The sequence below is a fragment of the Microbacterium sp. K27 genome (assembly GCF_004794435.1).
Classification (GTDB): Bacteria; Actinomycetota; Actinomycetes; order Actinomycetales; family Microbacteriaceae; genus Microbacterium; species Microbacterium maritypicum_A.
Genome location: NZ_SSDK01000028.1, coordinates 1 through 57,671, shown reverse-complemented (window position 1 = coordinate 57,671; position 57,671 = coordinate 1). Strand labels below are relative to the sequence as shown.

Genomic DNA, 57,671 nt, shown 5'->3' with positions numbered 1-57,671 from the left:
AGTCGAGTGCGAAGCCGCCGAGAGCACCGGTCGTGGCGGTTCGAGGCGTGCCGATGGCCGCACCGCCGGGAGCGGTCAGCTGCACCGACACCTCGGTGTCGGCCGGCCAGTTCGTCCCGGTGACAGGCAGATCGCTGCCGGCCTGCACGGTCGCCGCCGCGTCGATCGCGGCCGCCGCCGTCACCTCGGTGGAGTCGGTCGCGGTCTGGGTGCCGACGGTCGCCGTCACGGTGTAACCCGTGCCGGGAGTCGCAGAGGCCGGCACCGGGTAGTCGAGCGTGAAGCCGCCCGTGCCGTCGGTGGTCACCGTCTCCGGACCGCCGACGTTCGCACCACCGCCGGGAGCGGTCAGCTGCACCGACACCTGCGTGTTCGCCGGCCAATTCGTCCCCGTGACCGGAAGCGACGTTCCTGCCTGAACCGTCGCCGCTGCGTCGACGGCCGCCGCGGCCGTGACCTCGGTCGTGTCGGTCGCGGTCTGGGTGCCGACGGTCGCCGTCACGGTGTAGCCCGCTCCGGGAGTCGCAGAGGCCGGCACCGGATAGTCCAGCGTGAAGCCGCCGGACACATCCGTCGTCACCGTCTCCGGACCGCCGACGTTCCCGCCGCCGGGAGCCGTCAACTGCACCGACACCTGCGTGTTCGCCGGCCAGTTCGCTCCGGTGACCGGAAGCGACGTCCCTGCCTGCACGGTCGCCGCCGCGTCGACGGTCGCCGCCGCCGTCACCTCGGTGGTGTCGATCGCGGTGACCGCTCCTGCCGTCCCGGTCACGGTGTACGCCGCGCCCGGCGCCGCAGACGCGGGAACCGGGTAGTCGAGCGTGATCTCGCCGGATGCGTTGGAGGTCGCCGTGACCGGCCCGCCGACGTTCGCGCCCCCGCCGGGAGCCGTCAGCTGCACCGACACCTGCGTGTTCGCCGGCCAATTCGTCCCGGTCACCGGCAGGCTCGTGCCCGCCTGGACGGTCGCGGCTGCATCGATCGACGCGACCGGCGCAGCCGTCACCTCGGTGGTGTCGGTCGCCGTCTGGGCGCCGACCGATGCCGTGACCTCGTATCCGGTCGCCGCCGGCGTTCCCGCCGGGACGGGATAGGCCAGCGTGAACGTGCCGGAGCCGTCGGTGGTCACGAGTTCGGGACCACCGATGTTCGCACCGCCGCCGGGAGCCCGCAGCTGCACCGACACCTGGGTGTTCGCGGGCCAGTTGGTTCCCGAGACACCGAGATCCGTGCCCGCCTGCACCGCGGGTGCCGCGTCGATGGCTGCCGCAGCGGTGACCTCAGTGGTGTCCGTCGCCGTGCTGGTTCCGTCGGTCGCCGTCACGATGTAGCCGGTGCCCGGCGGCGTCGCCACCGGAATCCCGTACGCGAAGGTGAAGGCGCCGTTGGCATCGGTCGTGACCGGCAACGGGTCGTTGACGATGCCGCCGCCGGCGGTGGTCACCTGGATGGTGACCTGCGTGTTCGCAGGCCATCCCGAGCCCGTCACAGGGAGGTCGGTTCCCGCCTGGACCGTGGCGGCCGCGTCGATCGCGGGGACGGCCGCCGCCGCGGCCTTCACCGTCGACGATCCGAGGTCGAGCGAGACTCCGCCACCGACGGCGGGGAGCAGATTCACGCCGAGCGCGCGCACGGTGAAGCTCCCTCCGGGGATGTCTCCTGTCGCCGGCTGCTCGTTGATGGTGATGGTCGCGACCTGCGACAGCACGCCCTGCAGAACGGGATCGAGCGTCGAGAGCACCGGTCCGGTGATCGCGGCGAGCGCGGGCTGCACGAGAGGGATCACGCTGTTCAGCGCGGTGTTCACGAGCGGACCCGTCGTGGTGGCGACCGCATTCGTGACGGCAGCGACCACCGGGTTCAGCAGGACGCCGATGTTGAGACCGGCGAGGCTGATGTCGGTCGCGACCACGGGAACCGGCGTCGCGGTGCCGGCGAACTGCGCCAGCGAGCCCTTGACCGTCACATCCCCTGACACCAGTGGCGTTCCGGTGAGCGGCACCGTGAGATCGACCCCGACGGTCAGCGTCACCTGGAGCGCGTCCAACGTCGACTTCAGGATGGTGGAGACCTTGCCGTTCAGGCTGTTCGGGTGGGTGCCGGTGAGGGCGGAGGTGATGCCCTGCTGGATCGCGGAGATCGTCGTGGCCGACAGCACCGGGGTGTTCGCCGGCAGGGAGTTGAGGTCGGCCCCCGCCCCGGTCTCGACGAGGATCTTGGCGAGATCGACGGACACCGTCCCGGTGTTCAGATCGACCAGCACCGAGCCCGTCGTGTTCTCCACCGGTGTCTGCAGCACCTGCGTGGTCACGGTCTGTCCGACGGTGTCGAGTCCGGCGATCGCGACCGTTCCTCCGGTCGCGGTGAACGCCGCGACGAGCGGCACGTCTGGAATCGCATTGATCGTGTTGACGATGGTCGTGGTGAGTGCGGTCAGCGCTCCGCCGGGGCCGGCGAGATCGCTCACGGGGGTGACGGTGCCCTGGATCGCGGAGGCGAGTGTGCCCGAGAGACCGGCGACCAGGTTGCTGTGCAGATCGAGGTTCAGGTCGGCGATGCGGTACTGGGAGGTGACCGTTCCGGCGTTGGATTCGGCACGCGATGCGAGTGCGCCGATGCCGACCGACGCCTGGTCGAGCACCGCGTCGGTGAGTCCGGCGACGGCGAGTTGGTCGAACAGATCGGTGAGTTCGAGGGTGCCGGGGTTCACGCTGCCGTCGATGGCACCGGTGTCGATGGCGCCACCCGAGGTGATGGTCCCGGATGAGGCGATCGACTGCGTCTGGGTCGGCGACGAGCTGAAGCTCTGCGCTGCGCCCAGATCGCCGAGTCGCAGCAGACCGGGCGTCCCGGGGGTGCCGTCGGTCAGGAGCGGCACGTTCAGCGTGCCCACGTCGATGTTCAGCGCCTCCAGCAGCCCGACGTCCAGCCCGCCGAGCTCAGAGCCGGGGGCCGCCGGGTTGCTCGTCAGCGTGTGTCCGAGCGCCGCGATGTCGAGGCCGCCGAGCAGGGCGGCGGGCAGCTGGATGATCTGCCCCTGCGCGACAGACGGATCATTCGGATTCGCCGCGTCCAGCGCATTCGCCGCCGTCGGCACCAGTGCACTCGCGAGGATCACCGCGCCGACGGTGACGCCGGCGATGCCTCCTCCTACCGCTCTGCGTCGCCGCAGAGTCCTCTCCTGCAATTCCATTCGCTACTCCCGTGTGATGCGATCTTCCGCGTCACATGGCCCCCCCACGGGTCGACTTCTGTCGGCCGAGCGATGTTGCGCTCATTCTTACGGGATCCCGAATGAGAAGTCCAGCATTCGTCCAGAAATCGTCCGGTGAACGTCTTCGCGCGAGACATTTCGAAACGCGGGGACCGTGCAGCGACGGGATGCTCCCGGCGAGAGGATGCCGGGACGCCGAACCGCCCCGCATGCCGAAGCTTGCGGGGCGGTCTTCCGGACGGTGCGACCGGACTAGAGCGAGAGCCCGTGACCGAACCGGAACAGCGGATCGGCGGTGTCGAACGGCACATCGGGACGGGAGGCTTCGACAGCGTCCATCGACCGCGGCAGGTCGAACGGCAGCCTGCCCTGGGCGGGGAACGCGGCGCTGAGCACGTCGAGGAGCGCGGCGCTCGACGCCCCCCAGTTCACGGTCACCGCGGCCGCGGCCTCGACGATCGGGGTGAGGATCGGCGGACGATCCGCGAGCACGTCGACGACGGTCGGCACGACGGCGGCGACGGCGCGGACGTGCGCGACCACATCGTCCGAGAACGCGAGAGAGCCCGCGTGGAAGAAGTTCTCGAACATCGTCTCGCGCTCTTCGAATGGAGCCTGCAGGCGGATGACGGCCAGGTCGGCTTCCTCCGGCGTCGTGACGATCTCCCCGAACGATGCAGCGACCGTCGAGTCGACGCCCTCGACGTAGAGCTTGCGGCCGGGGGCCAACGGCAGGGCACCGTCGTTCATGAGCACCGTGATCGAGGCGCGCTGGGCGGCCTCCCCCGCGGCTCGGAAATCGGCTCGCCCGACGATCTCGTCGGCCGCGTCCTCGTCGACGTACGGGTTCTCGAACAGCCCGAGCTCGAACTTCTCGCGCAGGATGCGGCGAGCCGAGACGTCGAGTCGCTCCTCGGTCACCTCACCGTCGGCGATGAGCTCGAGCAGCAGCTCCGGGTTCGCTTCGCCGCCGAACTGGTCGGCTCCGGCCTCCAGCACCTTCTTCATGCGCTCGCGCGGCGTGAGATCCTCCACGCCCCAGGCACGTGCGGGGAAGGGCTGACCGAAGATCTCGGAGTCGCTGATCAGGCCCCAGTCGGTGCACACGAGACCGTCGAAGCCGTAGCGCTCACGCAGCAGGCCGGTGATCACGGACTTGTTGAACCCGAATCCCACCTCCTCGTACTCCGTGCCGACGGGCATCCCGTAGTACGGCATCATCTGCCGGGTCCCCGCAGCGAGCGCGTCTTCGAACGGCTTCAGGTGAAGCTCGAACTCGCCGCCAGGATAGATCTGCTCGCGGCCGTAGGGGAAGTGCGGGTCCTCGCCGTCCTTCTGCGGACCGCCTCCGGGGAAGTGCTTCGTCATGGTCGATACGGAGCCGGGCCCGAAGGACTCCCCCTGGAACCCGCGGATGTAGGCGGCGCCGAGCTTTCCCGACAGTTCCGCGTCTTCGCCGAAGGTCGCCGTCTGCCGCGCCCACCGCGGCTCGGTCGCGAGGTCGACCTGCGGGTGCAGCGCGACCCGCAGCCCGACCGCCGTGTACTCCTGTCGGGCGATGTCGGCGAAGCGCTCGACGAGCGCCTCGTCACGGGTGGCGGCGAGGCCGAGGGTCTCGGGCCATTGCGAGAAGGGGCCGGCGAGGATCGACGCACCGGGGTTCTCGCTGAACGAGTGCCGCGGGTCGGTCGACAGCGTCACCGGGATGCCGAGACGCGTGGATGCCGCCAGTCGCTGCAGCGCGTTCTGCCATGCCGCGATCTCGCGGCCGGTCGGCGCCGCACCGAGCAGGTTGAAGTGCGTCATCCGCTTGGTCTCGAGGAATTCGCGCGCCGATGGAGTCGCGAAGACCGGGTTCGGCTCTTCGAGGTCGCCGATCGCGATCATGGTGTGGAAGAAGAGCCCGGCCTTCTCCTCGATCGTCATGGCGTCGAGCAGCAGCTGCACCCGTTCGTCGACGGGGAGATCGGTGTCGAGCCACGGGCGTGCGGTGATGGTCTCGGTCATGGTCACTTGACTCCCTTGATGCGGTAGACGAGAACGGCGCCGGCCAGCGCGACGACCGCGCCGAACAGGTACCAGGTGGTGTAGCCGCCGAGCGGTGTGGCTGCGCCGATGGCGATGATGCCGGGGGCGATGGCCGGGGCGATCGACTGCGGCAGGGCGTTGGCGATGTTCAGCACACCGAGGTCCTTGGCCACGTCGTCGGGGTTGGGCAGCACCTCGGTCGCGAGGGCCAGGTCGACCGAGAGGAAGGACCCGGCGCCCAGACCGATGATCGCCTGCGCGATGATGACGGTCGTGACGTCGGGAGCGACGGCGAGGATGACGAGGCCCACCACCATGATCACGCCGGCGATCGCGACGAACGGTCGGCGCTTGCCGATCTTGTCGGAGAGGAATCCGCCCAGCGGCGACGAGATCGCCATCGCCGCCATCGAGGCGAGGTTGGCGGCCAGGATGATGCCGACCGCGCCCTGCTCGTCGAGACCGAACTTGGTGACGAGGTAGAGCGGCAGGAAGGTGGCGATACCGGCGTAGCCGAACATCACGAAGAACTTGGTGAGCCAGGTCCAGCCGAAGTCGGGGTGCTTGCGGGGGTTGAACACGAACGAGCCGAAGAACATGCCGACGGTGAACTTCTCGGCCGGCTTCTCGGTGAGGCGACGGTCCTTGAGGGTCACGACGAACACGATCACGAGGATCAGGGCGATCACGCCGGGGACGACGAAGCGCTCGAAGTCGCCGGGGAGGAAGTTCACGAGGAAGCTGCCGGCGAGGATGCCGATCGGGGTCGTGATGCCGATGATGCCGGAGACCTTGCCTCGGCTGGTGACCGGCACCTGATCGGGCAGCGTGGCGTTGGCCGCGGCCAGCACGGCGTTCATCGCGGTCTGCACGAGGCACCAGGCGAGCAGGACCATCCACACGGAGGTCGCCGAGCCGATGAGGAGGAAGCCGCCGAGCCCGACGATCGCGCCGCCGAGGATCCACGGACGACGCATGCCCCAGCGCGAGGTGGTGCGGTCGGAGAGTCGACCGACGAGGGGGTTCGCGATCAGGGCGAAGATCGCGCCCACGCCCATCACGAGTCCGAGGCTGCCCTCGGTGTTCACGGGGTCGATGTGCTGGATCTTGAATGCCATCGACACCATGACCGGGGTGAGCAGGGCGAGGTAGACGCCGAAGTTCACGGCGGCGAGGCCCGGCGTGTAGCCGCGCGGGGTCTTCGGCGGCGTGGTTCCGGGGGCCTTGAACCCGGTGGTGCCGACCGCGGCCGCCGTGGCGGCGGATGACAGCTCTGTCATGACAGTCCTTTCGATTCACCGCACGTCTTCGGGCGATGCGGTCTGGGATGACGATACACCAATCTCGACCGTCTGGTAACTGAAACCAGACCGATTGGTAATGAGCGAGGATAGGATGTGGAAGGAGGATGCGATGACGACGACGGCGACCGGCTCCCGGCACGCGCGCGCTGCCGCCACGCGCCAGCGGATCCTCACCGCCGCACATGACCTGTTCGTCACCCGCGGTTACCGGTCGACGTCTCTGCGCGATATCGCCACCGCGGCCTCCGTCAGCCATCCAGGGCTCCTCGGCCATTTCGCCTCGAAGGACGACCTGCTCGGCGAAGTGGTCGCCGAGCTCGAAGCCGAGAACGAGACCGTGTTCAGCGCCATCTCGGCCGCCTCCGAGCCGGGCGAGCTGGTGTTCTCCGGCATCGCCGAACGGAATGCGCGCACCGCAGGCTACCTCGAGCTGTTCGCCGCGCTCACGGGCGAAGCCTCTGCTCCCGGACACCCTGCGCACGAGCGGATGCGCGCCCGGTACTGCCGACTCCGCTCGCTGAGCATCGACGTCCTGGAAGACGCGAAGCACCACGGCGTCATCGCAGCCGATCGCGATGTCGACGGGGAGACGGTGCGACACACCGCCGGATGGGACGGGCTGCAGCTGCTGTCGCAGTATCTGCCTGATCGCGTCGACGTGGTGGAGATGCTCGAGGAGCGGGAGAACCTCTGGGCACTGCCGCTCGGGTGGCGGGACCCCGACGACGAGCCCTCTTCAGACAGCTCTGACCCGGCGGGGCCCCTGCCCGCACTGCGCACGACCGCTGCAGCCGACGTCGATCCGGGCTATGCGGTCGGCCGTCGTCGTCGCGCGCAGATCCTCGCCGATGCGACCCGCCTGTTCGCCCGCGACGGCTACGGCGACACCAGCTTGCAGGACATCGCGACCGCGGTCGGGGTGTCGAAGTCGACGCTGCTGCACCACTACCCGTCGAAGGAACTGCTGCTCAGCGCCGTCCTGACCGAACGCGACAGCGCCATCAACCAGAACCAGGGGTTCGCCGGCGCCGCGTCAGCGGGCGAGCTGCTGCGCGGCATTCCCGACGGTGCCGCGCTCAGCGCGCAGGAGGAACCCGGTCTGATCGAGGTGTATGCGGTGTTGTCGTGCGAGGCCGTGCCCGCCGCCCACCCCGCGCATGACTACTTCGCGATGCGGTTCGCGAACGCCCTCGACTACTTCACCGAGCTCTTCCGCCTCGCCCGGATCGACGGCGATCTGCCGGCGCATCGAGACCCCGAGCACGAGGCCACGTGGCTCATCGCGATGTGGGACGGACTGCAGTACCAGTGGCTGTACGACAGGGAGCGGCTCGACATCGCCACCCACCTGCGCGCACATCTCGACGACGTGCTGCCTCCGCGCTGAGCGCGCGCGGAGTCGGGCGGCGATGGTCAGGGCTCAGATCAGGCCGCGGCGATGACCGCGAGAACGCCCTTGCCGTACGCCTCGCGTTTCTTCGCACCGATACCGGTGATCCCGTCGAGGTCGGCGAGGGAGGCAGGACGATGCTCCGCGAGCGCGCGCAGGGTCGCGTCCCCGAACACGATGTAGGCGGGGACGCCCTGCTCGCGGGCGGTCTCGGCCCGCCAGATGCGCAGCGCCTCGAACAGACCCCGGTCTCCGGCGTCCAGGGCATCGGCGGCACTGGCCTTGCGAGCCCGACCGGACGAGGTCGGACGCCCGATCGTGTCCTTGCGCAGCGGTACAGCCGTCTCGCCGCGCAGCACTCCGGCGGCCTGCTCCCCGGGAGCGAGGGTGCCGTAGTCGCCCTGCGCGACCAGGATGCCACGAGCGAGGAGCTGCCGGACGACGCTGCGCCAGTCCTGATCGGAGAGGTCGTTGCCGATGCCGTAGGTCGCGAGCTTCTCGTGTCCCTGCTGCCGGATGCGCTCGGTCGAGGCGCCGCGGAGGATGTCGATCAGGTGGCCGGCACCGAACGCCTGATTGCGCTCCCGCTTCAGCCGCACGATCGTCGAGAGCAGTTTCTGCGCGGGCACGAGCCCGTCGAACGTCTCGGTGTTCTCGAGGCACGTGTCGCAGTTGCCACAGGGCTGCGATTCCTGGCCGAAGTACCCCAGCAGGTTCTGCCGGCGGCACTCCACGGTCTCGCACAGCGCGAGCATCGCGTCGAGGTGCTGTCCCATCCGCATCTTGAACGTGCGGTCGCCGGGGCTCTGGTCGATGAGCCGGCGCTGCTGCACGACGTCGCCCAGACCGTACGCCATCCACGCCACAGAGGGCTCGCCGTCGCGGCCGGCGCGACCGGTCTCCTGGTAGTAGCCCTCGACCGACTTCGGCAGATCGATGTGCGCGACGAAGCGCACGTCGGGCTTGTCGATGCCCATGCCGAACGCGATGGTCGCGACCATGACCACGCCGTCTTCACGGAGGAAGCGCGCCTGGTTGGCCGCCCGCACCTCGGCGGGCAGACCCGCGTGGTACGGCAGCGCATCGAACCCCTGGGCGGCGAGAGAGGTCGCCGTCTGCTCGACCGATTTGCGGCTGAGCGCGTAGACGATCCCTGCCGCGCCTTCCGGCTGCGAGCGGATGAACTGGACGAGCTGCTTGCGCGGATCGACCTTCGGCACGATGCGGTACTGGATGTTCGGGCGGTCGAAGCTCGCGACGAAGTGGGCGGCGCCCTCGAGGTGCAGCCGCTCGGTGATCTCCTTGTGCGTCGCCGCGGTCGCCGTCGCCGTGAGCGCCATGCGCGGCACCCCGGGGAACCGCTCCCCCAGGTCGCCGAGCGTCAGGTAGTCGGGGCGGAAGTCATGCCCCCACTGCGACACGCAGTGCGCCTCGTCGATCGCGATGACGCTGAGCGTTCCGCGCTGGAGCAGCGCCGTGGTCTGCGCGTTCGACAGACGCTCGGGGGCGACGTAGATGAGGTCGAGCTCGCCGGCGACGTAGGCCCGCTCGACCTCGCGACGCTCGTCGATCGCCTGGGTGGAGTTGAGGTAGGCGGCCTTCACACCGTTGGCCCGCAGGGCATCGACCTGGTCGTGCATGAGCGCGATGAGCGGGCTGATCACGAGGCCCGTGCCCTCACGGACGAGGGCGGGCACCTGGTAGGTGATGCTCTTTCCGCCACCGGTCGGCATCAACACGACGGCGTCTCCGCCGGCGATGACCTGCTCGACGATCGCCACCTGGTCGCCGCGGAACTCGTCGTAGCCGAAGACGGTGTGCAGAGCCTCGCGCGCGGTCGCGTACCGGCTCGGCGTCGCGCGACGAGCGGCCGGAGCCGCGGATGCGGGGGCCACCGGCGTGACCGGACCCTGACCCCAGTCGAGCGGCGGCTCGTAGCCCGCCCCCTGCGGCTCCCAGTCCATCGGCTCGGGCGGGGCGGACGACTCCCAACCGTCGTCGTAGGGCTCGTCGGCGTACGGCAGGTCCGCGTACGGGTCACGGGGAGTCTGCGGCATCCCTCCAGCGTAACGACCCCCGCCGACGCGGGAGGCGCTTCCTCCACACCCTCGACCGCCCGGGCTGCCGAAACCCAGGCCACCCGCCTCCCCCACGGAGTGTCGCACTCCGACGCGCCGGTGCGGCGGCAGACGGTCTGGGTTTTCGCCGGGCCCGACCGTGCACGCGGGGCGTAGGTTGGAGGCATCCGTTCGAAGGAGCAGCCGATGACCGCCATCACCGTGACCCGCAACGACGAGGAATCGCGGTACGAGATCCGTTCCGACGACGTGCTCGCCGGCTTCGCCGCGTACGACCTGCGCCCCGGATCCATCCGCTTCATCCACACCGAGGTCGACCCGGCGTTCCAAGGCCAGGGGCTGGCCGGGAAGCTCGCTGCCGAGGCGCTGGCGGATGCGGCAGGACGCGGTGACGCGATCGTGCCGCTGTGCCCGTACATCGCCAAGTACCTCGAGACGCACGAGGTGGCCGGTGCCGAGATCCGCTGGCCGAAGACCCCCTCTGCACCTGTGGGAACCGCGGGTGAGGACCCGACGGGCCGCGCCGAATGATCGGACAGCACCGCCTCCTCCTCGAGCCCCGCGAGGTTCCGCTCGGCGGCGTGCGCGGCATGAACGTGCTGCGCGCCCTGCCGCACCGCAACCTGCCCACGATCGGCGCCTGGTGCTTCCTCGACCGTTTCGGACCGGCCGACACGAAGATGCGGGTCGAGCCGCACCCCCACATCGGTCTGCAGACCGTGACCTGGCCGCTCGTCGGAGAGATCCGTCACCGCGACTCGCTCGGCAGCGACGCCGACCTGCGTCGCGGGCAGTTGAACCTGATGACCGCGGGCAACGGGATCTCGCACTCGGAGTACTCGATCGGCGAGGATCCCGTCCCCCTCGATGCGCTGCAGTTCTGGGTGGTGCTCCCGGATTCGGCCCGCCACGGCGCTGCCGGGTTCGAACGGCACACCGCACTGCCCGCACTCACCGTCTCGGCCGACGAGGGAGCGGATGCCGAAGCCACCGTCGTGCTCGGCGAGTTCGCCGGCGTGCGCTCGCCCGCCACGGTGCACACCCCGATCGTCGGGGCCGAGATCGTGCTCGCTCCCGGCTCGCGTGTGCATCTGCCGCTGCGCTCCGACTGGGAGCACGCCCTCATGCTCGTCGAGGGAGACGCCGTGGTGGCCTCGCATCCGCTCGATCGCAACGCACTGCTCTACCTCGGCGACTCCCGCGACACCGTCGAGGTGTCGAGCACCGAGGGGGCCCTGCTGTTCCTGCTCGGCGGCGCGCCCTTCGAGGACGACATCGTGATGTGGTGGAACTTCGCCGGCCGCTCGCATGACGAGATCGTCGAGGCGCGCGAAGAGTGGGAAGCGGAGTCCGTGACGGGAGCGGCATCCCCCCGCTTCGGCGCGGTCGACGGTCACGACGTGCGCATCCCCGCTCCGCCGCTCCCTGACGTGCGGCTCATGCCGCGCAGCCGGAAACTCTGACTCAGCCGCGCTCGGGCGTGTGCACACGAGCGAGGAAGCGCTCCGTGCGCGGCGACGGTCCCCGCGGATCGAAGAGCGACACCACGACCGTCACGGCCGTGGCGAGCGGGATCGTCCAGGCGGCGGGCTGCGCGAGGTAGGGCGCGGCCACTCCGACTCCCCCGACCGCCGCGTGCACCAGCAGCGCGAGTCCGGCGGCGATCCCGCCCGACAGCATCCCGGCGACCGCGCCACGGGCGGTGAGTCCTCGCCACCAGACTCCCAACAGCACGACCGGCGACAGCGTGGACGCCGCCACCACGAACACCACGCCGACGCTGGACCCGAGGCCCGCCGGCGCTGTGAGCAACGCCACCGCCAGAGGCACCAGTGCACAGAGCACCGCAGACAGCCGGAACGACCGCACCGAGCCGGAGAACACGTCCTGGCTGATCACGCCCGCGAGCGACACGACGAGACCGGCCGATGTCGCCAGGAACGCCGCGAACGCCCCCGCGACGATCAGCGCGGTCAGCAATTCGCCGAACGCTCCGGGGAACACGCGCGACGGCAACAGCAGCACCACCGTGTCGGCGACACCGGGAACCGCGAGGTCGGGAGCGGCGATGCGCGCCAGCAGCCCCATCGTGCTCGACACCGCATAGAACGCGCTCACCATGCCGATCACGATGACGGTGGTCCGCCGCGCCGACACCCCGGTCGGACTCGTGTAGAACCGCACCAGCACGTGCGGGAGCCCCATCGTCCCCAACAGCAGTGCGAGCAACAGGGATGCCGTCTCATACGCGTCGAAGCCCGAGGGCCCGGCCTCGACGGGGAACACCAGCGCGGGATCGACGTCGTGCGGACCGCCGCTGAGGGCGAACGCGATGAACACCACCGGCACCAGGAGCGCCGTGAGCTTGAGCCAGTACTGGAACGCCTGCACATAGGTGATGGCCCGCATGCCGCCCGCGGCGACCGCCGCCGCCACGAGCACCGCGACGGTCACGGCCCCCACCCATTCCGGAAGGCCGGCCACGACGAGGAGCGTCAGCCCCGCTCCGTGCAGCTGCGGCACGATGTAGAGCCAGCCGATCACCAGCACCGCGATGCTGGTCACGCGCCGGGCCGACGTCGACTCCAGCCGCGCCTCGATGAAGTCCGGGATCGTGTAGGCGCCGCTGCGCCGGAGCGGCGCCGCCACGAACGCGAGCACCAGCAGGTAGCCGGCCGCATAGCCGATCGGGAACCAGAAGCCGCGGGCGCCGTCGAGCAGCACGAGACCCGACAGTCCGAGGAAAGTGCCGGCCGAGAGGTACTCGCCGCTGATCGCCGACGCGTTCCACACCGGCCGCACGGTGCGCGAGGCGACGAAGAAGTCTCCCGTCGTGCGCGAGATGCGCAGTCCGTAGACCCCGATCAGCAGGGTCGCGACGATGACGAGCGCGACGCCGATGAGGTCGAGCACCGCGTTCATTCGCGATCACGGAGCGCCCGGTATCGGCGCTCGTTGCGGGCGGCCGTGCGCACGTAGAGCACCGCGAACACGAGGATGATCGGATAGAACGCGTAGGCCTGCAGCAGCCACGACAGCGGCAGGCCCCAGACCACGACCTGTCCGACCTCGGGGACGAGAGCGATCGTCAGGGTCAGCGCGATGACCACGACGACGAACCCCGCGACGGTCCCGAGCGCGAGCCGGAGCTGACTGCGCATCAGGGCGCGCGCATACACGGCATCCGCCTCGTCGACGGGCGAGCCGGGGAGCGCGATGCCGCGGGTGAAGGTGGTCGGCCTCCGATCGGGCAGGTCGGCCGTCACACGAACCCGCTTCGGCTTCTCGGTCATCCTGCCCCCTCTCCGCGCAGCAGCGCGTCGCGCACCGCGGGTACCAGTCGCCGGCTGACCGGGAGAGAGGTCGCACCGATCGACACGGTGGGCTCCGGCCCCGACAGCCGCGCCTCGGTCACGGCGGCGATGCGCACGAGCGAAGAGCGGTGGATGCGGAGGAACCCGGCATCCGCCCATCGCGCCTCCAGCTCCGAGATCGGGATGCGCACCAGATGACCCGTCCCATCTCCGGTGTGCAGTCGGGAGTAGTCCCCCTGCGCCCGCACCCAGCGCACGTCGCTGCGTTTCACGAACCGCACGACCGAGCCGACCGTGACCGGCAGCATCTCGTCGTCGCCCGATGCCGCGGCGTCTCCGAGCTCGACCACCCGGTCGACCGCCCGCCGCAGACGCTCGAGGCGCACGGGCTTGAGCAGATAGTCGGCGGCACGCAGCTCGAAAGCCTCCACCGCCTTCGCCTCGTCGGCGGTGACGAACACGACCGCCGGAGGTTCGGCGAGGGTCAGCAGCGCCCGCGCGAGCTCCATCCCGGTCAACCCCGGCATGTGGATGTCGAGGAACGCGATCCGCACCGCGCGCTCCGACATCAGCCGCAGCGCATCCGCGCCCGACGACGCGGTGAGGATCTCGCCGATGCGGGCGTCAGTGCCGAGCAGGTGGACGAGCTCGTCGAGGGCTGGACGCTCGTCATCCGCGACGAGGACGTCGATCGAGGGGGCGCTGTTGGTCATGATCGTCAGTCGTTGTCCGGGTCGTGCTGCGGCTGAGATTTCGGGACCCGCATGCGCACCAGGGTACCGGCGCCGGTGTTCGTCTCGACCACCAGCCCTCCGTCCGCACCGTAGAGCTGGCGGAGCCGGGTGTCGACGTTGCGGAGCCCGACGTGGACACCGTCGTCCCCCGCGGTGAGAGTTGCGCGCAGCGCCTCGGGGTCCATGCCCACACCGTCGTCCTCGACCGTGATCTCGGTGTGGGTGCCGTCGTCGCGCGAGGCGATGCGGATCTCCCCTCCTCCTTCGCCCGGTTCGAGCCCGTGGCGGACCGCGTTCTCGACCAGGGGCTGCACCGAGAGGAACGGGATGACGGTCGCCAGCGTCTCCGGGGCGATCTGCAGGGTCACGCGGAGCCGATCACCGAATCGGGCGCGCTCCAGTTCCAGATAGGAGTGGATGCTGCCGAGCTCCTCGGCGATCGTGGTGAACTCGCCCTGACGGCGGAACGAGTAGCGCGTGAAGTCGGCGAACTCGAGCACCAGCTCCCTGGCCCGCGCGGGGTCGGTGAGGATGAACGAGGCGATCGCCGTGAGGGCGTTGTAGATGAAGTGCGGGGAGATCTGCGCCCGCAGCGACCGCAGCTCCGCCTCGGCCAGCTGCGTCCGCTGCGCATCGAGCCCGCCGAGTTCGACCTGGGCCGCGCACCAGTCGGCGACTTCTTCCGCCGCCCGCACGAGCGCGGCTCTGACCGGTGCCGCGAACGCCACGACGACTCCCGCCACCCGGCCGTCGACGAGGATCGGAGCGCCGACCGCCTCCAGGTCGTCCTCCCTTCCCTGCGCCGGGAACACCTGCCTCCGCCCCGAGGCCCCGACCTGGGCGGCGATGCGGCGGGCCGCGGATTCGAGCCCGTCGGACGGACCGTCGAACGACACCGTGCCTTCCGCGCTCACGATCGCGACCGCCGCACTGCCGAGCAGCACTCGCAGGTGACGCGCGGCTTTGACCACATCGGGATCCGAGAGTCCGGCGCGCAGATGCGGCGCCGCCAGGCTCGCCTGATGCAGTGCGGTGAGGGCGGCCTGTTCGGCGTCGCTTCCGAGGTCGGCGGCCCCGCGCGCGAGTCGGCGTGCGAGCAGGAGGAGCACCGAGAGGACGATGCCGCCGAGCACGCCGAGGATCGCTGCGAGAACGACGTCGGTCATGGTCCCAGCCTAGGCACCGGCGTGGCTGCGCTCAGCAGCAGCGGGCACCGGGGTTGCGATCCTGGTCGTCCATCCGCTGCCGCCAGAACTGCCGTTCGGTCAGCGGCTCCTCCTCCGGATGCTGCCGACGCTGATGGGCGACGTAGGTCGCATAGGCGGTGTCGCCCATCAGGGTCGTCATGTACCACCGGATGCCGCGACCAGCCCGCGCCACGGCACTGAGCAGTGTCCGCAGGAGGGAGGTCGCGGTATCCGTCCGACTCATGGTGTCGGCCATCTCAGGGGGATCGACATCAGTGGGTCGACGCCTTGCGCTCGTCGGCGAGGATCGGCTCCCACTGCTTCTCGAGCTCACGTTCTTCGGCGCTCGGCAGGAATCCGGCCGGGGCGAAGCGGCGCGAGGCCACGGGCGGCTCCTCGGTGTTCTCGCCGCCGCCGTTGCGGATGGCCCTGATCGTGACGATCACAGCGGTCACCATCACGATGATCGCCAGGGTCACGAAGATGATCGACAGCGTGCCCTGCACGGCGGTGTTGCGGATGACCGCGTCGAGCACCTGCGGCTCGCCGAGTGAGGTGTCTCCGCTGTCGCGGGCCGCGACGTAGCGGAAGTGGTTCGCCCAGTAGCCGATGGCCGGCACCGGAGAGGCGATCTTGTAGAGCGACGCCGTGATGGTCACGACCGCGGTGAACGCCAGCGGCAGGGCGATGATCCACAACCACTTGAAGTAGCTGCGGCCGCGCTTGGCGACGATGGCCAGCACCACGGCGAGCGCGATCGCGGCGAGCAGCTGGTTGGCGATGCCGAACAGCGGGAAGAAGGTGTTGATGCCGCCGAGCGGGTCGGTCACGCCGAGGATGAGGATCGCTCCCCATCCGGCCACCATGATCGCCGTGCAGATCCAGACGCCCGGACGCCACGAGACGTCACGGAACTTGGGGAACCAGGCGCCGATGGAGTCCTGCAGCATGAAGCGGGCGACGCGTGTACCGGCATCCACCGCGGTGAGGATGAACAGCGCCTCGAACATGATCGCGAAGTGGTACCAGAACGCCATGAGCGCCTGACCGCCGAGGGCCTGCTGCATGATGTGCGCGAGTCCGAGGGCGAGCGTCGGGGCGCCACCGGTGCGGGACACGATCGACTCCTCGCCGACCGCGGCCGCCGTGCCGGTGAGCATCTCGGGCGTGAGGTTCACCCCCGTCAGCCCCAGCGAGTTCACGAAGGCGACGGCCCCTTCGACCGTGCCTCCCGTCGCCGCCGTCGGCGCGTTCATCGCGAAGTAGATGCCCTGGTCGATCGAGATCGCGGCGACGAGGGCCATGATCGCGACGAACGACTCCATGAGCATGCCGCCGTAGCCGATGAAGCGCGTCTGGCGCTCCTTCTCGATGAGCTTCGGGGTCGTTCCGGAGGCGATCAGCGCATGGAACCCGGAGAGCGCCCCGCACGCGATCGTCACGAACAGGAAGGGGAAGAGCGGACCGGCGAACACCGGACCCATGCCGTTCTCGCCGAAGATGCTGACCGCGGGGACCGTGATCTCGGGGCGCACCAGCACGATGGCTCCGGCGAGCATGACGATCACGCCGATCTTCATGAAGGTCGACAGGTAGTCGCGCGGGGCGAGCAGCAGCCAGACCGGGAGCACGGCGGCGATGAAGCCGTAGACGATGATGCCCCAGGCGATGGTGGTGCGGTCGAGGTGGAAGATCGCCTGACCCCACTCGGTGCCGGCGACCCAGCCGCCGCCGATGATCGCCGCCATCAGCAGGGCGAAGCCGATGATCGAGACCTCGGTGACCTTGCCGGGGCGGAGATAACGCAGGTACACGCCCATGAAGAGGGCGATCGGGATGGTCATGGCGACCGAGAAGACGCCCCATGGGCTCTCGCCGAGCGCGTTGACGACGACGAGGGCGAGGATGGCGACGATGATCAGCATGATCAGCAGCGAGGCGATGATCGCCGCGGTGCCGCCGATCTTGCCGAGCTCCTGGCGGGCCATCTGACCGATCGTGCGGCCGCCGCGGCGCATCGAGAAGAAGAGCACCGTGTAGTCCTGCACGGCGCCGGCGAGCACGACGCCGACGATGATCCAGATCGTGCCGGGCAGGTACCCCATCTGCGCGGCGAGCACGGGTCCGACGAGCGGGCCGGCGCCGGCGATCGCGGCGAAGTGGTGACCGTAGAGCACACGGCGGTCGGTGGGGACGTAGTCCTTGCCGTCCTGCTTGACCTCGGCGGGAGTCGCCCTGCGGTCATCGGGCCGGGTGATGTACTTCTCGATCACCTTGGAGTAGAACCGGTAGCCGATCAGGTACGTGCAGACCGCGGCGAACACGAACCAGATCGCGTTGACGGTCTCGCCGCGGACGATCGCGAGCATGGTCCAGGCGACGGCACCCAGCAGGGCGATCGCGGCCCACAGGATGATCTTCGGCAGGGTCCAGCGGTTCGCCTTCTCGTGGTGCTCTTCGGTGAGGGCCACGGGAGGGAGGTTCGGGTCGGTGACGATGATGGGCTCGTCGTCGACGAGTTCGGCGCCGTCGCGGCGGCGCGACGAAGGTGCGGTCATGGGGGTCTCCTCGGGATACGCGACGTTGCGTTCCCCCACGTTAGGAAGACGACGCCGTCGGAGAGGACCGAGGGAGCAGGTGCTGCGACGAGCGGCGCCGTTCACGCGGTGAACGGATGCGCCCGCGCAGCACGGCACCCCGTGGTCGTTCGACCGCGGGGTGCCGTGCTGTCGTGCTTCTGTATTACTCCCGCTTCTCCCCTCGCGGTGCGGGAGTCGCCGGCGCCGACGTCTGCGGTGCGGGAGTCGCCGGCGCGGTCGTCTCCGGAGCCGGGGTCTCCGGCGCGGGAGTCTCGGGCGCCGGAGTCTCGGGTACCGGAGTCTCGGGCGCCGGGGTCTCCGGAGCCTTCGCCTGCGGCACGTCGACCGTCAGCACGGTGCGGACATCGGATTCGCCGTACTGCACGACCCCGAGGTAGCGGGTGCCGGCGGCCAGGCCGGTCCAGCTGAGGTCGTACGACGTCTGCGTGCCGCGGACCGCGGCGAGCGGGTTCGGCGTGGCGGTCAGGTCTCCCTCGCCGTCGGGCAGCACGTTGGCGTAGGTCATGTCCCACGTCATCGGGCCCGTCGTCGAGTAGATGTTGGCCACCACGAGGTACGTACCCGCCGTCGGCGACGGGATCGTGACCTGCTCATCCGCCGAGCCGGTCGCCGAACGCCAGCGCTGGTAGTACTGCAGGTCGTCCGGGCTCACCACGCGGTACACGGTGAGGTCGAGATCGCTGCCCTTGTCATCGGACGAGTCGAGGTCGAACCGCGAGAGCGTCGTACCCTCCGGCACGTTCACGATCCACGACACGTCCTTGTTCGCATCACCCGACTTCTCGTCACCCGAGTGACCCTCGACCGGGTTGTCCGCATCGGCGAGCAGCTCGAACGGAGTCAGACCCGAGAGTCCGAGCGCCAGATCTCCGGTGAGACCGGGGGTGATGTCCACCGACGTACTGCCGTCGACACCACTGCCCGTGACCTCGGCCGGAGCATCGGCCGTGACCGGGAACAGCGCGATCGGAGAGCGCACCGAGTTCTTCGCACTCGTCCAGGTCAGCGAACCCGTGGCCCACTGCTCCACCGGAGCGCTCGCGTTGTCGAACGTGACCGTGAAGGTCTTCGTCTGACCGGGGCGATCGAACTTCAGCTGCTGCGGCGTGACCTTGATGTTCACTCCCGGCACGGAGGCCTTGGCGGTGAACGTGCCCTTCTCGGTCGAGGTGACCGTGCGGGTGACGGTCTGCGCGCTGGTCAGCGAGCCGATCGAGATCGACGCCTGGTTCAGATCGCTGCCGTCGATGGGATCGATGCCGGGGAAGTCCGACAACCCCTTCCCGTCGAGGAACGCCGCCCAGTCCTTCACACCGTTGAGGTAGAGCAGACCCGGGTTCAGGTACCGCTTCGGGTCGACCTGACCCGCACCCTGCTCGAACGGGTTCGTGTTCTTCGATCCGTCGGGCAGCACCGTGTCGTAGGCGGTGGTCATCATCGCCGACTTGATCTCGGCGGGCGTCGCCTTCGGGCGCTCACCGAGGTACAGGGCCGCGAGACCCGCGACGTGCGGCGAGGCCATGGACGTGCCGGAGAGGATGCCGAAGGTCGGCTTCTCGCCCGGAGCGTTCTCGGTCGCCGCGAGGATCGCGACGCCGGGAGCCGCGATGTCCGGCTTCATCACGTCGCTGCCGTCTGCCAGCATCGGTCCGCGGCTCGAGAAGCCTGCGATCTGCGGCGTCGGGGTGGTGACGCCCGTGGTGTTCTCCCCGACGAGCGTGATCGGACGATCCACGCCGCCCTGCACGTACGCGAGCACCGCGGCGCGGTGCACCGCGTTCAGGTGCACGGTCGGCACCGAGTGGAAGTCGTTGTCGAGCGAGTCGGCGCCACCGGGGACGTTCACGAGGACCATGCCCATGCCTCCGGCATCCTTCACGACCTGCGACTTCTCGGCGCGGGCGTTGCCGCCACGGTCGCAGACCACGATGTGTCCGGCGACCTTGGCCGGATCGAGGGTGCCCGGCAGGCAGAGCTGCGGATCCTTCGCTCCCGCTGCGGAGGCATCGACGGCGGCGATGGACGGGCCGGTGACCCTCTGACCGAACGGCACGCTCACCGAGGCTCCGGCCTGCGCGAACCCGTCGAACTGCACGGTGCCCTCCCAGGTCGGGATGGTCGAGGCGGCGACGGTCGTGTACCAGGGCGATGCGTGGTCGGCCGTGACCGGGGCGGGGCCGTCGTTGCCGGCGCTGGTCGCGACGAAGACGCCGGCAGCCGCGGCGTTGAAGAACGCGAGGTCCTCCGGGGCCATCACAGTGCTGGCGGCGCCGCCACCGATGGAGTAGTTGATCACGTCGACGCCGTCGGCGACAGCCTGATCGATCGCGGCGATGAGGTCGCTCTGCGCGCAGATGTCATCGTCCTTGGTCGACGTGTCGGGGCCGACGTAGCAGGCCTTGTAGGCCGAGATCTTCGCGGCCGGTGCGACTCCCGAGACCGTCCCGAAATCGACGTTCTCGATGCTGGCCTTGACCTTGAAGTTGCCCGCGGCAGTGCTCGCGGTGTGCGAGCCGTGGCCGTCGCCGTCACGCGGCGAGAGGTAGTCGTACTGAAAGTCGAACCCGGCGGCCTCGGCTCCGGCGTAGAAGTACTGTCCGCCGATGAGCTTCGAGGAGTAGTCGCTCTTGTCCCAGTCCTGGCCCTCGACCATCGCGGCCTGGAACTGGCCACCGTCGGACTTGTCGAAGTAGACGTAGGTGCCGTCGGTGTAGGGCTGACCACCCTTGTTGCGAGTGTTCTGCTGCTTCTGCTTCTTGATCTTCTTGCCCTCGAAGGAGGGGTGCTCGGGGGCGATGCCGGTGTCGATCACACCGACGACGACGCCTTCTCCGGCCTTCTCGACTCCTCCGGTCTGCTGCCACACGCCGCCGCGGCCCTTGCGGTCGTCGCCGAGACCGAGGTAGTCGGTCGAGGTCTGCGCATCGGGGTGGCGGATCTCGTCGGGGTAGACACCGAGCACGTCCTTCGAGGCACGGAGCGCATCGACCTGTTCGCCGCTGAGGTCGGCGCTGAACCCGTTCAGCACCACCTGATACGTCGTGTCGGGGGTCACGCCGATGTCGCTGACGAGGTCGGTCTGCTCGGTCTGGAGGTGCTCGACGTAGCGCTGCGAATCCTGCGACTGCGTCTCGAGCTGCTCGCCTTCCGCGGGCTTGGTGGCCTTCAGACCCTTCACGTCGCCCTCATAGGTGGCGAGCGGATCCGACTTCATCACGACGATGTAATGTCCGGGGGTTCCTGCGACGGGGACGGGGTGCGTCACCTCCTCCGTCGCGGCGTAGCCGGTGGTTGCTGTCGATGCGATGAACAGCGTGGCCAGGGTGGCGGCCGCTGCCATCCGGAGGGGTGTTCGACCCATGTGGTGCTCCCGATGATCACGGTGCAACCGCGTTGCTGCACCGCGGCCAACATAGTCCCGCCCTCAGCGATCGACGCGAGATCTGGTCGATCGACCAGTCGGCATTCGCCGATCGACCAGGGTTATCCACGGCCGCCCTCCCGATAGGTCGACAGTAAGCTGGAGAGGTGGCCCGTACCTCCGTCCTGTCGACCCGAGTACTGCTCGTCTGCGCGGCGATCGGAGTCGCGACGGGCATCCTCGCGGGCATCGCCGGATGGGTGACGCCGGTGCTGCTGGCGAGCCCCCTGCTGTTCCTCTACGGCCTGGTGCTCGGCTCGCACGTGCTGCCGGGCATCATCGCGCAGGAGGTGCTGCGCCTTCCGCTCGTCGCGCTGATCACTCATGTGTTCGCCGCGCTGATCGCGAGCGCCTTCAACCCGGCGTGGGCGCTGCGCTTCATCGGCACGGCACTGCTGTTCGGTCTGATCCAGGAGGGGGTGGCCGCCCTCACCCGCTATCGCTCCTGGGGGCCGTGGCGGTTCTTCATCTCGGCGGCGATCATCGGGATGTTCGTGGCCGTCGTGGTGTTCTTCGCCGCCCACCTCGCGGTCATGCCGCTGTGGGCGCAGATCCTCTACCTCGCGATCTCGGTGCTCGGACCGATCGCGTGGACCGCGGTCGGCCTCGCGATCGGTTCCGCGCTCAGTCGCGCGGGCGTCGCCCGCCGATAGGCGCTCGTCCCGCATGGAGAATCAGGTAAGGCTCAGCTAAGTTAGAAGCGTACGATCCGCCGACCCGGGACTTCGCCGTGCGCCCATCCGCGCCCCTGCTCCGCGTGCGTGACCTCTCCCTCACCCACGCCGATGCGGCGCACCCCTCGCCGCGCGACGTGACGTTCGACATCGATGCCGGAGAGGTCGTGCTCCTGCTCGGTCCGTCCGGTTCCGGCAAGTCGACGCTCACCCTCGCGCTCAACGGACTGATCCCCCACGCCCTCCCCGCGACGCTGGTCGGCACCGTCGAAGCCGGGGGCATCGACACCGCCAGCGCGCAGACGGCCACGCTGAGCACACACGTCGCGATGGTCTTCCAGGATCCCGATGCGCAGATCGTCACCGGCAGCGTCTACGACGAGGTCGCGTTCGGCCCCGAGAACCTGCGGCTTCCGCTCGACGTGGTCGAAAGTCGCGTCGAGGAGGCACTGCGTCGGGTCGGACTCTGGGAACGGCGCGACGAGAACCCCGACCACCTCTCCGGCGGCGGAAGGCAGCGACTCGCGATCGCCGGAGCCCTGGCGATGGGCTCTCCGCTCATCGTGCTCGACGAGCCGACGGCGAACCTCGATCCCCAGGGCATCGACGACGTGTACGCCGCCCTCTCGGAGGTCGTCGCGACCGGCGACCGCGCGATCCTGCTCGTGGAGCACAACCTCGACGCGGCGATGGCTTTCGTCACGCGCGCGATCGTGCTCGACGGCGACGGCCGGGTCGCCTTCGACGGGCCGGCGGCCGAAATCATCCGCGACCACGCGGATGAGCTGGTCCGGATGGGAGTGTGGCTTCCCGCTGCCACCCTGGCGGCACTCCGCCTTCGGGAACGGGGATTCTCGCTCGCCCTCCTGCCGCTGTCGCCGCAGGAGCTCGCCGCAGCGCTCGATCGTGAGGACGTCTCGCCCTCCACCCCTCGGCGCGCAGCCGACGAGATCTCTCCACCCTCCGGCGAGGCGACGGCACGTGTCGAGCCGATCATCCGCGCTCGCGGGCTGACCGTGCGCCGACGCCGCACCGAGATCCTGCACGGGATCGATCTCGATCTCGAACCGGGCAGCCTCACGGCGATCGTCGGTGCGAACGGCGCGGGCAAGACGACGCTGATCCAGGCGCTCGCAGGGGTCGTGCCACCGCCTCGTGGCCAGGTGCGGGTCGACGGGATCGATCCGGGCACCGCATCGCCGCGCGACCTCGCCGCGCGCATCGGGTTCGTCTTCCAGAATCCCGAGCACCAGTTCATCGCCCCCACGGTGTTCGACGAGCTGGCCCACGGACTGCGGCTGCGGCACGTACCGGATGACGAGATCTCGACCAGGGTCGGCGAGATGCTGGCCCGCTTCGGCCTCGAGCACAAGGCGGGCGTGCATCCGTTCCTGCTCTCCGGCGGCGAGAAGCGAAGACTGTCGGTGGGGACGGCCCTGATCACCCGCCCGCGGGTGCTGGCGCTCGACGAGCCCACGTTCGGACAGGATCGCGCCAGAGCCGCCGAGCTGCTCGACCTGCTGCAGAGCCTGCGCGCTGAAGGCACGACCATCGTGATCGTCACGCACGACCTCCAGCTCGTGGCCGAGCACACCAGCCACGTCGTGGTCCTGGCGGCCGGCCGGGTGCAGGCGGTCGGCCCCACCGCCACCCTGCTGCAGGACGAGCGGCTGTTCGCCGACGCGGGGCTGCGCCTGCCCCCGCTGCAGCGCGTGCTGGCCTCGGCCGGGCTCGGGGCGACCGCGTGACCACGACGACCTTCGATCCGTACGCACGTATCACGGCGACGCGGCGGCAGTTCCTGTATGCGTTGAATCCGCTCGCGAAGGTCGCCGGGTTCGCGCCGGCGATGGTCCTGCTCGTGTTCGTGCGCGACCTCGCGACGCCCGCCGCTTTCCTGATTCTCGCCTACGCGCTGATCCTGGCCGGGGCGCGTCTCACGGTTCGGCTCCTCGCTCTCCTGCTGCTCGGTCTCCCGGCCGGCATGCTCCTGGTGGGCATCGGGTTCTCCGTGTGGGTCGACACCGGACTCGTCGCGGGCAGTGCCCCCGTCTTGCGGATCGGCGACTGGACCCTCTACAGCGGAGCGCTCCTGATCGGCTTCGCGACGGCGTTGCGGCTCGGATCGATCGTCGCGCTCGCGCTCGTCGGCGGGCTCACGACCAGCGGGCCCGACCTCGTGCGCGCCAGTGTGCAGCAGCTGCGGGTGCCGTACCGGATCGGCTACACGGCACTGGCAGCGTTCCGGTTCGTGCCGCGGTTCGGGCATGAGCTCGCCGTGATCCGGGCGGCCCACCGGGTGCGCGGTTACCACGGCGGACGCGGACTGTTCGCCCGCATCGCCCGCGGGTGGGGCTACATCGTGCCGCTTCTCGCCGGCGCGATCCGTCACGCCGAGCGGGTGGCGCTGGCGATGGACTCGCGCGCGTTCGGTGCGCATCCCACCCGCACCGAGCGGCACCTCGTCCCGTTCCGCACACGCGACACCGTCTTCACCATCGCGACCCTGCTGGCATCCGCGGCCATCTTCGTCGCCTTCTTCCCCTGGCAGCTTCCCTGAAAGGCACCCGATGGCATTCAGCAAGATGGTCAAGCCCGAGTCGACCGAGCTCATCCACCTGGTGGTGCTGCGTACGGAACGCCTGTCGTCGCACTGGATCAGGGTGACGCTCGGCGGCGGCGAGATCGAGAAGTTCCGCCCGATGGGGTTCGACCAGTGGTTCCGGCTGTTCCTGCCCATCGGCGGCGACGCGGGCCTCGACCGGGTGCCGGCGAAGGCCAACAAGATGTTCGGCTACCTGAAGTTCCTGCGCATCCCCGACGGCGAACGTCCGGTGATGCGCAACTACAGCGTGCGCGCATATCGAGCGGCCACGGCTGACGCCGGCGCCGAGATCGACGTGGACTTCGTGCTGCACGGCTCGGCGTCCGACGGAACGGCCGGCCCGGCGTCTCGGTGGGCCGAGGCCTGCCGGCCGGGCGAGCACGTGCTGATCATCGACGAGGGCCTCACCTTCAATCCGCAGCGCGGAACGGATCGTGTCGTGCTGGTCGGCGATGAGACCGCCCTGCCCGCGATCTCCTCGATCTGCGCCTCGCTGCCGGTCGACGCCGTCGGCACCGCGATCGTCGAGACGCCGAGCGAAGAGGATGCTCTGGAGTTCGCCCGTCCCGCCGGCATCGAGGTGGTCTGGATCGTGCGCCCGCACGATGTCGCCCCCGGCTCCCTCGCGCTGGAGACGCTCGGCCGCACCGCCCTGCCGGAGGCCCCGTTCCATGCGTACGCGGCGGGTGAGCAGGCGCTCGCATCGGGTGCCCGCAAACACCTCGTCGGCGAGCGCGGGGTGGACAAGAACGCCGTGAGCTTCTGCGGATACTGGAAGATCGGTGCGGCCTCCCCCGCGTCGAAGGCCGCCCGCGAAGCTGCCGCGGAGCCCCTGGCGTGAGCGCGGATGCCGCGGGCCGGACGCCCCGCACCGGCGGACGGTTCCGCTTCCCTACCGCCATCCTGCTGACCTGCGCGGCACTCGGCGTGGCCGGCGGACTGCTGCTCGCCCCCGCCAACTGGGTGTCGACGATCCTCTTCCCCGGGCTGCCGTTCGTGAGCGTCGCACTGGCCGGGCTCTGGCTGCTGCCCTCGGTGCTCGCCCTCCGACTGCTGCGTCGGCCGTTGGTGGGTCTGCTCGTCGGCCTGCTCGCCGGTCTCGTGATCGTGCCGTTCTCCGGCTACGGGTTCGGCAGCGTAGCGACCAATCTCTGGTGGGCCGCGTTCACCGAGCTCCCATTCCTCTTCGTGCTCTGGCGGTACTGGGGAACCTGGATGCACTACGTCGGCGCGGTGGTCGTCGGCCTCGTGTATCCGGCCCTGGCCTGGTACTCGTTCAACCTCGGTGACTTCACGCTCCCGGTGCAGGTGCTGTTCTTCGTCATCACGATGGCCAGCTGCGTCGGTGCGACCGCTCTGGGCATCCTGATCGCCGACCGCCTGCGCAGGGCGGGAGTGGGTGCGACCGGTCTCGGCAGGGCCGGAGTCCGCAAGCACCGCTGAACCTCGCGAGCGCAGCCGCCCACGTCACGCATCGACGTCATCACTCGCAGCGGAGTCGTCAGGCGGGCGTTGAATCGTCAGGCGGCGATGTCGAAGCGTGTGCGCCCGCCGAGCCTCGGGGTTCGCGCGGTCCCGGTCGCGGTCCCGGTCGCGGCCGGCATCCCGAGAACACCGAGCGACGCCCGGCGGTGCCGGAGAGCGTCACTGCACGTCGGCGAACAGCCCCATGATCTCCGGACCCATCTCGACCTGACTCAGCACGATCCCGAAGGAGCCGTCGGGATCGACCCAGAAGTCCGTCCCCTGCCCGCCCGACCAGCCGTAGCGACCCGCGTTCTCTCCCTCGGTCTGCACCGCGACGCCGAACCCCCAGCCCGTGCCCTCCCAGAATCCCGGGAAGAAGCTGTCGTCGGTCTTCGCGCTCGACGGCACCTGGTCAGTGCGCATCAGCGCGAACAGTTCGGGGTCGATGATGACGTTGCCGTCATGCCGTCCCCCTGCGGCGAGCATCCCCGCGAAAGCCGCATAGTCGGCCGCGGTCGACACGAGCTCCGAATGACTGAGGTCGAACGGAGCGGGCGCGACGGAGAAGCCCCCGGCGGCGGGCTCGATCTCGACCAGGGCGCCGTGCTCGTGACGATACGCGGCAGGCAGCCGGTGCGCCTGGTCGAGGGGCACCGTGTATCCGGTATCGACCATGCCGAGCGGGGCGAAGAGGTCGCGTCGCAGATGATCTTCCAACGAACCGTCGACCACCCGCGAGAGCAGGATCCCGAGGATCCCGAAGGAGTGGTGGTAACGCCATCCGGTGCCGGGTTCGAAGGCCAGCGGGAGCACGGCCAGCGCGTCCAGCCACTCCTGAGCGCCCATCGCGACAGGTTCCTGCCCTGCGGCCGTCCGGTTCCCGATCATCGCCTCCGCCAGCGGGGACGGCACGACCTGCACCCCGTATCCGGAGGTGTTCGTGAGCAGGTGCCGCAGCGTGATCGGTGTCGTCGCGGGTACGACGTCGTCGAGCGGGGCGTCCGGAGCGCGCAGCACCCAGCGGTCGGCGAGTTCAGGCAGCCATCGCTCCACAGGGTCATCGAGCCGGAGGCGTCCCTCCTGCACGAGCCTCAGCGCCGCGACCGCGAGGATCGGCTTCGTCATCGACTGGATGCGGACGATCGCATCCGCCGGGAGATCGCCGGCCGTGACGATCTCGATGGCCCCGCCAGGAGCGCCGAGCACGCCGATGATCCCCGGAGCGGTGCCCCGCGCGACGTGGTCTTCCAGGATCTGCCGGAACAAGGTCGTCATGCCCTCGATTCAACCCGGCGGCAGCACCCCGTGTCCACGCCTCGACGACGATCCGGCCGAGACGGGAAGAGGCCCCGGACGTCGCATCCGGGGCCTCTGCAGGTGCACGATCTCAGCGCTTGCCGACGATCTGACGGCCGACGAGATCGCGCATGATCTCGTTCGTGCCGCCGTAGATGCGGTGGACCCGGGCGTCGGTGAAGGCGCGCGCGATCGGGTACTCCATGATGTAGCCGTATCCGCCGTGCAGCTGCACGCCTGTGTCGAGCACCTCCCACTCGCGCTCGGTCGCCCAGAACTTGACCTTCGCCGCATCCTCCGCGGTGAGCTTGTTGTCCTTGTAGGCGAGCAGTGCGCGGTCGATGTACGCCCACATCGCATCGGTGGTCGCAGACATGTCGGCGAGCCGGAAGCGGGTGTTCTGGAAGTCGGCGATGCGCTCACCGAACGCCTCGCGATCCTTCGTGTAGGCGATGGTCCAGTCGAGGGCGGCCTGTGCGGCTGCGGCCGCGGCGACGCCGATCGAGAGACGCTCGAGCGGCAGGTTCAGCATCAGCTGGATGAAGCCCTGGCCCTCCTTGCCGCTGATGAGGTTCTCGTCGGGGACGAACACGTCGGTGAAGCTGAGCTCGGCCGTGTCCCAGCCGTGGAAACCCATCTTGCTGAGCTTCTTGCCCTGGTCGAAGCCCTCCATGCCCTTCTCCACGAGCAGCAGGCTGAACGCGTCGGGACGGTTGCCCTCACCGGTCTTGACGAACGTGACGACCACGTCGGCCGTCGTGCCCGAGGAGATGAACGTCTTCGCGCCGTTGAGGATGTAGCCGCCGTCGACCTTCTTGGCGTTGGTCTTGATGCCACGCAGATCCGAACCCGCTCCCGGATCGGTCATGGCGAGTGCGCCGAGCACCTCACCCGTGGCCATGCGGGGCAGCCACTTCTCCTTCTGCTCCTGCGTTCCCATGTGCACGAGGTAGGGCACGGCCAGGTCGTCCTGGATGCCGAAGGCCCCCGCCAGCGAACCGGCACCTGCGGCGATGACCTCTTCCATGACGATCGTGCGGAAGCGGTAGTCCTGCAGCATCCCGGCGCCACCGAACTCCTCGGGGACCGACAGGCCGATCAGACCCGCTTCGCCGGCGGCGCGCATGGTCCCCCGGTCGATCTCACCGGCGGCATCCCACCGCTCGATCGCCTCGTTGGTCACGTGGCGCTTTACGAAGTCCTTGACCAGGTCCCGGAAAGCCTCGTGATCCTCGTCGTAGATGTCGCGTTCCATGCCGTCCTCCTGAACGTCTCATGCATCGTTGCTCCGGTGATTCTATGTCGCCGAGGGGACGCGGGACAGGACGTTGTGAGAATGCATCCCATAAATCGTGACACTGGGTACCGCACTTGTCGGATGTCGCAACCGGGGCTTCCGCCCCCGATTCAGTGCGCGTAATCCGGCGCGGCAGGAAGGCCGAAGAACTCTTCGAGCGTGTGGAATCCACCCTCGTGATAGGCCGCGGCGAGGTCGACTCCGACGTAGCGGAGATGCCACGGCTCCGGCGCATACCCCGTCACGGGGGTGCCGACCTGCTCGTAACGCACGATGAAGCCGTACTCCCAGGCATGAGCGGCGACCCAGTCGCTCTGCGCGGTCGCTCCGAAGCCGTCGAGGCCCCCGCACCCCGTGCCGCAGGCGACCACGTCGAGTGCGAGACCCGTCTGGTGCTCGCTGTGGCCGGGGCGCGCCGAGCCCGCATCCGCCTCGGCCTGTCCCTGTGATCGCACGTGGGATCCGTACGTCGTCACCTGCAGTCCGTAGGAACGGTAGCCGTTGTTCGCGCCGATGCGTCCCACGCCCGCGGCTGCGGCGGCATCCGCCATCCGACCGACCGCCGCGGCCACGTCGGAGCGCACGCGCCCCGAGGGTGTCGTCATCTGCAGCGGCACGGAGTCGAGATTCGCCGGCTCGTACTCGGGCGGGTTCAGCGGCAGCGACTTGTTCACCACGACCCAGAGGCGCGCAGGATCGATGAGCGAGACGCACGGAGCGTTCCCCGCGACGACCGCCTCGCGGAAGGCAGCACCGCCGCCGAAGCCCGCGATCGCCGCCGCATCGTCGCCGCTCGCGATCGCCTGCTGCACCGAAGGCTCGGCACAGGGGTCGGCCGCGGTCGTCGCGGCCACCCTGACCGGCGGAACCTGCATGACCGCGACCGGCACCGGCATCGGGTCGGCACCCGAGGGCGACACCGGTCCGGAACCGATCGAGAGCAGGATGCCGATGGCAGTGAGGGCGACGCCGATCGGCAATGCGGGCCCGCGGATCGGGGACCGCGGAGCCGCATGCTGAGCGTGCGGCAGGAAGGGCATTGATCCATCTTCTCATTCGAAGATATGTAGCAGACTGTCTTGCGATATCTTCGTCTTTCTGTTCGAATGGTCGAATGAGGTGGCAGGGACAGAAGCTCGGAGAGACGGACGCGGCGGCGCTGCCCGGCCTCGAAGACCGCTCGAGTGTGCTGCGCTCGGTGACCACCCCCGAGTTCGCCGGCATGACGTTCCACGAGGTGCTGTCGAAGTCCGCTCTCAACCACGTCCCCGGCGCCTCGCGCATGCCGTTCGCGTGGACGATCAACCCCTACCGCGGATGCTCGCATGCCTGCGTCTACTGCTTCGCCCGCGGCACGCACGAGTACCTCGACCTCGACGGCGGGTCCGACTTCGACTCGCAGATCGTGGTGAAGGTGAACATCGTCGAGGTGCTCGCACGAGAGCTGCGCAAAGGCAGCTGGGAGCATGAGACCGTGGCCCTGGGCACGAACACCGATCCGTATCAGCGCGCCGAGGGGCGATACAAGCTCATGCCCGGCATCATCGAGACGCTCGCGGCATCCGGCACCCCGATATCGATCCTGACCAAGGGCACGCTGATCCGCCGTGACATCCCCCTGCTCGCGAAAGCCGCCGAGCGCGTGCCGATCGACGTGCAGATGTCGATCGCGATGTACGACGACGACCTGCAGAAGGCGATCGAGCCCGGAGCCCCGACCACGCAGGCCCGGCTCGACACCGTGCGGGCTCTGGCCGACGCCGGGTTCCCCGTGACCGTGTTCCTCATGCCGATCATGCCGCACATGACCGATTCGCTCGCCGCGATCGACAGTGCCCTCGTGCGCATCAAGGAGGCGGGGGCGCGCAGCGTCATCTACGGCGCCCTGCATCTGCGACCGGGCGTCAAGCCGTGGTTCTTCCAATGGCTCGACACTCATCGTCCCGACCTCGTCTCGTCGTACCGGGGGCTGTATCCCGGGGCTTCCGCCGAGGCGCCCAAGGGATACCGGCAGTGGCTCGCCAAGCGCACCCGTCCGCTCATCCGCATGCACGGACTGGACGGCCGCCACGAAGACGACTACCCCCGGCGCGGGCTCCGACCGGGGCAGGGCCATGTGCAGACGAGTGCTGCCGCCGCGACCGCGGTGCGGTTCACCCCCAGCGCCCGAGCCGAGGCAGCGCCCGCGCAGCCGATGCTCTTCTGACCCCGCGGTCGGGCGCGCATCCCGCAGCCGCGTAGGCTCGAGGATCATGGCGATCGGTTCGACAGTCCACACATTCGAGGTGCAGCTCGCTGACACCGATCGCGGAGTCTACGAGGACTACTCGTTGCGCGTGGCCCGGCATCCGTCCGAGACCGATGCGTACATGCTCACACGCGTGCTGGCCTACGGGCTCGAGTTCGCCGAAGGCATCGCATTCGGCGGCAGCATCTCCTCGACGGAAGAGCCCGCAGTGCTCGTGCGCGACCTCACCGGCCTCGTCACCGTCTGGGTCGAGATCGGGGCGCCCGACGCCGAGCGGCTGCACTACGGCAGCAGGCTCGCCGAGCGCACCGTGGTGTACACCCACCGCGACCCCGCCAAGGTGATGGCGCCGTGGACCGACAAGCGCATCCACCGCCGCGAGGACATCCGCCTCCACAGCTTCGACCCCGGATTCATCGAGACCGCGTCAGCCCTGATCGAGCGCCGCAACACCATGACCCTCACCGTGACCGAGAACGTGATCTATCTCGACCTCAACGGCACGAACCTGACCTCCGCCGTGCACGTGCACGAGCTGTCCTGACCGACGTTCCCGCCCCGCCCCCGCCCTGCGACGGTGCCGAGCGCACGGGTTGATGCCGAACGCACGGCTTCCACGCGCACGCATCCCGTGCACTCGGCGAGATCCCGTGCACTCGGCGAGATCCTGTGCACTTGGCGAGATCCGACGCGAAAGGCCCCACCCGCAGAAGCGGACGGGGCCTTCGTCACGAGAGTGGTCAGGAGGTGAGGTCTGCCGCGGTCGGAACGCGACCGGCGATCTCCTCGATCACGTCGTCGTCGAGACGGGCGTTCTCGAACGGCGCATCGATCTCGGCGCGCTCGAGCAGCTCACTCATGCGGCGCTGACGCTGACGCGTGATCAGCGTGACGACTCGACCTGCGCGGCCGGCACGACCCGTACGGCCCGAGCGGTGCAGGTACGTCTTGTACTCGTCGGGCGCATCGGCCTGGACGACCAGATCGATATCGTCGACATGGATGCCGCGGGCGGCGACATCCGTGGCGACGAGCACGCTCACGCGCCCCGACGTCAGACGCTCGAGGTTGCGCGTGCGCTTGGCCTGGTTCAGGTCACCGTGCAGTGAGACGGCCGGGATGCCGGCGTCGTCGAACTGCTCCGCGAGCATGTCGGCGTAGGCGCGGGTACGGGCGAACACCAACGTCTTGCCATCGCGGTCGACGAGCGACGTGAGGATGTCGGCCTTGTCGCGGTGCTCGATCACGAGCACGCGGTGCTCGATCGTGCTGGAGTCCTGGTCTTCACCTGCGACCTCGTACACGGCCGGGTCGACGAGGAACTCGTCGACGAGTGCGGCGACCTCACGGTCGAGCGTGGCCGAGAACAGCAGCTTCTGGCTGCCGTCGGCGGTGTGACGCAGGATGCGCTGCACCGGTTCGACGAAGCCGAGCTCGCACATGTGGTCGGCCTCGTCGAGCACCGCGATGCGGCAGTCCGAGAGGTCGAGCTTGCCCTGGTTGATGAGGTCCTCGACACGACCGGGGGTGCCGATCACGATGTCGACGCCCTTCTTGAGCGCGCCCACCTGACGCCCCTGCGGCACGCCACCGTAGATCTGCGTGGTGAACAGCCCGACGCTGCGGGCGATCGGCTGGATGGTGCGGTCGATCTGGAGCGCGAGCTCACGCGTCGGAGCGAGGATGATCGCGCGCGGCGACCGCCCGAACTCACGGCGCTTGCCGGCCTGCGACTGCAGCACGCGCTCGACGAGCGGCGCGCCGAAGGCGATGGTCTTGCCGGAGCCGGTACGGCCGCGGGCGAGCACGTCGCGCCCGGCGAGGACGGCGGGGATGCTGGCAGCCTGGATCGGGAACGGCGTGGCCGCACCCATACCGACGAGGGTCTCGACGATGTTCGATCCGAGACCGAGGTCGCCGAAGGTCACACCGTCGACCTCGACCGCCGCGACGGACTTCGCCTCGAGGCGCTCGTGCACGACGTCATCGCCCGGCGTGAACTTCGCTCCGGTCGATGCAGGACGGCTGGTGGCGTTCCAGTCGTTGCGGCTCGGTCGCTCGTTGCGGGCCGGGCGCCCACGGGTGTCCGAGGTCAGCGGGCGCGGGCGCTCGGTGCGGTACGCGCCACCGGTCGACGGACGCGAACGCTCGTCGCGGCCGCCCTCGTACGAACGCTGTGTGCGGTCACGGTCGAAAGCGCGACGCGCCCGGTCGGCGTCGTATGAACGCTCGGGGCGCTCGGTGCCGCGATCGTTCGACCGGGTGCGGTCACCGGCGCGGTCATCGCGACGCGGGCGGTCGTCACGGTCGAACCGAGGACGCTCGGTGCCGCGGTCACGGTCGAACCGCGGACGCTCGGCACCACGCCGGTCGTCGCGACCCGGACGCCCGCCATCGCGGTGGTCGTTGTCACGGAAGCCCTGACGCTGGGTGCCGGCGCCGCGGTCATCGCGACGCGCACGGTCGTCGCGGTCGAACCGGGGGCGGTCGCCGCCGCGGTCGTCGCGGTACGTGCCGGGCCCGGTCGGGCGCTGTCCGGTCGGGCGCTGTCCGCCGCGGTCGTCGCGACGCGGACGGTCGTCGAAACGGCTTCCGGTGCTCGGACGGTCGTTGTAGCGCGGGCGCTCGGAGCGCTCGTCGTTGCGGTGGTGCGGGGCCTCGCGACGCCCGGACTCGGCGCGGTTGCGGATCCCGCGCGCCTCGTCGCGGCCGGCGCGCTCCGACGCACCCCAGCGCTGCTTGGGCGCACCCGACTCGGCTTCAGCCGGACGGTAGCCGCGGTGGCCGGCGCTGCGGCTGCCGGGGCGACGGTCGTACCCTCCCGCGGATGCAGCGGTGCGACGGTCGCCGGCATCCGCTCGTCCGCCGCGCTCATCGCGTGCGCCGTCACGGGCGGGGCCGCCGTTGTGACGGTCGTGGAAAGAGGTCTTCTTCGCGCCGTAGCGCGGTTCGAAGTTCGCGGACGGACGTCCGCCGCGGGGCTTCTTGTTCTTCGGCATTGCGGTGTCTTTCTGTGTTCTCGCACGAGAACAGCGCCGCGCGCACGCGCGAGCACCCTGCGCCTGGTCGAACTCGACCAGCGGGGTTCCGGACTGTCAGCGGCCGGGGCCATTCATGTGATGGTTGATTAGCGTCGAGCGACGCTCACCATCGGCCCCTGGACTCACACTTCACACACATAAAACGTCCGCGCCAACGCGCGGGTGTCCGAAGCCGACCGCTCAAGTGTAGCCGACGCTCCTGAGAGACCGCCGACCCGATCGTGGCCGTACGATGACGAGGTGAGTACCGCTTCCCCCACCGGCGCCCAGATCAGCCTTCGACGCGGCGGGGTGACCGCACAGATCGCACAGGTCGGCGCCTCCCTGCGTTCGCTGCGCATCGACGATGTCGACCTCGTACCGCCGTATCCTCTCGAGCTGCCCACGCCGGCCTGTTCCGGCGTGGTCCTCGTCCCCTGGCCGAACCGGGTGCGCGACGGAGAGTGGGACGACGACGGCACCGCACGGAGGCTCGCGATCACCGAGCCGAAGCTGAACAACGCGAGCCACGGCCTGTTGCGCTTCACCGCCTACGAGGTCTCGCACACCGAGGGCGAAGCCGTGCTGCGTGCGACCGTCGTCCCGCAGACGGGATACCCGTACCTGATCGAGACGACAGTGGAGTACGCGCTCACGCCCGACGGCATCGACGTGTCGCACACGCTCACCAACCGGTCGACCACGTCCGCGCCCGTGGCCCTCGGCACCCACCCGTTCGTGACGATCGGCGACGTGGACCCGCATGACCTCGTGCTGCGGATCCCCGCGCAGACGGCGTTCGACACCGACGACAGGATGCTCCCCACCGGCACCCGACCGGCCGATGCCGCTCTGCGCGAGGGCGTCCGACTGGGAGACGTCACCCTCGACACCGGCTTCACGGATCTCGCCCGTGATCCCGACGGACGTGTGCACCATTCGCTCACCGCACCGGACGGTCGCCGCGTGACGCTCTGGCAGGGCGAGGGTTTCGACTACGTGCAGGTGTACACGACACCCGCTTATCCCGGTCAGAGCCTCGCGGTCGCGATCGAGCCGATGACCGCACCGGCCGACGCCCTGAACAGCGGCCTCGGCATCCGCCGGCTCGCCCCCGATGAGACCTGGACCCTGCACTGGGGCATCACGCTGAGCTGACTCGACGCGCCGCGCCGCGAACTCCCCGACGAGAACAGAGAGCGAATGACGCCGCGCCGGCGAGTCGGATGGTGACTCGCCGGCCGCGGCGCACATGATCTCCGTTTCGGCCGGGCGGCGCCGAGAAGGCGCTACTCCCCGCGCTCGCGCAGCTCGCGGCGGGTGAGCTGCGGCGCGTGCGGCAGGCCGGAGGCATCGATCAGCACCGGCTGAGCCGACGCCACGGCGGCACCGGATGCATCCGGGCCCACGGGAGCATCCGGAGCCGAGGTTCCTCCGGCATCCGTTCCTCCCGCCTTGCGCGCTGCGCGTCGCTCCTTGGCCCCCTCGACGAGGTTGTAGAGCGTGGGCAGCACGATCAGCGTCAGCACCGTCGACGAGATCAGACCGCCGATCACGACGATCGCGAGCGGCTGCGAGATGAAGCCGCCGTGACCCGTGATGCCGAGGGCCATCGGAGTGAGGGCGAGGATGGTGGCGAGCGCGGTCATCAGGATCGGTCGCAGACGCTTCTCACCACCGGCCTTCACCGCCTCGATGGTCGACAGACCCTTCTCCCGGTACTGGTTCACGAGGTCGACGAGCACGATCGCATTCGTCACCACGATGCCGATGAGCATCAGCACGCCGATCAACGATGCGACGCCGAGCGGCACACCCGTGATGATCTGCAGCAGGATCGCCCCGGTCGCCGCGAACGGCACCGAGATGAGCAGCAGCAGCGGCTGGCGCAGCGACTTGAAGGTCGCGACCATGACCACGTACACGATCAGGATCGCCGCGAGCATCGCCAGCCCCAGCTGCGAGAACGAGTCGGCCTGCTGCGACGCGACACCGCCCACCTCGGCGGATGCACCGTCGGGCAGGTCGACCGCCGCGAGCGCGGTGTTCACGGACTGCGTGGCTGTGGCGAGGTTGTCGGACGCCGGCGGCACGGTGATCGTCGCGGTACGACGGCCCTGCTCCGTGGTGATCGAGGTGGGTCCGTTCTGCTGCTCGACGGTCGCGATGTCCTGCAGCTGCACGATGCCGGTCGGCGTCGGGATGGTGAGCTGCTTGAGCGCGTCGACCGTGGTCGGCGGGGTCGGGGTCACGATGTAGACCGTCAGCGCGGTGTCGTCGATCTCGACGGATCCCGCCTGCTGCGGGCGCATGGTGCCCGACACGATGGCTCCGACGGCGACCTCGGAGAGTCCACGCTGGGCGGCGGCTTCCCTGTCGACCACGACGGCGATGTACGGCAGCGACGCGGCGAGGTTGTCGCTCACCTGGCCGACGCCGTCCTTCCCGTCGAGTTCCTTGACCAGCGCGGTGGTCGCCGTCTGGAGGTCGTCCGAGCTCGAGGCGCTGACCGTGATCTCGATGTCGCTCGATCCGAAGCCGGCCGAGGCCGAGACCGCGACATCCCCGACATCGTCACCGAGGCCGTCGATCGCATCCTGCACATCCGCGCGGAGCTTCTCCTGATCGGCGTTCGAGTCGGTGAGCACCGAGTACGTGACGCCCGCACCGCCCGAGAAGGCGTCGCTGAGCGCCGAACCACTGGTGCCGATCGAGGCCTGTACGTGCTCGATGCCGTCGATGTCGAGCAGGGCGTCTTCGACCGCCACCGCCGCATCCGACTTGGCCTCGAGGCTCGCCGTCGGGCCGAGGTCCTGCGTGACCGTCATGGTGTTCTGGCCGGAGTCGCCGAGGAAGTTGACCTTCATCAGCGGCGCTGCGGCGAGCGTAGCGCCGAGCACGACGACCGCGAGGATCACCGTGACACCGGAGTGCTTGAGCGTCCAGCCCAGGATCGGCCGGTACTGGCGCTGCAGCCACGTCGGCGGCGCGTCCGGGTGCTCGGGGTCGATCGCATCGCCGTGCTCGTCGAGCAACGGCTTGCCCGGCTTGAGGAACCAGTAGGCGAGCACCGGCACGATCGTCAGGGCGACCAGGAGCGAGGCGACCATCGCGATCGTCACCGTCATCGCGAACGGCCGGAACAGCTCGCCGACCATGTCGCCGACGAAGACGATCGGCAGGAAGACCGCCACTGTCGTGATGGTGGACGCCGTGATCGCCATCGCGACCTCGCGCACCGCGAGGCGGATCGCATCGCCCTTGTCGGCATCGCCCACGTAGTGACGTTTGATGTTCTCGATCACGACGATGGAGTCGTCGACCACGCGACCGATCGCGATAGTGAGCGCACCGAGGGTGAGCACGTTCAGCGAGTAGCCGAACGCCTGCAGCCCGATGAAGGTGATGAGCACGCTGGTGGGGATCGAGATCGCGGTGACGAGGGTGGAGCGCACCGACATCAGGAAGACGAGGATCACGAGCACCGCGAACACCAGGCCGAGCATTCCCTCGGTGGCGAGCGTCTCGATCGACTGCACGATGAACGGCGCCTGGTCGAAGATCACGGTGAAGGTCGCGTCCGGGAAGGCGTCGCCGATCGTGTCGAGCGCGGCGATCACGCCGTTGGACACCTCCACGGTGTTCGCCGCGGGGAGCTTGGTGATGGAGATCGACAGCGCATCCTTGCCGTCGACACGGGAGATGGAGGTGACGGGGTCGGACTCCTGCACGACCGTCGCGACATCGCCGATCGTGACGTCGGTGCCGACCAGCGGAAGGGCGGCGATCTCCTCGACCGAGGTGATCTTCGCGCCCGTCTGCACCGTCAGCGTCTGACCGTTCTCGGTGATGTCGCCACCGGGGAACAGCGTGCCGTTCTGGTCGAGTGCGTCGTTGATCGCCGAGGTGCTCTGGCCGGCAGCGGCGAGCTTCGCGACGTCGGGCGTGATGCTGATGCGCTGCCCGACGCCACCCACGATCTCGGCCGCGTTGACGCCGTCGACGTCTTCGAGTTCGGGGATCGCGACCGATTCGAGCTGGGCCTGGGCGTTGTCGGCATCCTCGAATCCGGTGACGGCGACCTGGATCACCGGGAAGTCGTCGATGGAGACCGACAGCACCTGAGGGGTCACATCCTCCGGCAGCTGCGATGAAATGCGGTTGATCGCCTGCTGGATCTTCTGCTCGGCTGTGGCGAGATTCGTTCCGTAGGCGAACATCGCCTGCACGATCGAGGCGTTCGTGGTGCTGGTCGCGGTGGTCGACTCCAGGCCGGGCACGCCCTGGATCGCCGCTTCGACCGGCGTGGATACGTCGTTCTCGACCACCTCGGGCGAGGCGCCGGGGTAGGTCGTCATGACGACGAGTGCCGGCAGCTCGAGCGAGGGGATGAGTTCCTGCTTGAGATTCGTGAGCGCGAGCCCGCCGAACACCGCCGCGACGATGGTGATGAGGGCGATGAGCGCGCGGTTCTTCAGGCTCAGGATGGCGAGTTTCGACAAGGCGGTTTCCTCGGTGTCAGGGTATGGCTGTCGCTGCGGAAGGGGTGGAGACGTCGTCTCCGAGGATCCGCGCCAGTGCGGACTCGATGAAGGACTGGGCAAGACGGTCGTCGCGGATCTGCATGCTCCACATGACGCCGTCGATGAAGATCATCGCCGCTCTGGCACGGTCTTCGCCATAGGTCGGCGTGAGCAGGTCGACGAGGCGGTCCGACAGATGGCGGGCGAGATCCCGCAGGCGGGGGTCGTGCACGGCGGCGGTGACCACGGCGCGGTCGGCCTTCACGGCATGGTGGTCGTCCATGCTCTCGAATACGAGGGCGGCGATCACGTCGGGGCTGTCACCGCGTTCGGCGAGGGTCTGCCGCACGCCGTCGAGACGTGCGTCGACCTCTTCGGCGAGCGCACGGAAGGCCGCGGCCCTGAGGTCGTCGAGGGTGTCGAAGTACTGCGTCGTCGCCCCGAGAGGCACCCCGGCACGCGCGGCCACCATGCGGTGTGTGACGGCGTCGGCGCCCACCTCGACGATGAGCTCGGCCGTCGCGGTCACGATCTCCCGACGGCGCGCCTCAGGGTCACGTCGCCGACGCTCCCCTTGCCTCATCCCGCCCCCTTGGACATCCGTACATGTACGTTTGTACATTTCAGGATTGTGAAGATGCTGGGAACGGACCTCGCCCTCGCTCCGCACGGAGTCGTGGACCTCCAAGGTGTCGGCGGCGAACGCAGGGCCGGCGGTCAGGATGATGCGGTGCTGCACCAGGGAGGCGGGCACGTATATCCCCAACCCCAGCACCGCGGGGGCCGCGGTGCACTCATACCAGCGCGGCCTCGACCTGCCCGCGCTCGAAGTAGGCGACGAGCTCGGGATCCAGCGGGGGGATCTCGATCGCGGAGCCGTCACCCCGCAGCGACGCGGTGGCGAGGATGCCGGCGGCGACGGCCTCGCGGGCCGCGACGGGCGACGTCTCGGTGAGTCCGCCGTGGCGCACGAAGCGCAGGAACTCCGCGACGAGCAGGGCGTCCGCACCGTCGTGCCCCGCGTCGGGCACCTCCGGGACGATGAAGGTCTCGTCGGCCGCCGCCGCTCCGGCATGACGCCGATTCCACAGCTTGACCTCACTACCGGCGACATCGCCGAAGTTCTCGATGCGACCCTCGGTGCCGATCACGGTGTAGTTGCGCCAGTAGTCGGGCGTGAAGTGGCACTGCTGGTACGACGCGAAGATGCCGCCCTCCAGCTGCATGTTCACCATCGAGATGTCCTCGACGTCCACCACCGGGTGCAGACCGGTCAGCGCCGTCGGCGGCCAGTTGTCCATGCTGAACCAGTCCGGCATCCGCTCCCCCGCCCTGTCACGACGGTCGGTGATGTCGCCGTACACGCTCAGCGCCCCCATCGCGGAGACGCGCTCGCTGTAGGCGCCGGCGAGCCAGTGGATGATGTCGATGTCGTGGGCGCCCTTCTGCAGCAGCAGTCCGGTGGTGCGGCGACGGTCGGCGTGCCAGTCCTTGAAGTAGAAGTCGCCGCCGTGACCGACGAAGTGCCGCACCCAGACGGCCTTGACCTGACCGATGCGTCCGCTCTGGATCAGACCGCGCATCAGCGTGATCACGGGCATGTGCCGCATGTTGTGGCCGATGTAGAGCCCGGTGCCGGTGCGGCGTGCGGTCTCGAGCATCGCGTCGGCGTCGGCGAGGTCGATCGCCAGGGGCTTCTCGCAGAACACCGGCACTCCTGCTTCGAGGGCACGGATGCTGAGGGCTGCGTGCGTGTCGTCGGGGGTGAGCACCATGACGGCGTCGACGCCGGAGGCCAGCAGCTCGTCGAGAGAGTCGGTGACGAGCGCATCCGGCACGAGAGCGCGGGCGTCGTCGCGAGCGCGCGGTGCGAGGTCGCACACGGCGCTGATGCGCGAGCCGTGTCCCGGGCGATGCACCTCTTCCTGGAGGGTCGAGCGCGCGCCGAAGCCGATGATGCCGATCTGGAGATCCACGATGGTCCTTCTGTGTGATGGGTCTGTGCAGGATGCCGAGGTCAACGGGCCCGCGGTGCGGGGGCGTCGAGGTCGGTCGATCCGCCGGGGAAGAGCGTCCATGCGAAGTCGTGCAGGCGCCCGGGTGTGGGGTCGGTCTCGAGGGCGCGGTCGACGATGATGCGCGCCTGCCGCTCGTAGAAGTCAGTGGGACCGACGGTCGTGAGCGTGGGCGCGATCAGGCGGGCGTCCGGGGTGTTGCCGACGCCCACCACCGCGACGTCGTGCGGCACCCGGAGGCCGAGCATGTGCGCGGCGTTGATCGCGGCGATCGCAGCGAAGTCGGTGGTGGCGTACACCGCTCGCGGTCGGTTCTCCCCCGACAGCAGCTCCACCGCGGCGGTGAAGGCGCTCGCCTGGGTGTCGGCATACGTCACCGTCCAGCTCGGGTCCGGTTCGATGCCGGCGGCCGCCATCTTCTCGACGTAGGGCGTGTAGCGCGTGATCTGCGTGCCGGCGAGGCGCACGGCTCCCTCCGCGGCGATGCATCCGATCCTGGTGTGCCGCTCCAGCAGATGGTCCATCGCGATCTCGCAGCCGGGGATCGCATCCGAGCGGATCACATCGAAGCCCTCGGGTTCGAGATGTTCGGAGAACACCACGAGACGCTGACCGCGACGCACGAGGTCGTCGAGGTTCTGCCGCGCCTCGTCGTCGAGGCCCACGCCGTCGAGGTACGCCACGTCGCTCTCGACCCGGTCCAGGGCCGCGTGCCAATCACCGTCGGCGAGGATCAGCGTGGTGAGCCCGTGCTTGTTCGCCTCGGCGTTCACCGCGTCGGCGACCGCCAACGACCACGGGTCGCTCAGCATGTGCAGCGACAGCTGCACCATGCCGCTGCGTCCGGTGCGGATCGCCCGCGCTGCACTGTTCGGGCGGTAGTTCAGCTCATCGGCTGCGGCCAGCACGCGTGCGGCCGTGGCTTCGGCGACGCCGGCACCCGACGCCGCCCCTGCGCGTCCGGAGAACACATACGACACGGTCGCCGTCGACACACCGGCCCGTTCGGCCACCATGCGCAGTGTCGGGCGCCGGGGCGCCTGGTGCTCACTCTTCGCCATGTCTCAGCCCTTCGATCCGCTGAACGCGATGCCCTGGATGAACTGCCGCTGCAGGATCATGAAGGTCACCAGCATCGGCAGCGTCGCCAGCAGCGCGCCGGCCATCAGCACCGGGTAGTCGGTGCCGTGGATGCCGACCAGCTGCGAGAGCCCGACCGACAGCGGCATCTTCGCGGGGTCGGTCGTCACGATCAACGGCCAGAGCAGATCGTTCCAGGACCACAGCACGGTGAACACCACAAGTGCGATGATGCCAGGCTTCGCGAGCGGAACCATGATCCGCCAGAAGGTCTGCCACGGATTCGCGCCGTCGATGCGGGCGGCCTCTTCCAGCTCGGCGGGCATGGACATGAAGAACTGCCGCATCAGGAAGGTGCCGAAGGCGCTGAAGATGCCCGGCACGATGAGCGCCTGCAGCGTGTTGAGCCAGCCCAACGACTGGATGATCTCGTACTGCGGCAGCAGGTACAGCTGCGACGGCACCATGAGCACCGAGAGGAACACGACGAACAGGGCGTTGCGGCCGGGGAACGGGATGCGTGCGAACGCGTAGCCCGCCATGGTGCACAGCACCACCTGGCCGACCGTGCGCCCGACCGTGAGCCACACGGAGTTCAGGAACATCTGTCCGAACGGCATCGAGTCGAACACCTCGGCGAAGTTCGTGAACACCCATTCGCGCGGCAGGAACGACGGCGGCACCTGCACCGAGTCGGACAGCGTCTTGAACGAGGTCAGCAGCTGCCAGACGAACGGGAAGACCATCAGCACCGCGCCGAGGATCAGCACGAGGTGCACGATCCAGAGGCCGCGGTTCCTCGGCTTCCCCGCCCGGGTTCCGGAGCGGCCCACGGGGGCGCCGACCACGGCGCGTGTGTCGAGCGAGACGTCACTCATAGTGCACCCACTTCTTCTGCAGACGGAACTGCACGATCGTGAGGATCAGGATGATCACGAGCAGGAGGAAGGCGATGGCGGCCGCATAGCCGCGGTCGTTGTCGAGGAAGCCCGCCTCATAGAAGAGATAGACGACGGTGCGGGTGTTCGGCATCGCGGGGTTGCTGCGGCCGAGCATCATGTAGATGAGGTCGAACACCTGCAGCGCTCCGATCACGCTGATCACGCTGACGAAGAAGATCGACGGCGACAGCAGCGGGATCGTGATCGAGAAGAACTTGCGCACCGGGCCCGCGCCGTCGAGGTCGGCCGCCTCCATGATCGTGTCGGGGATGCCCTGGAGTCCGGCGAGGAAGATGACGATGTTGGTGCCGAGTCCCGCCCAGATGCCGACGACGGCGATCGCGATCAGGGCCGTGTTCGGATCGGTGAGCCAGCTGCGGCTCTCGATGCCGACCGCGCCGAGCGCGGCGTTCAGCACGCCGTAGTCGCCGTTGTAGATCATTCGCCAGACCAGCGCGATCGCCGCGGGCATGGTCACGACGGGGATGAAGTACAGCGTGCGGTAGGCGCTGCGCCCCTTGAGGCCGGCGGTGTTCAGCAGCGCGGCGATGCCGACCGCGAGGGGAATGCCGATGAGGGCGATGATCGTGTAGATCGCGGTGTTGCGGAGGGCTCCGATCAGCTCGGGGTCCTGGAACAGGCGCGTGTAGTTCTCGATTCCCACCCACTCGGCCCCGCCGAACGGGCCTGACTTGGTGAACGAGATGATGAGGGTGCGGACGGTCGGCCAGAGATAGAACGCGGCGATCCCGAGGGCGGTCGGGCCGAGGAAGACCAGCGCCCACCAGGGGGACGCTCCCGGACTCCGTCGGCGGCGGCGGGTGCCGGGGCTCTGCGGCTCCGGCACCCGCTCCGCCGTCTCGACCGCGCGCGGCGCGATGACGGTCATGCGGTCACTCCTGCTCGGCGTCCAGTGCCGCCTGCATCTGGTCGGCGAGATCCTGGAGGCCGTCCTTCGGGGACACCGCGCCCGACCACACCTGCGAGAGCACCTCGCTCTCGATGCTCGTCCAGGCGGAGGTGTTCTTCGAGGCCGGGTACGGCACGGCGTTCTCGAGCGCGTCGATGTAGACCTGAAGGTCGTACTGGGGCAGAGCGTCGACCCACGCCTGCTGCGTGCCCTCGAACGCGGGGATCACGGTGCCGGTCTCGGCCTGGATCTTCGCCGCCTGCTCTCCGGAGGCGAACTCGGCGAACGCCTTGGCCTCGGCGAGGTGTGCGCTCTTCGCGTTGGCGACGTTGCCGACACCGTGGATCACGCTCTGGTTGCCCTCTGCTCCGGCGGGGAGCGGGGCCACATCGACGCTGCCGCCGATGTCGGCGTTGTCCGCGTAAGCGATGGCCGCCCAGGATCCGTTCTGGAACATGGCGACCTTGCCGGAGAGGAAGAAGTCCTCGGGGTTGGTGTCGGTCATCTGCTGCGCCGTGGGCGAGGAGCCCGCCGCGATCAGGTCGGTCCACAGCTCGATGCCGGCGAGCGCTTCGGGCGAGCCGTATCCGCTCTTCGTCCCGTCGGCGGAGATCACCTCGCCACCGGCCTGGGCGATCGAGTTGTAGAAGTTCTCCTGGCCGTACTGGCTGGCGGCGACCCCGAACTGGCCCTTCGCGGGATCGGTGAGCTTCGCGGCGGCCGCGGTGAAGTCGTCCCAGGTCCAGTCCGCAGAGGGGTACTCCACACCCGCCGCGTCGAAGAGCGCCTTGTTGTACCAGAGGGCGACGGTGTCGAAGTCCTTCGGGGCGCCGTAGAGCTTGCCGTCGTAGGTGTAGAGGTCGATGAGGCCCTGCGGATAGTCCGCGGCGTCGATGCCACCGTCATCGAGAGGAGCGAGCTGCCCGTTCGACGCGTAGAGCTGGAAGTTCGGGCCGTTCATCCAGAAGACGTCGGCCGCCGAACCGCCGGATGCCGCCGTCTGCAGCTTCGTGAAGTACTCCTTGTACGGCGTGACCTGGATGTCGATCGTGACGTTCGGGTTCTCCTTCGTGAAGGCAGCGGCGATGTCTTCCATCGCCGGTTTCTGGTTCTCGTCCCAGATGGCATAGCTGAGGGTGACCTCGCCGTCGGCGCTGCCGCCGCCCGTCGAGGAGGAGGAGCAGGCGCTGAGGGCGAGGACAGCGACCGCTGACGCGGCGAGGGCGCCGAGAGCGCGGCGGGTCGTACGGGGCATCGGTGTCTCCTTCGACAGGTGCACGAGTGCAGAAACGGATGTTAATCGTTTAGCGTTAATCGATTAGCAAGGAGAGTAGCCCGAGGGGGCCGCACCCCGCAACCCTCGATTACAGGGCTGAACCGAGGGCGAGACCGAGGCCCGCGGCGAGCAGACCGAGCAGCAGCATCCCGATCGCATTGAACGTCGACGCGGGGCGCTCGCCGTCGCGCCACAGGGCCACCGTGTCGAGCATCGCCGTGCTGAAGGTCGTGTAGCCGCCCAACAGCCCGGCGCCGAGAAGGAAGGCGGCATCCGGCAGGGCGGTGGTGACCAGTCCGAGCGCGAACGAGCCCGTGAGGTTCACCAGCAGGATGCCCCAGGGGAACCGACGACCCGCGAGACGGGCGACGCCGAGATCGGCGAGGTAGCGCAGCACCGCGCCGACCCCTCCGGCGAGCGCGGCACCGAGGAACAGCAGCGGGCTCATGATGCCCGTCCCGCCCGGGGCCGGCCGAGACGCAGCCCGAGAGCTGCCGCACCGAGCCCGAGAACGAGGCTGCCCACCGCGTAGACGGCGGCGAGAGCAGGCACGTCAGCCCACAGGGCGACGGTGCCGGTCATGAACGCGCTGTAGGTCGTGAATCCGCCGAGCACTCCGGTGCCGAGCATCAGCCGCAGGTCGGCCGATGCGGGCAGGCGGGCCGCCAGCACGCCGATCAGCAGGGCCCCGACGACGTTGGCGATGAGCACCGCGACGGGGATTCCGCCCCCATCCGGGAGCGCGAGGCCGAGGCCGAGCCGCGCGGCCGTACCCACCGTGCCGCCGGCGGCGACGAGCAGGATGCGGCGGAGGTTCACCTCCGCCACTGTAGTCGCCGAGCAGCGCGGCGTTCGCCGGATGGCAGCGGCCCCTGCGGATGTCAAGGCGGTGGATACCAGGACGCGAAGGGCGTTGACTGACGACATGAATCCCCTGTGGAAGCTCGACCGCACCCTGCCCGTCGGATCCCCCTTCGAACCCGGCGCGCACCACGACGTCGTCATCGTCGGCGCCGGGATCACCGGTCTCTCCACGGCGGTGATGCTCACCAGAGCCGGGCTCGACGTGGCCGTGATCGAGGCGGGCGAGGTCGCCGAGCTCGCGACGGGGGCCAACACGGGCAAGCTCTCCCTGCTGCAGGGTGGCCAGCTCGCGACGATCCGGCGCCATCATCCGGCTGCGCTCGTGCGCGCCTACGTCGACGCCAACCGCTCGGGCATGGAATGGCTGCTCGCATTCGCCGAGCTCGCAGGAGTCCCCTTCACACGACACACCGACCACTCGTACGCGCAGGGCCCTTCCGGCATCGACACGGTCGACGAGCAGCACTCCGCGGCTCGGGAAGCCGGATTGCCGACGCGATTGGCGTCGCCCACCTCACTCCCCGCGACCCCGTTCCCGGTGGCCGCCGCCGTGGCGCTCGACGAGCAGGTCGCGATCGACCCCGTGGCCGTTTGCCTCGCCCTCACCGAGGAGCTTCTCACCGGCGGCGGCACGCTCCACACCGGCGTTCGCGCGACGGGAACCCACGCGTTGGCCGGTCGCGTCGACACCGCGCACGGGCCGCTCTTCGCCGACCACATCGTGCTCGCGACGGGCACGCCGATCACCGACCGAGGTCTGTACTTCGCCAAGACGCGGGGGCTCCGGTCGTACTGCGTGTCCTTCCGCGTGCCGGACGGCGTTCCGGAGGGGACATTCCTCTCGGTCGACGGACCGACGCGCTCCATCCGCCCGGTGACCGTCGCGGACGGCCCGGGTGGCGGCGCCCGACTGATCGTGGGCGGCAACGGGCACCCGGTCGGCCGATCCGGCGGCGAGAGGGCCGCGGTGGAGGACCTCGTCGCCTGGACGCAGCTGCACTTCCCCGGCGCGGAGGAGACGCACCGCTGGTCGGCGCAGGACTACGAGTCGCACGACCTGATCCCGTTCGTGGGGGCGATGCCGCGCGGCCTCGGCCGCATCCGCTTCGCGACGGGCTACGGGAAGTGGGGGCTGTCGAACGCCCCCGCCGCCGCGCAGCGCCTCACCTCCGAGATCCTGGGCACGCCCCGACGCGATCGCCCGACCTGGATCACCATGATCGGCACGCGTCTGACCGTGCCCGCCGACCTCGCTCGCGGTGCGGTCGAGGGCGGCAAGGTCGCGACGGCGCTCGCTTCCGGTTGGGTGGAGGCGGAGACCCGCCGCACGCCGGTGCCGCAACCGGCCGAGGGCCAGGGCGTGGTGGCGAATCGCGCAGGGCGCCCGGTCGCGGTCTCCACCGTCGACGGTGTGACGCGCGCCGTGAGCGCGGTGTGCACGCACCTGGGCGGCGTGCTCGCCTGGAACGACGCCGAGTGTTCGTGGGACTGCCCGCTGCACGCCTCGCGCTTCGCGCCGGACGGCACCCGCCTCGAGGGTCCGGCGCTGCGAGACCTCACTCCCCTGACGCCGGCGGACCCGGAGTGATGTCGCCGGCGGGAGGCGCGCCGTCCCACCCCTGCTGCGGCGTCTCCCCGTTCTCGCGGAACACGTACTGCGACACGAGCTTGCGCTGGCTGCTCGACCAGTCGATCGCGGGGCGACGCTGTTCCGGCGGCAGGTAGCCCAGCCGGTAGACGGCCATGAGTTCGAGATCGTCCGGCACCCGCAACAGCTGCACGATCTCGTCCCAGCGGCCCGGCACCTCCATCGGGAACGAGATGAACTGGATGCCCATGCCGAGTTCGACCGTGGTGAGCCAGACGTTCTCCATCGCCGCCCCCATGCTGAACACCGAATAGAACGACGAGAGCTGCCCCGGCCGGTACTCGCTGCGGTCGAGCATCACGCCCAGCAGCAGCGGCGACCCCGCCACGAGCTTCCGGTTCTCGGCACCGAGGGTCTTCGGCACTCCGAAGGTGTTCATGAGCGTCTGCCCGCGCTTGGTGAACACCTGGCTCGTGAACGGGCGGAGCGCGGCGGGCAGCTTGTCGAACAGCATCCCGCTGCGCTTCTCCTCCATCTCGGCCTGACTGAAGCGGAAGTACGGTTTGTACCGCTCGAAGAACGTGCCGTTCGACATCGCCTCGGTCATGCTCTCGCCCGAGATGCGGGCGATCTGCTCGATCGTTTCGCGGCTCTCGATCACCACGAATCGCCAGGGCTGGCTGTTCAGCTGCGACGGAGCGCGGCCCGCGGCTTCGAGGAGGATGCGCTGATGGTCCTCGGAGACAGGGTCGGGCAGGAATGCGCCGTTGGTGGTCTTGCGGCGGCGGATGGCATCGAGCAGTTCCATGCGTTTCACTTCCGGTCGGCGGCGGATCGCGAGAGCACCAGCCCTGCGACGATGAAGGGGGCGGCGGCGAGCGCGACCAGCGGATGCCGCCGGCTGTGCGTGCCGAGGTACGGGATGGCCGCGAGCGGCACGGCGGCGGGGAGCAGCCCGACCGCAGCGCGACGGCCACCCGTGCGCGGCCCCCGCGACCAGCCCGCCACGACGGCGACAGCCGAGGTCGCACATGTCGCGATGTAGAGCGCGTGGTGCAGCCAGCGGAAGCGGCTGGTGTCGACCAGGCGCGCGGCGACGGATGCGCCGAGTGCGCAGTTCACGGCGTAGGCCGTGGCCGCAGCGGCGAACAGCGGCGCGTTGTTCGCGCGCTCACGGCGGTGGACCATGGCATGACCCTACGCCCGCGCCTGGGCCTCAGGCTCCCCCTTGCACGCGAGTGCGCCGGTCGGCTAGGCCGTGTGCCGGACGCGAACGACCCCCTCCTGCGCGGACATCGCTCAGGAGGGGGTCGGCTCGGTACGTGGCCTAGAGGTTGCCCTCCGCGTAGACGCGGAGCGCGTCGCGGACGAACTCCGCACCGTGCGTGCCGCCGGACGATGTCGCGTAGTTCGCGCCGAAGCGCGGATCCGCGACGTACATCTCGCCGAGCCCGATCACGTATGCCTTGACGTCTCCGCCGGGGACGGCGGCGGGTGTGCCCGGGATGCCCGTGAGCCACTCGACGTGGCGACGCGCGACCTCCTGGGCCGCGGGTGAAGCCGGATCGATGCCGCTCTCCGCGGCGGCGATCCAGTCGCGCCCGAGGTCGGACACGCGCTGCTGCCAGTCGGCGCGCGCGGCGTCCGTCATCCCGCGCCACCAGCTGTCGCTGTCGGCGTAGGCCTTCTTCCCCCAGCGTTCCTCGACTTCATCCTTGTGCTGCGTGTGGTCGAAGCCGTCGAACATGTTCTCTGCCATGAGGTTCTCACCTCCTCTCAATGCCGTGATGGTGGATTCGACCGACGCGATCTGACGCGCCAGCCGGGTCTGCTCGTCGCGCAGCAGCGCGAGATGGGTTTCCAGGGCCGATGCCTCGCTCGCTGCGGCATCGCTGTCCGATGCGGATCCCAGCACGTCCGCGATCTGCGGGAGACCGAGCCCCAATTCCCGCAGCAGCAGGATGCGCTGCAGACGCACCAGCGCCGGGCCGTCGTAGTGCCGGTAGCCGTTGTGCGCGATGCGCGAGGGCGGCAGCAGGCCGATGTCGTCGTAGTGCCGCAGTGTGCGGCTCGTGGTTCCGGCGAGGCGGGCGATCTCCTGGATCGACCAGTCATCCGTCTCCATTCCGCCTCCTCTCGTTCGTGGTCGTGCGGTGATGTCTTGAACTCTAGAAGTTGACGTTGCGTCAAGGTCAACATCTTTCAGCGAATATTCGCGCTCCCTTCTTGACAGGATCGAGATATATCGTGTTATCGTGGCAACACACGATATATCGTGACCCTCAACCCAGGAGAAGCAGACATGACCGAGAAGTGGCTCATCGCCCCCGGCGAGGAACGCGTCATCGACATCGAATCCGTCACCCGCCTCAAGGTGGGCCTCGTCGGTGGACAGGTCGACATCATCGCCCATGACGAACCGGGCATCCGCATCGAGGTGCACGGTGTCACCACCAAGGACCTGCGCATCGAATCCCACGACGGCGAGGTCGAGATCGACCACCCGCAGCTGGGCTGGGACAACTTCCTCGAGGTGTTCCGCAACTTCGGCTCCGGCGGCCCCCGCGCCGAGGTGAGCGTCGCGGTCCCCCGCGCGATCGCCCTGAACCTCGGTGTCGTCAGCGCCGGGGCTCTGGTCTCCGGACTCCGCAACGACGCCCGCCTCAACACCGTGTCAGGCGACATCATCGTCGACACCCTGATCGGCGACCTCACGGTCAACTCCGTGTCGGGCGACGTGCAGGTGCGCGGCCTCACCGGCTCGATCAGCGCGAACAGCGTCTCGGGCGATGTGGCCGTCACCGGTGCCGTGCGCCGGGCGACCGTCGACATCGTCTCCGGCTCCACGCTGGTCGACGCCGCGGGCGACGTGAACACGATCAACGTCAACTCGGTCTCTGGCGGCACCACCGTGCGCCTCGACGAGTCGCTCGCCGCGAACTACGTCATCCGGTCACTGAGCGGACGCCTGCTGATCGACGGGGTCGAGCGCAGCACCTCGGGCCCCAGCAACTACACGGGCACGACCGGGGAGCTCGCCGGACGCTTCGTCGACCTGCGCGCGAACTCCGTCTCGGGGGGCGTGACGGTCCTCCGCCGCACCCCGGCATCGATCGCCGACGACCCGGAGTGGGAAGCATGAGCCCCGCGGTCTTCTCCCACGGCGACCTGCGCCTGTACCTGCTGTCGCTGCTCGCCGAGGCGCCGCAGCACGGCTACGGCATCATCCAGTCGCTCACCGATCGCACCGGCGGCACCTACACGCCGAGCGCCGGGACCATCTATCCCCGGCTCGCGAAGCTCGAGGAAGAGGGGCTGGTCACCAAGACCGTCGACGGCCGCACCACCATCTACTCCATCACCGAGGCCGGGCGGGCGGAGCTCGCGTCGCGCGAGGGCGACCTCGCCGGCATCGAAGCCGGCCTCACCGACTCGGTGCGGCTGATCGCGAGCGAGGTGCGGCAGAGCGTCCAGGACGCGATGAAGAGCCTTCGCGCCGATCTGGCAGCGGCCGAGAAGGGCGAGCGCACGGCAGCGAAGAACCGTCCCCGCACGGCGACCGACGACTCCCGGCTCGTCAGCCGCGAGGAGATGCACCGCGCCGATGCCGTGATCAACGCCTTCCGCGCACGGGTGCGCACCGATCTGCGCACCCACATCGCGAAGGGCGGCACCCTCTCCCCCTCGGTCGTCACCGAGCTCGAAGCGGCGCTCGACACCGCCGCACGCGGTGTCACGGTCGCCCTGAGCACGCCGCGCCCGTGATCGGTTCGGAGCCGGGTGCGGCACGTCCGCGGCAGGACGACGCCCGCGCGCGGGTGGAACCTCGTCTGCCGGGGCACGCGCGACAACCGCAGCTCCCCACCCCACCCGTGCAGACGTCACCCTCCGCGCGACGTCACGGCATCGTCATCCACATGGGGTGACGCCGTACGAGAAGAGGCCCCACCGGCAATCGCCGACGGGGCCTCTTCTGCGTCCGGGGAACGGCCGCTACTTCTCGGGCCAGATCTCCTTCTGCTCGTCCGGCACCGACTCTCCGAGCGGCACGACGAGGATCGAACGATGCTGCCGGTGCGCGAGGCGCGCGGCCACCGATCCGGTGAAGAACTCCCTGATCGACTCGCCGATGCCACGCTTGCGTGTACCGACGACGATCAGCTGCGCGTCGAGCTTGTTGGCGAGCTGCTTGATCGCCAGAGCCGGATCGCCGACCAGTTGCCGCGCCGTCCAGGTGACGTCGGTGCCCGCCAGCAGCGTGGCCGCAGCGGCCTCGACCGCCTCGAACTCCGCGGCTCCGGCGTCGAAGTTGATGTCGATCGGAGCCGAGTGGACGTAGCCGTCCGGGTCCTCGTACGTCACGAAGCGCGTGACGTCGACGTGGGCGACCACGAGCGGTGCGCTAAGAAGTCGCGCGTAGCGGACGGCCTCATCGATCACGTGTCGGTCCTGGTCCAGCTGCATGCCGACGATGACGGCTTTCTGCAGAGCCGCATTCTGTGCGGCCTCGTCGGAAGGAGTGGAGGTGTTGTCGGTCATGATGATCGTTCCCTTCACCGGCCTGGCATCAGCCAGAGGGTCGTACCCGCGTGCTATTCTGAATGCTACTCTTACCGGCCTTCAGCCGGTGTCGTGAAATGCATCGGGCCTGAACAGCCCGCAGCTTAACTCGTGAGGGGGTCTCGCGCATGGGCCGTGGCCGTCAGAAGGCGAAACACACCAAGATCGCCCGCGAACTCAAGGCGTACAGTCCGTCGGTGAACTACTCCGCTCTCGAGCGCGAGTTGGGTCATCCGACCGACGAAGACGCGTATGTCGACAAGTGGGCCGATGACTATGCCGACGAAGACGAGGATGAACTAGAGAAGGCCTGACCGCCCCTCTGTTCGTCGCACCCGCACCACGTGCGGGTGTTTCGTCGTGCTCTGGCGCTGAGCCGATGTGCTCAGCGACAGAGCACCGTCTGTCATGCCCCGACGTCGCCAGCTGAGAGGATCTCCTCATGGCACACGTCGTCGCCCTCTACCGTCACCCGATCAAGGGACTCACCCCCGAGCGTCGGGACTCCCTGACCGTGCAGCCCGACGGCCGGATCACCGGCGATCGCGTGCTCGCCTTCCGGTTCGCGGATGCCGCCGAGCCGGAGGACCGCGACGGCTTCGACTACTGGCCCAAGGCCAAGGGGCTCGCCCTCCAGGACTTTCCCGCGCTCGCCGCCCTGCGCACGAGCTATGACGACGAGACCCGACGCATCCGCATCGAACACGCCGGCTCGGTGCTCGTCGAGGCGACCCTCGACGACGGCGGACGGCGCGAGCTGACCGATGCCGTCACCGACTTCGTCCTCGCGACCCCCGAGGGCCGTCGGCTGCGACGCCCCGGCCGACTCCCGCTCGCGCTCGTCGGTGACGGGGAGACGTCGCGCTTCCAGGACCGCCCGCGCGGCTACGTCTCGATTCACGGACGGGCCAGCGTTCGCGCGCTGGGGGAGGCGCTCGGGACGAACGTCGACGACCGACGCTTCCGCTCCAACGTGGTGATCGACGACGCCTCCCCGTGGAGCGAGCTCGAGTGGACCGGCCAGGTGCGCGTCGGCGACGTCGCCTTCCAGGCCGCCGGCCCCATCGTGCGCTGCCTCGCGACCCACGCGAACCCGGAGACGGGCGTGCGGGATGCCAAGGTACTCACCACCCTCACGAGCGCCTTCGCCCAGCAGGAGCCGACCCTCGGACGCCTGCTCCTGCCCGGCTGGGCGCCGTCGGACGACGGTCGACCCCAGGGTGGTGGCCTGATCCGCGTCGGTGATGAGATCCACACCCACCGTGCATGATCGTCTCCCCGCGCGCACCGGATCGCCCGTGGATGTCCTCACATGGGGCTTGTGAGCGCAAACATGCGCCGCTTCAGAGACCGGTCCCGACGGGCCCAGGGTTCGCGATCACTCGCCGGAGGCGTAGCGGGCACGAATCTGCCCGGTGATCCAGCGATTGAGCGCGGCAGGATCACCGAGCGGCAGCCCCGTCCGCGGGTCCGGCGTCGCGTAGTCCGACGGTCCGAATTCCGCCAGGAAAGTCGGGCGACGGCCCTCGGAGCGCAGACGGTCGACGACGAGGTCCCACCATCCCCACTGCGCCTCGACAGCGGACGCCCACCGCGGAGATCGCGGGTCATCGATCTGGGGGGATTGCGCGTGTCCGAATCGCGCGTGGATATGGTCGGCGCGGTCGACAGCCAGCGCCATGGCCTCGGGCTGATCCTGCAACAGCGACTCGGCGGAGACCATCCAGTGGGAGACGTCGAGCGTCAGCCGGAGGCCCGGATGCCTCTCGAGCAATCGCGCCGAGGAGTGCGCGGAGGGGAGCATCCGCGCACGATGCGTCTCGACCAGGATGTCCATGCCGGTCCGCTCGCGCTCGGCGACGATCCAGCCGGCGAGCGCGTCCAGGTCCCGCTCCCTCCAGTGGTCCCGACCGGCGTGCAGGGTGATGTGCAGCGGGGCGATGCCCTCGGCACCGATGGCATCCAGTTGGAGCGCGAGCGCGCGGCGGTGCGCCTCAGGATCGGATTCGACGCTTCCGACGAGCAACGAGACCGGCGCACCGGTCTCGTCTATCACCGCGACGAGCTCGCGCCGGGCGCTCGACTCCGAGGGAAGCCAGAGCTCCACCCCGTCGTAGCCTTCGCGGAGCGCGGTCTCGACCAACGCTCGCGGAGGCATCGCGGAGACCCAATCGTTCATCAGGACGAGCGGGCTTCGTGTCATCGGCAGATGTCCTCTCCGGTGGATCGGGGCATCGCCGCGAAACCGACGGTCGGCGTGTGCGTGTCAGAGCATGTCAGCGCTCCCTCGATGAGGCCGAGTATAAGCGTCACCGACTTCTTTTGTCGGTTGTGAGCGCAAACATTCTGTGGTTGGATGTGCTTGTGATCGACGGCGCCTCGGCGTCACCCCCGCCCAGGGCGATCCGCAGGAACATGACCTCAAAGAGGAGAACAGCATGGCAATCACCCCTCGCTTCACCCGCACCGCCGCGATCGTCGCGGTCGGCGCGGTGTCGGCCTTCGGCCTCGCAGCCTGCTCATCCGGCGACTCCGGTGACAGTGGCGCCAGCGGCGAGCCCATCACGATCGAGTACCTGCACCGCCTGCCTGACGGCGAGGGCATGACCCCCGCCTCCGAGATCGTCGACCGCTGGAACGCCGAACACCCCGACATCCAGGTGAAGGCGACGAAGTTCGACGGCAAGTCGAGCGACATGATCCTCAAGCTCGAGACCGACGTGAAGGCCGGCAACGGACCCTGCCTCGCGCAGACGGGCTACTCGGAGGTCCCGCAGCTGTTCGTCAAGGGACTGCTGCAGGACGTCGCGGACGAGGCGAAGAAGTACGAGGACGACTTCTCGGCCGGTGCGTTCAGCGGCATGAAGGTCGGCGACGCCATCGTGGGCCTCCCGCAGGACACCGGCCCCCTCGTCTACTTCTACAACGAGGCCGAGTTCACGGCGCTGGGCCTCGACGCCCCGAAGACGCTCGACGACCTCACGGCCGACTCCGCCGCCGCGGCCGCCGCCGGCAAGTACGTCACCGCGTTCACACCGGATGAGGCTCAGAACTGGCTCTCCGCCCAGTCGGCCGCGGCCGGCGACACCTGGTTCAGCACCGCCGGCGACGAGTGGAAGGTCGACGCCGAGGGCGCAGGCTCCGAGCGCGTCGCCGCGTTCTGGCAGGGCCTGCTCGACGGCAAGCAGACGTTGGCGACCGAGCGCTGGGGTGAGGGCTTCACCGCCGCGCTCAACGACGGCAGCCTCATCGGCCACGTCGGAGCCGCGTGGGAGGCCGGGTTCCTCCTCGATTCGCTCGACGGCACACCGGCCGAGGGGCAGTGGCGCGTCGCCCAGCTTCCCGACTTCGGCGCGGGTGCCATGAGCGGCCCTGACGGCGGTTCCGGCGTCTCGGTGATGAAGGGCTGCGAGTACCCCGCCGAAGCGATGGAGTTCAACGACTGGTTCAACACGCAGGTCGACGACCTCGCATCGCAGGGCCTCGTCGTCGCCGCCAAGGGCGACGTGGAGACCCCCGAGAAGATGCTCCGCCAGTTCGGCGGTCAGGATGTGCTCGCCGAATTGAGCACGGCCACCGAGAACCTGAACCCCGACTTCCCCTACGCACCGGGCTTCTCGACGCTGTCGAAGATGAACGAGACCGCCGCTGCGGCCGTCGCCGGCACGGCATCGGTGGCCGACATCTTCACCACCGCGCAGGACACCGCCGTCTCCTCCCTGAAGGACCTCGGCCTCCCGGTCGCAGAGTGAGTCGACGAGAAGGCATCATCGGATGATCGACGGCGGAGTGCACGCGCAATCGTGCACTCCGCCGTCGTCTTGACCTCGAGAGGCGACACCATGGTCACAGTGACCGAAACGCGAGGTGCGGCACCGGCGCCGACATCGCGCATCCCCGCGGATCCCACCCGCCGGCGCCGGTTCGGGACCCGACGCGAAGGTCTCACCGGATGGCTGTTCATGGCACCGTTCGCGGTGCTGTTCGTGCTGGTCTTCCTGGTGCCGATCATCGTGTCGATCCGCTCGTCGTTCTTCGCGCAGGTGCCGTCAGGAGACGGACTCTACGGCGGCGGCGAACTCGTCGACACGTTCGTCGGTCTCGAGAACTTCGTCACCGCCGCGACCAACGGCGCGTTCTGGACGGGCATGGGTCGCGTCGTCCTCTATGCCGCACTGCAGATCCCCGTGATGATCTTCGTCGCGCTCGGCCTCGCCCTGCTGCTGGACTCGTTCATCGTGCGCCGTCCCACGCTCTTCCGGCTCTCGTTCTTCCTCCCGTACGCGGTTCCCGGCATCATCGCGGCGATGATGTGGCTCTACCTCTACACGCCCGAGGTGTCGCCCTTCCTGCCCTTCCTCCCCGAAGGCACCGACTTCATGGCACCGGGCACGATCCTGTTCTCGATGGCGAACATGACGACGTGGACCTACACGGGCTACAACATGCTGATCTTCCTGTCGGCGCTGCAGGCTGTTCCGCGCGACCTCTATGAGGCGGCTCGCCTCGACGGCGCATCCGGATTCCAGATCTCGATGCGCATCAAGGTACCGCTGGTGCGCGGGGCCGCATTGCTCGCCGTGCTCCTGTCGATCATCGGCACCATCCAACTGTTCAACGAGCCGGTGGTGCTGCAGGCCGCGAACTCGTGGATGGGCAAGGACTTCACCCCGATGATGCTCACCTACAACACGATGATGGGCGAGATCTCACCGTCGGGCAGCGGCCCGGCATCCGCATACTCCCTGCTCATGGCTCTGATCGCGGGTGTGCTCGCGATCGTGTACGCGCTGCTGCAGCGCCGGAAGGGCGACGCATGACCACCACGCGCCTCATCACCACCGAGCCATCCACGCGCCGACGCCCCCGTCGCCCGCGCGACGTGGATGCTCCGCCGCCCTCGATCGCCCCGACCCCGGTCGCGCGCGCGTTCGGCATCATCGCGCTCGTGATCGCGACGCTGTACTTCCTGGTGCCGGTGTACTGGCTCATCGTCGCCTCCACGAAGAACAACACCGACCTCACCTCGACCTTCGGCTTCTGGTTCGCCGACTGGAACCTCGGCACCAACTACGACAGCCTGATGAACTGGACCCAGGGTCTGTTCTGGCGCTGGGTCGGCAACTCGATGCTCTATTCGGTGAGTGCGGGCGTCATCGGCACCCTGTTCGCCGTGATGGCCGGTTACGCGATCGCGAAGTTCGCGTTCCCCGGCAAGCGCATCGCCGTGGGCGTGATCATGGCCGGGCTCCTGCTCCCGGTGGCGCTGCTGACGGTGCCGCTGTACATCGAGTTCCAGGCGCTCGGACTGACCAACACCGTCTGGGCGATCATCATCCCCTCGGCGGTGTCTCCGTTCGGTGTCTTCCTCGGCATGGTCTACGCCCAGTCGTCGGTGCCGACCGAACTGCTCGAAGCGGCTCGCATCGACGGCGCCGGCGAGGCCCGCATCTTCTTCACGATCGTGATGCGCCTGCTGGGTCCGGCGATGGTGACGATCTTCCTGTTCATCTTCGTCGCGACGTGGAACAACTTCCTGCTTCCCCTCATGATGATCTCGAGTCAGGATCTGAAGCCCGTGACCCTCGGTCTCTACGGCATGGTGAGCTACTTCGCCCCGGACAAGGGTGCGGTCATGCTCGGCGCCCTGCTCGGCGTCATCCCGCTCGTGCTGCTGTTCTTCGCCCTGCAGAAGTACTGGCGTTCCGGTCTCGCCGCCGGCGCAGTCAAGGGCTGATCCCCCGTCTCATCCCTCACGTCCGCCCTCGGCCCATCGGCCGAGGGCGGACGTCTGCGCGCGGTGGATGTGCGGTGCTGCGTGGCTGCGCGGTGTGCGGGGGTTGCGGGGTGTGCGGGGGCCGCGGGGTGTGCGGCGTCGGAGGGCAAGCCGGGTCGGAGGCTCAGCGAGCGCACGGGAAGCTGGCGAGCGCACCGAATCTCCACGCGTACAAGCCGTGCACTCGACAACGAGCCGTGCACTCGGCGGGGCGAGGGCGGGTGGGCGCGGGGCGGGCGGACGCGGGGCGGGCGGACGCGG

Annotated in this window: 48 protein-coding genes (1 of these 48 running past the window's edge); 19 read left to right on the top strand and 29 right to left on the bottom strand. The window is 69.2% G+C overall.

The features are described from left to right. The 3 genes from DW307_RS02300 to DW307_RS02290 all read right to left on the bottom strand — a co-directional run. Positions 1-3,193, bottom strand: partial view of a choice-of-anchor G family protein gene (locus tag DW307_RS02300; RefSeq protein WP_136023817.1) — the 5' portion only. It extends 2,009 nt beyond the left edge of the window; the window shows 3,193 of its 5,202 coding nt (coding positions 1-3,193); the start codon lies at positions 3,191-3,193; its stop codon lies off the left edge, out of view. 273 nt (positions 3,194-3,466) lie between these two features. Beyond that, positions 3,467-5,221 (bottom strand): glycoside hydrolase family 3 protein, encoded by a 1,755-nt coding sequence (locus DW307_RS02295; RefSeq protein WP_029258761.1) that lies wholly within the window; start codon positions 5,219-5,221, stop codon positions 3,467-3,469. Positions 5,222-5,223: 2 nt separating this feature from the next. Continuing rightward, on the bottom strand, positions 5,224-6,522 hold the full coding sequence (locus DW307_RS02290) for an MFS transporter (RefSeq protein ID WP_029258760.1): 1,299 nt from the start codon (positions 6,520-6,522) through the stop codon (positions 5,224-5,226). A 133-nt stretch (positions 6,523-6,655) separates the two neighbouring features. Between DW307_RS02290 and DW307_RS02285 the strand changes: the two genes are divergently transcribed. Further along, a complete protein-coding gene (locus DW307_RS02285) occupies positions 6,656-7,933 on the top strand; it encodes a TetR/AcrR family transcriptional regulator (protein ID WP_136023816.1) in 1,278 nt (425 codons plus the stop codon). A gap of 38 nt (positions 7,934-7,971) precedes the next feature. On the opposite strand, the gene recQ is transcribed toward DW307_RS02285, so the two are convergent. Then, a complete protein-coding gene (recQ, locus tag DW307_RS02280; protein ID WP_136023815.1) occupies positions 7,972-9,993 on the bottom strand; it encodes a DNA helicase RecQ in 2,022 nt (673 codons plus the stop codon). Between the two features lie 207 nt (positions 9,994-10,200). Here recQ and DW307_RS02275 point away from each other — a divergent pair, with 207 nt between their 5' ends. Both DW307_RS02275 and DW307_RS02270 read left to right on the top strand, forming a co-directional pair. Beyond that, entirely contained in the window at positions 10,201-10,545 is a 345-nt protein-coding gene (locus tag DW307_RS02275) for a GNAT family N-acetyltransferase (protein WP_136023814.1), read from the top strand. Continuing rightward, on the top strand, positions 10,542-11,477 hold the full coding sequence (locus tag DW307_RS02270) for a pirin family protein (protein WP_136023813.1): 936 nt from the start codon (positions 10,542-10,544) through the stop codon (positions 11,475-11,477). Before DW307_RS02275 ends, DW307_RS02270 begins: the two co-directional genes overlap by 4 nt. Before the next feature lies 1 nt (position 11,478). On the opposite strand, the gene DW307_RS02265 is transcribed toward DW307_RS02270, so the two are convergent. The 7 genes from DW307_RS02265 to DW307_RS02235 form a co-directional block, all read right to left on the bottom strand. Then, positions 11,479-12,936 (bottom strand): sodium/solute symporter, encoded by a 1,458-nt coding sequence (locus DW307_RS02265; protein WP_029258755.1) that lies wholly within the window; start codon positions 12,934-12,936, stop codon positions 11,479-11,481. Next, positions 12,933-13,307 carry a hypothetical protein gene (locus tag DW307_RS02260; RefSeq protein WP_021198463.1) on the bottom strand — a complete coding sequence of 125 codons (375 nt, stop codon included), beginning with the start codon at positions 13,305-13,307 and terminating at the stop codon, positions 12,933-12,935. Before DW307_RS02260 ends, DW307_RS02265 begins: the two co-directional genes overlap by 4 nt. Beyond that, positions 13,304-14,041 (bottom strand): LytR/AlgR family response regulator transcription factor, encoded by a 738-nt coding sequence (locus DW307_RS02255; protein ID WP_029258754.1) that lies wholly within the window; start codon positions 14,039-14,041, stop codon positions 13,304-13,306. Before DW307_RS02255 ends, DW307_RS02260 begins: the two co-directional genes overlap by 4 nt. 5 nt (positions 14,042-14,046) lie before the next feature. Then, entirely contained in the window at positions 14,047-15,228 is a 1,182-nt protein-coding gene (locus DW307_RS02250) for a sensor histidine kinase (RefSeq protein ID WP_136023812.1), read from the bottom strand. 31 nt (positions 15,229-15,259) lie between these two features. Next, positions 15,260-15,493 carry a YbdD/YjiX family protein gene (locus tag DW307_RS02245; RefSeq protein WP_240750454.1) on the bottom strand — a complete coding sequence of 78 codons (234 nt, stop codon included), beginning with the start codon at positions 15,491-15,493 and terminating at the stop codon, positions 15,260-15,262. 28 nt (positions 15,494-15,521) lie between these two features. After that, positions 15,522-17,807 carry a carbon starvation CstA family protein gene (locus tag DW307_RS02240; RefSeq protein WP_136023810.1) on the bottom strand — a complete coding sequence of 762 codons (2,286 nt, stop codon included), beginning with the start codon at positions 17,805-17,807 and terminating at the stop codon, positions 15,522-15,524. Between the two features lie 184 nt (positions 17,808-17,991). Further along, positions 17,992-21,210: a S8 family serine peptidase gene (locus tag DW307_RS02235; protein WP_084487242.1), complete on the bottom strand. Its 3,219-nt coding sequence runs from the start codon at positions 21,208-21,210 to the stop codon at positions 17,992-17,994. Between the two features lie 167 nt (positions 21,211-21,377). Here DW307_RS02235 and DW307_RS02230 point away from each other — a divergent pair, with 167 nt between their 5' ends. The 5 genes from DW307_RS02230 (at position 21,378) to DW307_RS02210 (ending at position 25,992) form a co-directional block, all read left to right on the top strand. Beyond that, positions 21,378-21,923 carry an ECF transporter S component gene (locus tag DW307_RS02230; RefSeq protein WP_021198457.1) on the top strand — a complete coding sequence of 182 codons (546 nt, stop codon included), beginning with the start codon at positions 21,378-21,380 and terminating at the stop codon, positions 21,921-21,923. Between the two features lie 77 nt (positions 21,924-22,000). Further along, positions 22,001-23,692: an ABC transporter ATP-binding protein gene (locus DW307_RS02225; protein WP_136023809.1), complete on the top strand. Its 1,692-nt coding sequence runs from the start codon at positions 22,001-22,003 to the stop codon at positions 23,690-23,692. Further along, on the top strand, positions 23,689-24,504 hold the full coding sequence (locus DW307_RS02220; RefSeq protein ID WP_136023808.1) for an energy-coupling factor transporter transmembrane component T: 816 nt from the start codon (positions 23,689-23,691) through the stop codon (positions 24,502-24,504). The genes DW307_RS02225 and DW307_RS02220 overlap by 4 nt, the downstream gene beginning before the upstream one ends. A gap of 10 nt (positions 24,505-24,514) precedes the next feature. Beyond that, the gene (locus DW307_RS02215; protein ID WP_136023807.1) at positions 24,515-25,390 is read left to right on the top strand and encodes a siderophore-interacting protein; all 876 of its coding nucleotides are present in this window, start codon (positions 24,515-24,517) and stop codon (positions 25,388-25,390) included. Further along, a complete protein-coding gene (locus tag DW307_RS02210; RefSeq protein WP_136023806.1) occupies positions 25,387-25,992 on the top strand; it encodes an ECF transporter S component in 606 nt (201 codons plus the stop codon). Before DW307_RS02215 ends, DW307_RS02210 begins: the two co-directional genes overlap by 4 nt. Before the next feature lie 201 nt (positions 25,993-26,193). On the opposite strand, the gene DW307_RS02205 is transcribed toward DW307_RS02210, so the two are convergent. The 3 genes from DW307_RS02205 to DW307_RS02195 all read right to left on the bottom strand — a co-directional run bounded on the left by DW307_RS02205 (position 26,194) and on the right by DW307_RS02195 (position 29,649). Then, positions 26,194-27,291 carry a serine hydrolase domain-containing protein gene (locus DW307_RS02205; protein ID WP_136023805.1) on the bottom strand — a complete coding sequence of 366 codons (1,098 nt, stop codon included), beginning with the start codon at positions 27,289-27,291 and terminating at the stop codon, positions 26,194-26,196. 112 nt (positions 27,292-27,403) lie between these two features. Further along, positions 27,404-28,567 (bottom strand): acyl-CoA dehydrogenase family protein, encoded by a 1,164-nt coding sequence (locus DW307_RS02200; protein ID WP_136023804.1) that lies wholly within the window; start codon positions 28,565-28,567, stop codon positions 27,404-27,406. A gap of 152 nt (positions 28,568-28,719) precedes the next feature. Continuing rightward, positions 28,720-29,649, bottom strand: coding sequence for a M15 family metallopeptidase (locus DW307_RS02195; RefSeq protein WP_136023803.1), 930 nt, complete (start codon positions 29,647-29,649; stop codon positions 28,720-28,722). Positions 29,650-29,723: 74 nt separating this feature from the next. On the opposite strand from DW307_RS02195, the gene DW307_RS02190 reads away from it, so the two are divergent. Beyond that, positions 29,724-30,815, top strand: a complete 1,092-nt coding sequence (locus DW307_RS02190; RefSeq protein WP_029259836.1) for an Rv2578c family radical SAM protein — start codon at positions 29,724-29,726, stop codon at positions 30,813-30,815. A 46-nt stretch (positions 30,816-30,861) separates the two neighbouring features. Beyond that, positions 30,862-31,401, top strand: a complete 540-nt coding sequence (locus DW307_RS02185) for a YaeQ family protein (RefSeq protein WP_029259835.1) — start codon at positions 30,862-30,864, stop codon at positions 31,399-31,401. Positions 31,402-31,597: 196 nt separating this feature from the next. On the opposite strand, the gene DW307_RS02180 is transcribed toward DW307_RS02185, so the two are convergent. After that, on the bottom strand, positions 31,598-33,856 hold the full coding sequence (locus tag DW307_RS02180; protein WP_136023802.1) for a DEAD/DEAH box helicase: 2,259 nt from the start codon (positions 33,854-33,856) through the stop codon (positions 31,598-31,600). Positions 33,857-34,138: 282 nt separating this feature from the next. On the opposite strand from DW307_RS02180, the gene DW307_RS02175 reads away from it, so the two are divergent. Beyond that, positions 34,139-35,035, top strand: coding sequence for an aldose 1-epimerase family protein (locus DW307_RS02175; protein WP_029258398.1), 897 nt, complete (start codon positions 34,139-34,141; stop codon positions 35,033-35,035). A gap of 131 nt (positions 35,036-35,166) precedes the next feature. On the opposite strand, the gene DW307_RS02170 is transcribed toward DW307_RS02175, so the two are convergent. The 9 genes from DW307_RS02170 to DW307_RS02130 all read right to left on the bottom strand — a co-directional run bounded on the left by DW307_RS02170 (position 35,167) and on the right by DW307_RS02130 (position 45,441). After that, entirely contained in the window at positions 35,167-38,379 is a 3,213-nt protein-coding gene (locus tag DW307_RS02170) for an efflux RND transporter permease subunit (protein ID WP_136023801.1), read from the bottom strand. A 16-nt stretch (positions 38,380-38,395) separates the two neighbouring features. Continuing rightward, the gene (locus DW307_RS02165; RefSeq protein ID WP_136023800.1) at positions 38,396-38,983 is read right to left on the bottom strand and encodes a TetR/AcrR family transcriptional regulator; all 588 of its coding nucleotides are present in this window, start codon (positions 38,981-38,983) and stop codon (positions 38,396-38,398) included. A 211-nt stretch (positions 38,984-39,194) separates the two neighbouring features. Next, a complete protein-coding gene (locus DW307_RS02160; protein ID WP_205810313.1) occupies positions 39,195-40,376 on the bottom strand; it encodes a Gfo/Idh/MocA family protein in 1,182 nt (393 codons plus the stop codon). Between the two features lie 41 nt (positions 40,377-40,417). After that, positions 40,418-41,476, bottom strand: coding sequence for a LacI family DNA-binding transcriptional regulator (locus tag DW307_RS02155; protein WP_136023799.1), 1,059 nt, complete (start codon positions 41,474-41,476; stop codon positions 40,418-40,420). Between the two features lie 3 nt (positions 41,477-41,479). Next, positions 41,480-42,373: a carbohydrate ABC transporter permease gene (locus DW307_RS02150; RefSeq protein ID WP_029265275.1), complete on the bottom strand. Its 894-nt coding sequence runs from the start codon at positions 42,371-42,373 to the stop codon at positions 41,480-41,482. Next, entirely contained in the window at positions 42,366-43,325 is a 960-nt protein-coding gene (locus DW307_RS02145; protein ID WP_136023798.1) for a carbohydrate ABC transporter permease, read from the bottom strand. The genes DW307_RS02150 and DW307_RS02145 overlap by 8 nt, the downstream gene beginning before the upstream one ends. Positions 43,326-43,329: 4 nt before the next feature. Continuing rightward, positions 43,330-44,601 (bottom strand): ABC transporter substrate-binding protein, encoded by a 1,272-nt coding sequence (locus DW307_RS02140; protein WP_136023797.1) that lies wholly within the window; start codon positions 44,599-44,601, stop codon positions 43,330-43,332. A gap of 109 nt (positions 44,602-44,710) precedes the next feature. Beyond that, positions 44,711-45,070, bottom strand: coding sequence for a fluoride efflux transporter FluC (locus DW307_RS02135; protein WP_029258389.1), 360 nt, complete (start codon positions 45,068-45,070; stop codon positions 44,711-44,713). Beyond that, entirely contained in the window at positions 45,067-45,441 is a 375-nt protein-coding gene (locus tag DW307_RS02130) for a fluoride efflux transporter FluC (RefSeq protein WP_240750452.1), read from the bottom strand. Before DW307_RS02130 ends, DW307_RS02135 begins: the two co-directional genes overlap by 4 nt. 106 nt (positions 45,442-45,547) lie before the next feature. On the opposite strand from DW307_RS02130, the gene DW307_RS02125 reads away from it, so the two are divergent. Beyond that, the gene (locus DW307_RS02125; protein ID WP_029265269.1) at positions 45,548-47,074 is read left to right on the top strand and encodes an FAD-dependent oxidoreductase; all 1,527 of its coding nucleotides are present in this window, start codon (positions 45,548-45,550) and stop codon (positions 47,072-47,074) included. Here DW307_RS02125 and DW307_RS02120 read toward each other — a convergent pair. The 3 genes from DW307_RS02120 to DW307_RS02110 all read right to left on the bottom strand — a co-directional run bounded on the left by DW307_RS02120 (position 47,043) and on the right by DW307_RS02110 (position 49,199). Continuing rightward, positions 47,043-47,882: a nitroreductase family protein gene (locus DW307_RS02120; RefSeq protein WP_029258386.1), complete on the bottom strand. Its 840-nt coding sequence runs from the start codon at positions 47,880-47,882 to the stop codon at positions 47,043-47,045. The genes DW307_RS02125 and DW307_RS02120 overlap by 32 nt on opposite strands. 5 nt (positions 47,883-47,887) lie before the next feature. Further along, entirely contained in the window at positions 47,888-48,262 is a 375-nt protein-coding gene (locus tag DW307_RS02115) for a hypothetical protein (RefSeq protein WP_021201496.1), read from the bottom strand. Between the two features lie 139 nt (positions 48,263-48,401). After that, positions 48,402-49,199 (bottom strand): MerR family transcriptional regulator, encoded by a 798-nt coding sequence (locus DW307_RS02110; protein WP_136023795.1) that lies wholly within the window; start codon positions 49,197-49,199, stop codon positions 48,402-48,404. Positions 49,200-49,376: 177 nt separating this feature from the next. Between DW307_RS02110 and DW307_RS02105 the strand changes: the two genes are divergently transcribed. Further along, positions 49,377-50,216: a DUF4097 family beta strand repeat-containing protein gene (locus DW307_RS02105; protein WP_029259534.1), complete on the top strand. Its 840-nt coding sequence runs from the start codon at positions 49,377-49,379 to the stop codon at positions 50,214-50,216. Next, positions 50,213-50,839 (top strand): PadR family transcriptional regulator, encoded by a 627-nt coding sequence (locus DW307_RS02100; RefSeq protein WP_029259535.1) that lies wholly within the window; start codon positions 50,213-50,215, stop codon positions 50,837-50,839. Before DW307_RS02105 ends, DW307_RS02100 begins: the two co-directional genes overlap by 4 nt. A gap of 228 nt (positions 50,840-51,067) precedes the next feature. On the opposite strand, the gene DW307_RS02095 is transcribed toward DW307_RS02100, so the two are convergent. Then, entirely contained in the window at positions 51,068-51,613 is a 546-nt protein-coding gene (locus DW307_RS02095; protein ID WP_029259536.1) for a universal stress protein, read from the bottom strand. A gap of 149 nt (positions 51,614-51,762) precedes the next feature. On the opposite strand from DW307_RS02095, the gene DW307_RS02090 reads away from it, so the two are divergent. After that, complete coding sequence (locus DW307_RS02090; protein ID WP_029259537.1) at positions 51,763-51,948, top strand: DUF3073 domain-containing protein; 186 nt, start codon at positions 51,763-51,765, stop codon at positions 51,946-51,948. Positions 51,949-52,076: 128 nt separating this feature from the next. Further along, positions 52,077-52,904 (top strand): MOSC domain-containing protein, encoded by an 828-nt coding sequence (locus DW307_RS02085; RefSeq protein WP_136023794.1) that lies wholly within the window; start codon positions 52,077-52,079, stop codon positions 52,902-52,904. Positions 52,905-53,012: 108 nt separating this feature from the next. Here the strand turns inward: DW307_RS02085 and DW307_RS02080 are convergent, their stop codons facing one another. Next, positions 53,013-53,837, bottom strand: a complete 825-nt coding sequence (locus DW307_RS02080; RefSeq protein WP_136023793.1) for a sugar phosphate isomerase/epimerase family protein — start codon at positions 53,835-53,837, stop codon at positions 53,013-53,015. A gap of 235 nt (positions 53,838-54,072) precedes the next feature. Between DW307_RS02080 and DW307_RS02075 the strand changes: the two genes are divergently transcribed. From DW307_RS02075 to DW307_RS02065, 3 genes are all read left to right on the top strand, one after another. Next, positions 54,073-55,386 carry an ABC transporter substrate-binding protein gene (locus tag DW307_RS02075; RefSeq protein ID WP_136023792.1) on the top strand — a complete coding sequence of 438 codons (1,314 nt, stop codon included), beginning with the start codon at positions 54,073-54,075 and terminating at the stop codon, positions 55,384-55,386. A gap of 90 nt (positions 55,387-55,476) precedes the next feature. Continuing rightward, entirely contained in the window at positions 55,477-56,454 is a 978-nt protein-coding gene (locus DW307_RS02070) for a carbohydrate ABC transporter permease (RefSeq protein WP_029259541.1), read from the top strand. Beyond that, positions 56,451-57,371 (top strand): carbohydrate ABC transporter permease, encoded by a 921-nt coding sequence (locus DW307_RS02065; protein WP_029259542.1) that lies wholly within the window; start codon positions 56,451-56,453, stop codon positions 57,369-57,371. Before DW307_RS02070 ends, DW307_RS02065 begins: the two co-directional genes overlap by 4 nt. Positions 57,372-57,671: the final 300 nt, after the last annotated feature.

What these genes read in the sequence shown, in the direction of transcription:
- DW307_RS02295 (WP_029258761.1), bottom strand. Translation starts at nt 5,221, where the DNA reads ATGACCGAGACCATCACCGCACGCCCGTGGCTCGACACCGATCTCCCC.
- DW307_RS02290 (WP_029258760.1), bottom strand. Translation starts at nt 6,522, where the DNA reads ATGACAGAGCTGTCATCCGCCGCCACGGCGGCCGCGGTCGGCACCACC.
- DW307_RS02285 (WP_136023816.1), top strand. Translation starts at nt 6,656, where the DNA reads ATGACGACGACGGCGACCGGCTCCCGGCACGCGCGCGCTGCCGCCACG.
- recQ (WP_136023815.1), bottom strand. Translation starts at nt 9,993, where the DNA reads ATGCCGCAGACTCCCCGTGACCCGTACGCGGACCTGCCGTACGCCGAC.
- DW307_RS02275 (WP_136023814.1), top strand. Translation starts at nt 10,201, where the DNA reads ATGACCGCCATCACCGTGACCCGCAACGACGAGGAATCGCGGTACGAG.
- DW307_RS02270 (WP_136023813.1), top strand. Translation starts at nt 10,542, where the DNA reads ATGATCGGACAGCACCGCCTCCTCCTCGAGCCCCGCGAGGTTCCGCTC.
- DW307_RS02265 (WP_029258755.1), bottom strand. Translation starts at nt 12,936, where the DNA reads ATGAACGCGGTGCTCGACCTCATCGGCGTCGCGCTCGTCATCGTCGCG.
- DW307_RS02260 (WP_021198463.1), bottom strand. Translation starts at nt 13,307, where the DNA reads ATGACCGAGAAGCCGAAGCGGGTTCGTGTGACGGCCGACCTGCCCGAT.
- DW307_RS02255 (WP_029258754.1), bottom strand. Translation starts at nt 14,041, where the DNA reads ATGACCAACAGCGCCCCCTCGATCGACGTCCTCGTCGCGGATGACGAG.
- DW307_RS02250 (WP_136023812.1), bottom strand. Translation starts at nt 15,228, where the DNA reads ATGACCGACGTCGTTCTCGCAGCGATCCTCGGCGTGCTCGGCGGCATC.
- DW307_RS02245 (WP_240750454.1), bottom strand. Translation starts at nt 15,493, where the DNA reads ATGAGTCGGACGGATACCGCGACCTCCCTCCTGCGGACACTGCTCAGT.
- DW307_RS02240 (WP_136023810.1), bottom strand. Translation starts at nt 17,807, where the DNA reads ATGACCGCACCTTCGTCGCGCCGCCGCGACGGCGCCGAACTCGTCGAC.
- DW307_RS02235 (WP_084487242.1), bottom strand. Translation starts at nt 21,210, where the DNA reads ATGGGTCGAACACCCCTCCGGATGGCAGCGGCCGCCACCCTGGCCACG.
- DW307_RS02215 (WP_136023807.1), top strand. Translation starts at nt 24,515, where the DNA reads ATGGCATTCAGCAAGATGGTCAAGCCCGAGTCGACCGAGCTCATCCAC.
- DW307_RS02205 (WP_136023805.1), bottom strand. Translation starts at nt 27,291, where the DNA reads ATGACGACCTTGTTCCGGCAGATCCTGGAAGACCACGTCGCGCGGGGC.
- DW307_RS02200 (WP_136023804.1), bottom strand. Translation starts at nt 28,567, where the DNA reads ATGGAACGCGACATCTACGACGAGGATCACGAGGCTTTCCGGGACCTG.
- DW307_RS02195 (WP_136023803.1), bottom strand. Translation starts at nt 29,649, where the DNA reads ATGCCCTTCCTGCCGCACGCTCAGCATGCGGCTCCGCGGTCCCCGATC.
- DW307_RS02190 (WP_029259836.1), top strand. Translation starts at nt 29,724, where the DNA reads ATGAGGTGGCAGGGACAGAAGCTCGGAGAGACGGACGCGGCGGCGCTG.
- DW307_RS02185 (WP_029259835.1), top strand. Translation starts at nt 30,862, where the DNA reads ATGGCGATCGGTTCGACAGTCCACACATTCGAGGTGCAGCTCGCTGAC.
- DW307_RS02180 (WP_136023802.1), bottom strand. Translation starts at nt 33,856, where the DNA reads ATGCCGAAGAACAAGAAGCCCCGCGGCGGACGTCCGTCCGCGAACTTC.
- DW307_RS02165 (WP_136023800.1), bottom strand. Translation starts at nt 38,983, where the DNA reads ATGAGGCAAGGGGAGCGTCGGCGACGTGACCCTGAGGCGCGCCGTCGG.
- DW307_RS02155 (WP_136023799.1), bottom strand. Translation starts at nt 41,476, where the DNA reads ATGGCGAAGAGTGAGCACCAGGCGCCCCGGCGCCCGACACTGCGCATG.
- DW307_RS02150 (WP_029265275.1), bottom strand. Translation starts at nt 42,373, where the DNA reads ATGAGTGACGTCTCGCTCGACACACGCGCCGTGGTCGGCGCCCCCGTG.
- DW307_RS02145 (WP_136023798.1), bottom strand. Translation starts at nt 43,325, where the DNA reads ATGACCGTCATCGCGCCGCGCGCGGTCGAGACGGCGGAGCGGGTGCCG.
- DW307_RS02140 (WP_136023797.1), bottom strand. Translation starts at nt 44,601, where the DNA reads ATGCCCCGTACGACCCGCCGCGCTCTCGGCGCCCTCGCCGCGTCAGCG.
- DW307_RS02135 (WP_029258389.1), bottom strand. Translation starts at nt 45,070, where the DNA reads ATGAGCCCGCTGCTGTTCCTCGGTGCCGCGCTCGCCGGAGGGGTCGGC.
- DW307_RS02125 (WP_029265269.1), top strand. Translation starts at nt 45,548, where the DNA reads ATGAATCCCCTGTGGAAGCTCGACCGCACCCTGCCCGTCGGATCCCCC.
- DW307_RS02120 (WP_029258386.1), bottom strand. Translation starts at nt 47,882, where the DNA reads ATGGAACTGCTCGATGCCATCCGCCGCCGCAAGACCACCAACGGCGCA.
- DW307_RS02115 (WP_021201496.1), bottom strand. Translation starts at nt 48,262, where the DNA reads ATGGTCCACCGCCGTGAGCGCGCGAACAACGCGCCGCTGTTCGCCGCT.
- DW307_RS02110 (WP_136023795.1), bottom strand. Translation starts at nt 49,199, where the DNA reads ATGGAGACGGATGACTGGTCGATCCAGGAGATCGCCCGCCTCGCCGGA.
- DW307_RS02105 (WP_029259534.1), top strand. Translation starts at nt 49,377, where the DNA reads ATGACCGAGAAGTGGCTCATCGCCCCCGGCGAGGAACGCGTCATCGAC.
- DW307_RS02100 (WP_029259535.1), top strand. Translation starts at nt 50,213, where the DNA reads ATGAGCCCCGCGGTCTTCTCCCACGGCGACCTGCGCCTGTACCTGCTG.
- DW307_RS02095 (WP_029259536.1), bottom strand. Translation starts at nt 51,613, where the DNA reads ATGACCGACAACACCTCCACTCCTTCCGACGAGGCCGCACAGAATGCG.
- DW307_RS02090 (WP_029259537.1), top strand. Translation starts at nt 51,763, where the DNA reads ATGGGCCGTGGCCGTCAGAAGGCGAAACACACCAAGATCGCCCGCGAA.
- DW307_RS02085 (WP_136023794.1), top strand. Translation starts at nt 52,077, where the DNA reads ATGGCACACGTCGTCGCCCTCTACCGTCACCCGATCAAGGGACTCACC.
- DW307_RS02080 (WP_136023793.1), bottom strand. Translation starts at nt 53,837, where the DNA reads ATGACACGAAGCCCGCTCGTCCTGATGAACGATTGGGTCTCCGCGATG.
- DW307_RS02075 (WP_136023792.1), top strand. Translation starts at nt 54,073, where the DNA reads ATGGCAATCACCCCTCGCTTCACCCGCACCGCCGCGATCGTCGCGGTC.
- DW307_RS02070 (WP_029259541.1), top strand. Translation starts at nt 55,477, where the DNA reads ATGGTCACAGTGACCGAAACGCGAGGTGCGGCACCGGCGCCGACATCG.
- DW307_RS02065 (WP_029259542.1), top strand. Translation starts at nt 56,451, where the DNA reads ATGACCACCACGCGCCTCATCACCACCGAGCCATCCACGCGCCGACGC.